Below are 48,603 nucleotides of genomic sequence, written 5' to 3' on the forward strand. Positions count from 1 at the left end.
AAATTATAGGTAATTCCTGCTATTCCTTTGTTTAAATCTTTCCTTTCTTCGCTCTACCATAGTTAATTATAACAATTAGAACAGTTTTTGTTTGAGAATTTATTGGAAAATTTGTTCAATTAATTTTAATAAAAGATTGATTGAAATCGACCATAATATACTATATTTATCAATCAGCTTCAATGAATTAGAAACGCTTCTATTTTTTCAAGATTCTTTCAATTCGATTGCTTACATTCATCCTTCTATAACGCCTTTATACTACCTCTATAGTGCGTTTTTATCGCATCTATACCGAATAAATAGGGAGGTTTATTCGGTCTAAGTGGGAGGGTACTCACATAAAACGTTGAAGAATGAATACATATTACTCTAAAAAAAGGATACTTCATTTCCAAAATATTTAAGAGTATCCAGATTCAAAGAATTTATTTTAAACGTGTTAAAAACTAAAAAAAATAGTTTTCCTACTACAGCAATTACATCAGAATAACATAAGACAAAATAAAAAAAGAAGCTATAAATAGCTTCTTTTTTTATTAGTAAGATTTAATTTTTAGTACGCTTTCGCATATAAAACTCTGTATTTTGCAGGTTTTCCAGAGAAAACATCCACTCCTTCTGTTGGTATTTCGAACGCTTGAGGAATACAACGAATAGTTGCTTTTGTTGCATTTTTCACTGCTTCTTCCGTTTCTTCTGTTCCATCCCATAAGGCAGAAACAAAACCTCCTTTTTGCTCGATAATATCTTTAAATTCTTCGAAAGTTGAAGCTTCTGTTGTATGCGTATCGCGGAAGTCTACTGCACGTTGGAATAAATTATTTTGAATATCTTCTAATAATTTTTCTACCTCTGTTGAAACATGATCTAAAGCAATAAATTGTTTTTCTAACGTATCACGGCGCGCTACCTCAACATGACCTTTTTCTAAATCTTTTGGACCTATTGCAATTCGTACAGGAACACCTTTCAGTTCGTATTCAGCAAATTTCCATCCTGGTTTCGTTTTATCATCATCATCAAATTTGATTGAAATTCCTTTCGATTTCAATTCTGACGTAAATTTATCAACCACTTGACGAATCTCTTCTAATTGTTCTTCAGTTTTATAAATTGGAACAACCACCACTTGAATTGGTGCCAATTTCGGAGGTAAAACCAATCCTAAATCGTCAGAATGAGTCATAATTAATGCCCCCATCAAACGAGTAGAAACACCCCAAGAAGTTGCCCAAACATACTCTTGTTTACCTTCTTTACTTGCAAATTTCACATCAAATGCTTTCGCAAAATTTTGACCTAAAAAGTGAGAAGTTCCCGCTTGTAAGGCTTTACCATCTTGCATCAATGCTTCGATTGTATACGTATCATCAGCACCAGCAAAACGTTCAGAATCTGATTTTCTACCTTTTACAACTGGAATAGCCATAAAATTCTCTACCACATCAGCATACACTTCCTGCATTTGTTGTGCTTCTGCAATTGCTTCTTCTTGTGTTTCGTGAGCAGTATGTCCTTCTTGCCATAAAAATTCAGCTGTTCTTAAAAATAAGCGTGTACGCATTTCCCAACGAACAACATTTGCCCATTGATTAATTAAGATTGGTAAATCGCGATACGATTGTATCCACCCTTTGTAAGTACTCCAAATGATTGCTTCGGAAGTCGGACGAACAATTAATTCTTCTTCTAACTTTGCTTCGGGATCCACGATCAATTTTCCTTTGTTATCTGGATCATTTTTTAATCGATAATGTGTAACAACTGCACACTCTTTTGCAAAACCTTCTGCATTTTTTTCTTCGGCTTCGAATAAACTTTTAGGAACAAATAAGGGGAAATAAGCATTTTGATGACCAGTTTCTTTAAATCTTTTGTCTAGTTCTGCTTGTAGTTTTTCCCAAATAGCATATCCGTATGGTTTAATCACCATACAACCTCTAACCTTCGAATTTTCAGCTAGATTCGCTTTTACAACAAGCTCATTGTACCACTTAGAATAATCCTCAGCACGAGTTGTTAATTTTGCCATAATCTTTTATATTTGTTGATAAGTTTCGTATCTTTACTTGGCATTATTATTGCCATTAAATTTATGCAAATTTAATTATTACAAACGATGTAAATTTATAATTATGAACAAAGTTTATAAAATTTCTAATAAAATTTCTTCAACTACTCTATTACTGGTAGCCGCGTTAGGAATTTCTTCTTGTTCGACTTATCAACCAAGTGGTTACGAAAGCGACGGTGTTTATTACAACCCGAAAACAGATAAAACATATCAACAAGCTCAACCACAAGACGATAATGAACAAGATAATCTTGGAGAAATAAAAATTGGTAGTCCATACTTTGATGCCGAAGGAAATGGAGCAGAGCAATTTTATTACCAAGATGATTTGGATAGTACACAAAATGGCACTTCTGAAAAATCGACAACAAAAGTTAAAATTAACGGATACGATTTAGGTGGATACAACTATTTCGGAAACAATGATTATACGCTTTCACTAAGCGGAACTAACAGTTATAATTGGGGAAGAAATGACGGTGTAGAAATTAACATTTGGAACAACTATCCTTGGTACAGCTATGGCTGGGGTGGATTTTATAATCCATATCATTGGGGTTATTATAACCCTTGGTATGGCGGATGGTACGGAAATGGATTTGGGATCTCATTCGGTTGGGGTTGGAGCAGCCCTTGGTACAATGGTTACTACGGATGGGGTTGGAACAGACCTTACTATTCAGGATATTATGGATGGAATAATTGGTATGGATATCCTGGTTACTATGGTAATGGATATTATGGATACTATCGTCCAAGAGGGATTTATTCTCAGCCAGGATATAGAAACGGAGGTCGTTTTAATAACTCAATCAATTCAACACGTCCAATAGGAAGTTACGGAAGAGGAAATGTCTCTAACGGAATTCGACCTTCAAGAGTTAGTAATATTAACGGTTCTGCAACTCGTCCTACTCGTGAAGTGAGACCAGGAAGTACAAGTACTGTTCGAGAAACTCGTCCAACAAGAGAAGTTAGACCTTCTGTTAATCAAGGACAAAATAACACAACTCGTCCAACTCGTGAAGTAAGACCAACGATCAATCAAGGACAAATAAACAATACACGTCCAACAAGAGAAGTTAGACCTTCTGTTAATCAGGGACAAAATAACACAACTCGTCCAACTCGTGAAGTAAGACCAGCTCAAACACAGCAACCAACATACAACACAAGACCAACGAGAGAAGCACAACAATATCAACAACCAAGTAGAAGTTACGACAGAGGAAGTATGAATAACTCTCGTCCTTCATACTCAACTCCCGCTCCAAGTAGAGGAAGTAGCATGAGCAGCGGAAGCATGGGAGGTGGATCTCGTGGAAGCATGGGAGGCGGAGGCTCTCGTGGTGGAGGAAGAAGATAATTTGATTTAGATAATTAATAATGAAAAAAATAATTACAAGCCTTTGCACCTTAATTGGTGCATTTGCTTTTGCACAACAAGGTACAGGTTACGACACTCAGTACTCTACAAACGCAATTAATTTATACTCTCAAGATATCAATAGTGGAAATGCCAAATATATTGGTGTTGGTGGAGCTGTTGGAGCTTTAGGAAGTGATATAAACTCTGTAGAACAAAACCCTGCAGGATTAGGTGTTGCAATTAATTCTGATGTACAATTTACAGCTGGAGTTTCTACATTTAACAACACAACTACTTTTGGAACAAAAATAAAAGAATCTGATAGTAATTTTGATTTTCAACAATTCGGAGGAACATTTGTTTTCGAAAACCCTGGTTCTAAATGGAACAGGTTTTCTGTTGGAGTAGCTTTTCTTAATCAACGCTTAGACAATTATTCAACAATTGGCACGAACGAAGGGATTAAGTTTACTGATCCTGATGGAACTTTTAATGGTTACATTAAAGATATTGACGGATACAAATCTAAATTCTCGGTTAATTTAGGTACAAGTTATGATGATAAAATCTATTTAGGTGCAGGATTAAATTTTCATGAAACAAATTATTCAGGATTTGAACAATATGCCGAACGTGATGATAACAATGGTCAAACCTATGTTTATAACGCAGATGGCGCACCTTATAGTGAAATAGGACAAGGCTTTTCGTTCTCTTTAGGAGCTATTTACAAAGTAAACCACAATGTACGTTTAGGAGCAGCTTATCATTCTCCTGTTTGGTACAATGTTGCTGAAGATTATTATGCTGCAAACTTTAACAATGATGGAGCAGTTGATTCTTACTATATGTATTCTTCAGATTATGACATGACTCGTGGTGGACGTTTAGTAGGAAGTTTAGGTTTTGTTGTGGGTAAAAACTTATCAATTGGTGCTGATTATACGTACCACATGAATAACGACACAAAATTAAAACCTTCTCAATATTTCAATAATACAAACAACTTCATCAATCATTTTGTAAAGAACTCGAGCGAAGTTAGAGTTGGTGCAGAGTATCGTGTAGATCGTTTCAAAGTAAGAGCCGGATACAACTATGTCACTTCTCCTTACAAAGATTTCTCTATCGATTTAGCAAATGAAAACAATGTGGTAACAAACGCTGCTGTTTTATCTAAAGCTTTTCAAGGAGATATTAACCGTGCAAGTTTTGGTTTAGGATACGATTTTGGAGGATTCTATATTGATGCTGCTTATCAATACCAAACTCAAAAATACCAACAGTTAATAGGTGGAACAGATTATATTGACACAAGCTACAATTTTGTTTCTTTACCTAATACGTATGCCCCAAAAGTTAAATTAGACAACAATTTATTCTTGTTAACATTAGGTTGGCAGTTTTAATATAAAACATTTAAAAGCATAAAAAAATCGGATGAATTTCATCCGATTTTTTTATGCTAATATTTTACATTTATAAAAGACTTACATCTTTTTTATTGAAGACATTCCAGAAGTACTTACTTTCGTTTTCAATCCATTTTCATCTACATAGCGAACAGAACTTGCTCCAGAACTATCGGCAGTCAAGCTATTCACAGCCCAAACAGTTGTTGAACTTGCACCAGAACAATCTACTGTTACATTTGCAGCTTTAAGCTCTTTTCCAATAAACGATGATGCTCCCGAAACAGAGATGTTTAAATCCTGTACATTTCCAGTAATTTTCATGCTTGAAGCGCCAGAATTATCAACAGAAATAGAATTAGAAACTACATCTAATTTCAAATTACTTGCTCCCGATAAATCTACTGCTAATTTTTCTACTTTTTGGGTTGGAATAACGGTTACATTCGTTGCACCAGAAAGATTGAATGAACGTAATTTTTTATGTGGAAAGTTAACTTTAATCGTAGCATTTTTCAGATTAACAGTACCTTTAATTTTAATCACTAAAATACCTTTTTCTACTTCGGTTACAATTCTATCCAATATATTATCTGGGGCTTCAACAGAAATTTCGCCATCATAATTACCATCAGAAACCGTTACATTTATTGCACTACTGACATCAATTCCTTCAAAAGAAGAAATTTTTCGTATCTCTTTGATCGTATTATCACTTGCTTCTGCGCGATCTAAATAATTAGAAGCAGGAGATTTAGAATTTAAATCTACCGAACAACTCGCTAATCCAAACGAACTGACTATTAAAATAGGAAGAACAATGTATTTCATATTGATGCTTTTTATTATTAAGACGTATTAATTTCTAAAAAGTTACAAAAAATATTCACTTTATTTATCATTCTAAATCAATCCGTCATAAATATTTATTAATTTCGCTTTCTATGAAAATCATCAGTTACAATGTAAATGGAATTCGCGCTGCGATAACCAAAGGTTTGGTTGATTGGTTAGAAGCCGCACAACCAGATGTTTTTTGTATTCAAGAAACAAAAGCGATGCAAGAACAAGTAGACACAAAACCCTTCGAGGATTTGGGCTACCATATTTATTGGCATGCTGCAGAGAAAAAAGGATATAGCGGTGTCGCAATTTTTTCTAAAATAAAACCTAATCACGTACAAATCGGAACTGGAATAGATTATATTGACAGAGAAGGACGTGTTTTGAGGCTTGACTTTGACAATGTTTCCGTCATTAGTTTATATTTACCAAGTGGAACTAATATTGATCGATTAGATTTTAAATTACAGTTTTGTGATGATTTTAAGGATTACATCAAAGAGCTTAAAATATCACATCCTAATTTAGTAATTTGTGGTGATTACAACATCTGTCACGAAGCAATTGATATTCATGATCCTGTTCGTAACGCAAAAGTTTCGGGATTTTTACCCATCGAAAGAGAATGGATGTCAGCTTTTATTGATGAGTGTAACATGATTGATTCTTTCCGATATTTTGTAAAAGAACCTCATCATTATTCATGGTGGTCTTATCGAGCAAATTCTCGCAACAATAATAAAGGTTGGAGAATAGATTACAATATGGTAAGTACTACTTTAGAAGAAAAAATGACGCGTGCTACAATTCTACCAGATGCAAAGCACTCGGATCATTGTCCTGTTTTATTAGAGTTAGACGTTTAAGATTATAGAAATGAAAAAAATTGTACTTTGTTGTTTTACCCTTTTCGCAATTACAAGTTGCGTACCTCAGAAACAACACCAAGAATTAGAAATTAATTACTACAAAGCTTTAGACGATCAGTCGAATACATCGAAAGAGTTGAAATTAGCAAATCTTAAAATAGAAACTCTTGAAAAAGATTTAGCTAAAACGAAGAGTGAGTTGCACATCAAAGATACCGCTTTATCGAATGCGCAATCTATGATTAGAATTGCTCAAAAAGAACACGATACGAATTTGCAAGAATTGTATTCAGCTTTAAATAGTACTGGAGAAAAATCTAAACTTTTCTATGCGCAATTAAACGAAAAAGAAAAGCAAGTTGCCGAATTAACGCAAAAAGTAAACGATTTAGACGCTAAGATTGATCAAAAAGATACAGAAATTTTCAATCTAAAAAGACAAATCTTGACATTGGAGATTAACCAAAAAGTTTCGGAAGCAACAGCTACACCTCCAAAAACTAAAACACCGAATAAAAAGTAACTATAAAAGTCTTATCTGAATTGGTAAGACTTTTTTTATTCTCTAAATCGAATTAACTTTGCATCAACTAAAACGTTTTAATGAAAGTTATTTGCGAAACAAAAAGTTTGGTATTACGAGAGTTTTTCGAAATTGATGCGTTCGAATTATTTCAATTAAATTCGGACAAAGAATTGATGAAAATCGTTAATGAAAAACCTTATAAATCTGAAGACGAAGCAAAGTTTTTTATAGAAAGCATGGAAAAACATTACCAAGAGCATGGTTTTGGTCTTTGGGGTGTGCATGAAAAAAAGAGCGGACGATTTGTTGGATGGGGCGGTTTACGCCAAACTAAATATGGTCCTGTTATTAACATTCGTTTGAAACGTAAATTTCAAAACAAAGGTTATGGAACAGAAGTGCTAAATGCTATTGTAGATTACGCAAAAAATGAATTAAAATTGGATAAAATTGCTGCTAAAGCTAATGCGAATCAACCTGAAACATTGAAACTATTACAACAATCTAAACTTCAACAATCAGAGGAAAACGAATTGATTTTCAATTTATAAATAAAAAAATCTCTATTAATCACGAATTAGTATAAGTTAATCAGTTTTACATAAACATATAACGAAATTAAAAAAATTATAGTATTTTTAAAATTAATTAAAAATCATAATGATTATGAAAAACACTTTATTAATTGGAGCTTTTCTACACCTTAGTTTTTTTATTAATGCTCAATATGTTGAACCCGAAAAATCTGTAAAGGATGCTCAATTAAAAAAGCAAACTGAGATTATTACTCAACCCAAAACAAAATTTGATTCTATAGCCACTAAAAATATGCTCGCAATTGGTAATGGAAAAATTACTGGAGTTGCATTTACAAGAGCACGATCTAATTCTCATTTTGGTCTTAAAACAGGAAATAAAATATATGCAAATAAAATCAAAGTAATCTTATTTCCTGTAACACCTTATTTTAATGATTACTATACCTTATGGAAAGATAAAGCTAAACATAATCCAAAAAAAAATAGATTTGTTTATATGGAACCTGCTGCTTACAGATATAGAATAGAGGCTATTACCAATAGTAGTGGAGAATTTACATTTCCGAATATGAAACCTGGTAAGTATTATTTATATGGAACTTTAAATTATACTACAACTTTTTCAGGAAATCAATATACTGGAAGTGCATATAACGGATATGGAGGTAGAACAGATTATTATAAACCTTATGAATATTATAAAAATAGTAGCGAATTTCTTGAGTTATTTGTAGAAGTTAAATCTGACGGAGAAGAAGTAAAAGTTAAGCTAAAATGATATTGATAATTCGATCCTTGAATTAAATCATTTAAAAGAAGAAGTCTCACAACTTAATGATGTTAGGTAAAAATCTTCTATTTAAAACTTTTCTCAGATTGGAGTCTAAGAAAAAACACAAAAGAGACTGTTTTCTCAAATTGTGATACAGTCTCTTTATTTCTTTTTCGGTGGAAACTTTTGTAATAACTTGGTAACCCCTTTATGTATATTTGCTGCACGCGTTTCTGGAGAAGCCTTTAAAGGCATTTGAATTTTAAGTGTTCCTTCCCACACCAATCGACCAGCATTAGTCATCGAAATCATAAAGTTTTGATTCAACTTCTGTGACATGATCGGAATCCCGACAGAAACTCCTCCACCAAAACCGTAACCACCTGTTCCCATACCGATACCTACATTAGAATTTTGTTGTGTCGAAACAAATTCTTCTGGTTTAATATCAACCATTAAATTCCCTTCATTGGTTTTCTGAAAACCTCTATACAACATTCCTTTTTCGATTGAAGAAAATAATCGAGCAGAATCTAAATCATTTAAACCTAAATTCACTGATTGAGAAAACGTATAGGTCTTGTTCTGTTCAAAGTTAAAATTTCGATCATAATCAACCGCTACATTTTGCGTACTACATGAAACTATTGTTAGGAAAATAGCACTTAATAAAAGTATTTTATTCATTGTTTATTTTTTTAAGATGTGAAGCTGAAATATTATTTTTAAATGTTTCAATATCACATTATGTTAGTTATTTCAAAGAATTTATATACGTTTCAACTACTTTTCGTAATGAATCAAAACCGATATCACTTAAATTAATATCCTTAATAGCAATCCACTTTACAGCTGCAATTTCTTCTTTTTCAAGAATAATATCTTCGTCAGGAAAATCAGCAATAAAAGCTAAATCACACGTTTTATAAGGGATTCCCTTGTATTCGTAATCATTGGGTTGTGAAATAAAATAGTTGAATTTTTCGATTGGAATTGTAATTCCTAACTCCTCCTCTATCTCGCGCTGGCATGTTCTTTCTGCCGATTCATCAGGATCTGTAAACCCTCCTGCCAAATCTAACATTCCTTTCTTTGGCTCTTTATTACGAACGGTAAATAAAATCTTATCTTCTCTTATTAGAATAACTGCCACAGCCGCAGCTACGTTTTGATAATAAACTAAATCGCAGTTGTTGCATGTCATTTTTCTAAAATCAAAGTGATTGATTGCATGTCCACAGTTAGGACAAAATTTGAATGATTTTATCATCTTATTTAGGTTGATGGTTATTTATTTCTTGGATGAAATTTGATAATCGCATCTCGAATAAATTCTTGATCAACATGCGTATAAATTTCTGTCGTCGTAATACTTTCATGTCCTAACATCAGCTGAATTGCACGAAGATCTGCTCCATTTTTTAATAAATGAGTGGCAAAAGAATGACGAAATGTATGTGGACTAATTGTCTTTTTAACTCCAGCAATTATCGACAACTCTTTTACAATTGTAAAAATCATGACACGTGTTAGATTTTTCCCTCGTCTATTTAGGAATAAAAAATCTTCGTATCCAACTTGAATAGGAATATGAATACGAATACTATCCTTGTACAAGTTAATATATTTTATCGTATAATCGCTTATCGGAACAAGTCTTTGTTTGTTTCCTTTTCCTATGACACGAATAAAACCATCGTCAAAAAAAAGATCAGAAATTTTAAGATTAATCAATTCCGAAACACGTAAACCACAACCGTATAGCACTTCTATAATAGCACGATTTCGCTGTCCTTCTGGTTTTGATAAATCAATTACTTCGATCATTTTATCAATTTCTTTTTCTGATAGTACATCAGGAAGTTTCATTCCTATTTTTGGTGTTTCGAGTAAAGAAGTTGGATTATCTTCTCTAAAATCTTCGAGTTGTAAGTAACCAAAGAAACTTTTCAGGCCAGATATTACACGTGCTTGCGAACGAACGCTATAATCGCTCGAGGCAAAATCGTGCACAAAATCCCTCAAATCATCTTGTGAATAATCTAATGGTTGTTTATCCGAATAATTAATTAATTTTTGAATATCGCGTAGATAACCTTCAATCGTATTGTCAGAAACTCTTTTTTCTAATTTCAGATACATTTGATAGTCATACAAAGCATCTTTCCACAGCATTTACTTCGTTATTTTTTCAAGTTCAAAAATACGCTTTATCATTTCATCTTCGGGCATCCAAACTTGATAAAATGCACGCGAACCATATAAACTACCTGCGATTGTTGCTTTCATATAGTTATCAACAGTTGTTGAAAACACAGGATTGAACTCATTAGAAGGAATTCCTAAAACACCTAAAAACTCATTTCTATACATTCCGGCACTAAAATATTTTAGAAAAATCGCCTCGTTATGAAACATAAAGAAATCGCGAATTGAATAGATTTTTTTAAATAAAAAATCATTAAAATAATTGGAGTCTTGGTTATAATACAGCCAATTTGCTACAGAATTTGTATCTAAAGCAACAAATTCGTCAGGTATAATTCCACCGCCACCATACACTTTTTTACCAGATGGCGCTGTAAACTCTAACTCTTTATTGATTTTGATTGAATCTTTATTGTATAGCTCTCCTGACTTCAATCGTTTGTATAAGTCATCGCTGTATTTTGCTGTTTTCTTATCGAATGGTTTTTGGATAGATCGTCCCGAAGGTGTGTAATAATTAGCAACCGTTAACCGAACTTTTGTGTCATCACCTAAATTAATTTCGCGCTGCACCAAACCTTTACCAAAAGAGCGACGCCCCACAATAATTCCTCTTCCATAATCTTGTAAAGCTCCTGCAACAATCTCACTCGAAGAAGCCGAATTTTCATCCATTAAGACATAAATTTTACCTTCTTCAAAAAGACCTTTATTGGTTGCGTAAATGTATTTTTTTCGTTTTTGTTTGTCTTGTGTATAAACAATCAATTCATTTTTAGTCAGAAACTCATCCGCTATTTCTTCTGCAATATGCATTAAACCACCAGGATTACCTCGTAAATCGAATACCAAGGTTTGCATCCCTTGATCTAACAAATCATTTAAACCTTGATGAACTTCTTTAGCCGAATTTTCAGAAAAACGGGTTAATTTTAGATACCCAATTTCGTTTGTCAACATATGTTTTCCTGTAACAGTTGGCAACGGAACAATTGTCCGTTTTATCGAAATTGTAAGAGGTTTCTCCTCTCTAATCACAGAAAGTTTAACCTCAGTCCCTTTTTTACCTTTCAATAGATTTTCTATCGTTTTGTTATCTTTACCGATTAACGACTGATTGTCTGCAGCTATTAATTGATCCCCAAATTGAAGTTTTCCAAAATTTGAAGTTCCAGGTAAAGTTCGTTCGATTACAATCGTATCATTCAACATTCGAAATTGCACACCAATCCCTACAAATTCACCTTTCAATTGTTCTTCAGCCTTTTGTACAGAAGCTTTGTCTATATATTTGCTGTGAGGATCTAATTTACCAACCATGTAGTTGATTGCATCATCCACTAAACTATCCGAATTAACATCGTTTACATATTCGTTGTCTATCAAAGAAACTAATCGACGAATTTTCTGTTCATTATCCGAATATTGCAAACCTACAATATCCTTGTTTTCATCGAACGCAAAGTCGTATTTTTTCCCAACCATAAATCCGATCAAGAAAATAATCAGTACGATTAATACGACATTAATAACTTTGAAAAAACTTCTCATTTACTTGTATAATTCTTCTTCTGTAATCTGTTGAATTGTTATTCCTGCTTTTTCTAAAAAATCTAACCCTGAAAGGTCTTTATATTGTTGAATGTAGACAATACGCTTTATACCTGCCTGTAAAATCAATTTGCTACAATCTGTACAAGGCGAAAGAGTAATGTACAAAGTTGCTCCTTCAGCAGATTGAGTTGACGTTGCACATTTCAGAATTGCATTTGCTTCAGCATGCAGAACATGCCATTTGGTGTTTCCTGCTTCGTCTTCACATTTGTTCTCGAATCCACTTGGTGTACCATTATAACCATCAGAAATAATCATTCGATTTTTAACAATAATTGCACCAACTTTTTTGCGTTCGCAATAGGATAAATTTGCCCACTCAAAAGCCATTTTAAGATAAGCTTTATCGTATCGTAATTGTTTGTCTAAATTTGTTTCCATCTTTCAGCTTATACTTCTTCTTTTCTTTTTGTCCAAAGAGGTGGAACAAAAAATGGGAGAGGATTACGAATAAATGCTTTTATAGTGTGTGCAATCATCGTAAAAATTTTATAAAAAGGAATATTATTTGATCTCATTGCCATCAACAGTGAAAATGTAAAACTCACCAAAAAGTTACACCAACCTACCATAAAGATTGCAATAAAACCAATAATCATAGGTCCAATATCAAAATGATATCCCATTCCTCCAATTCCGATTGCAAAGTTTCCTGAAACGAATGTAATATGTCGAATATCGAAAGGTTGTCCAGTGAAATCACCTATCAAAAAAGCACATCCCATCATAAAACCGAAAGCTACATTTCCGACAACTCCACCCAAATTTTTCTCAAACCAATTCGAAATTCTTCTTCTTCTACGTTCTGAGAATGATTTTTTTAGAATAGGATGATTGTAAATACGTTCAGGAATATTATGAAAGCGTTGACTGTTAATCGTCATTCCTGAAATTAATCCAGAAAGGAACAAGAAAACACCTGCTATAGCTCCAAAATAGAAAATATGCCAATCCATTATCACTACTTCTTCCCAATAATGATAAGCCTTAGAATACTTAATTACCTCGAAGCCTAAAATTTGATTCAACAAATAAAAAATCCCCAATGAAACTACGAAACCTGCTACAACATTTCCTAAAAAAGCAATCATTTGGCTTCTTACCAATTGTGCAAATAAGGTTGTAAAATCTTTGACATTTAGCTCCGATCCTGAGGTTGGCACGAGCGCACGAGCAAGTCGGGCAGCAGTCATAGAAGGTTGCTTTGTAGCCAGTGTCATATGAGTAAGGTAAATTGTACAAAAACCGACAGCGTAATTTATACTAAAGAAAAATGCTTTAAATAGCGGTGAAGTGTCAGGTATATTCCCTATTCCTGTTTTAATAAAACACAAAAAAGAAACGATTAAACCTCCACCACAAGCCGTCCAAAACATTTTATTGTATTCTTTGGCTGTTTGCGTGATATACTTCTCGCCTGTTTTTCCATTATGGTAAGTTACTAAAAACGTAATCAAATATACCGTAGAACTCAATTGATTGCTCATAAAATTCTTTGGCGCATAAAACTCAACCCATTTCTTAGTAGCAAAACTGTAAAAAGAAATCAAACCATGAAGCTTTAACTCATTGAAACTATTAAGTATTATTTGCAAACGTGCCAATTGTTGTTGCAAACGATTTATCTTTGAAGCTACTTTCAAGGAGATTCCTTTGTAATCTTTTTGAGTTAAAATGTCATTTAACAAATGTTTACATTTGGAAATACTTTCTTTAATTTCTAACATATCAAATCCAGCTTGTGGACTTTCAATAATGTTACTAATTTGCATTGAAAGTTTAGAGAATGGATTGTTCAAATAATTTACTTCATTACTATAACGCATCATTTCTTTGTCCGAAAACCCTCCCGTAATACGAACTGTAAGAATAGAAATAGCTTGTAAAAGTTGGTTTTGTATATTATTGGTATTCCCTTTAAAATTTTCTATTTCAACGTCTTGATACAAGACTTCGAAAAGTTTTTTCCATCGATCACGAGGAATTATTCGAATTGCTTGTAGATTTTTTGAATTGTAAAAAATTTCGTTCACAACAGAAGTCAATTCATTGTTATCCTCGATATCTGGCAAAAGCGAATCCATAATTTTTTTACGAAAAATAGAAAATAAATTATCTTCTAAATGAATTCCACTGTCTACTAAATAGCTTACGATATTAATTTTTCCGAATGTTTTTTGAAGTTCCTCTCGAAAAATTAAACGATAAGTTGAGTTATTTTGAAGTTTTGAGATTAAATCATCGATAAAAGAAATTGAATCTGGATAATCTTTTCTTGCTTTTTCTAATAACCTTAGTAAAAACCTCTTCTCGTATTTTCTATTTTGATCAAATATAGAGTCTAAAGCCATATTTTAATTTCTTCTTTAAGAGTACAAAAATAAAAAACTTATGTTACTAAGTTGTATAAATTAATCGAAATAAAAAAGTGATCCTTTGTTACGAATCACTTTTTTAGTTAGAATTTAAAATGTTTCTTATCAATGGCTGGATTAATTTTAATATCATTGAATTTTATGATATATTCTCCTCCTTCCGTAGGTTTTCCAACCACTTTTGTTGCAAAGGATAATCCATTGAATGTTTTAAAATTAGAGTAATAAAGTGTTTCTTCCTTATTCTTCTCCATTACAATTTCGTAAGAATTTTTATCAAAACAATAAACTGTTGAATTTGTATTTTTGGTTAATTCAACTTTATAACAGCTATTATTTTGATCATATTTATCTATACCTAAGTATTTTACCTTAAATCCTTTTTGTTTATACTTTAAAATATCCGAATCAAAAGAGTCTGGTTTATAATTTTTTACAGCTACATTTTTCTTTGCAACTTCACTATAAGTCCACCCTATTTTGCCATCATAACCTTCATTTAATATTTCTTTTCCGTTCATCACAAAAACCACTTTCTTGTTGTATGGTCGTTGGTGATAAACAATCATAGGATAAGAATCTCCTACATTAATGATGACTTCTCCTTTTAGGATAATACTATTCAAATTATTCCAAGCTGCTTCTCCTCCTGTTTTCTGAATATGATTTTCAATAATTTGTTCTGCTTCTTGTGCGTATGTTGCTACAGAAAATAACGAAATCATAAGCATACTAAATGTCAATTTCAACATAAGAACTTTTTTCATTTTTTTTGAATCTGTTGAACAAGATATAAAAACTAATTTAAAGTTCTATTATGAGAGAATGGTTTTTAGTCTTTTTTAACTTCTATATGTGACCAGTTTTCACCTCTTAAAATACGGTAAACTTGTCCTTGAGAAATATTAAATTGTTTGGCTAAAGTAGAAATTTTAGTCTTTCTATTAGGATCGAGTAATTTCTTTTTCAAACGAATTACTTGTGCTTCTGTTAATTTACTATTCGGAATGCTGTCTAAACGAGAACGTCCCTTCATCATTCTAAATAAATGTTTGTTATGCTCTTTCCATTCTTCCAACGTTGCCCATTGCAAATTATTCAATGCATTGTTTAATTTATTATGGTCTAAATGAACGACATATTCTTTATTTTCTTTATTAGGTAAAAAAGTTTCCGCTACCATTTTGTGGACATATTTTGCTGTACGTTTTCCGTCTGCTTTTGTTACCCAAATTGCGCGATAACCATTATTGATAGCTCCTTCTAAAATTTTATATTTATCTTGTCCTGTGTATAATTTTTTAACAAGACCATCTTTTGATACCAAGAAAGATCTTTTTTCAATTAATCCTTCTGCTTCGTATTCTTTCCATGAATCACTCATAATCAATATTTTAACTTACTTCTTCATTTTACAACAACATTCATACCGAAATAATTATTTTAAAGTTAATTAACTTAATTATTTCATTTTCATCAATCAGAATAGTCGGTTTGAGTGCAAATATAACGGATAATAACGAGTTAGATTATTTTTTAACAATAACGGATAAATATTTTTTTGCACGTTCTAAATCTTCAGGTGTATCAATTCCAACTCCAATTGATCCTGTTTCGATTACTTTGATTTTCATCCCATATTCTAAGTAACGCAATTGTTCCAATTTTTCTGCTTTTTCATTTTGACGCATTGCTAATTTAGAAAAGTTCAATAAGGCATTCTTTCTAAACGCATATATTCCTAAATGACGAAAATAATTTGGTGTAAAATTCGATTCGCGAGCAAATGGAATCGCTGAGCGAGAGAAATAAAGTGCAAAATCATTGATATCCGTTACCACTTTTACAAAATTTGGATTATTAATTGCTTCTTGTGTTGAAATTGCTTCTTTTAGTGTCGCTACATCTACAGTTTTTCCTATTTCTCCATCAAAAGAAGAAAGAATATCAGCCAAGGCTTTTTCATTAACAAATGGTTCGTCACCCTGAACATTCAAAATAATATCACATTCTATATTTTCGATCGCTTCAGCAATTCGATCACTTCCAGTTTCATGTTCTTTTATACTCATAATTGCTTTTCCTCCGTGGTTTACTATTTCTTCAAAAATCAACTTAGAATCTGTCACCACAAAAACATCATCAAACAAATTGGTTGCCACAACATTTTCGTAAGTCATTCGAATGACAGTTTTATTACCCAATTGTTGCATCAATTTCCCAGGAAAACGAGAAGCTGCATATCGTGCTGGAATAACGGCTATTTTTTTCACTATTTTTTATTTCAAATTTCTGTAAATTTAAGTAGATTCGGCTGAAATGCATTTTTAATCAACAAAATAATTGTAGTATCTTTACAGAAATAAATTTTCTGTATGAAGATTGCTTTCAAAATTTTGTTATTTTTGATTTCATTAGGATTGATTTTCATCTTAATCAGCGAGTTAAAAATTCAAGGATAAAGAAAAATTTATGTCAAAACCAACTCAACGTTCGTTAGCGATTTTATTATCACACGATATGCTTAGTTATATTACCAAAACAACCGACGGAATATCGACTTCGTATTCGGATGTGTATGACTATTCGGTGGATTTTACAAATCTTAACAAAACGGAGATTGAAATTGAACATGAATTGCGTTCTAATTTGACTCTATTGCAAGAATACGACCATGTGCACATTTGTTTTTTATCGACTACAATCAATGTCGTTCCCTCACATCTTTCGCACAAGCCTTTCGAAGATTTGTTATCTCTTTCGGATTATAGTCCTATCAAATTAGCAATTGATTGTCCATTAGAAAATGTAGATGCTTCTATTGTATACAACATTCATTATCCGTTAAAAGATATTTTGCTTTCTTTACCCAATTTGCAAAATGCTCGCTTGTATCATTCGGGCAAATTCTTGATTGATTATGGGTTGATTAATTCGAAAAACAATGAAGTTTACATCAATTTGATGCACCAAAAATTAGAAGTTTGTGTGTTAAGCAATGGAGAATTTATTTTTTATAATCTATTTGAAACAAAAACGAAAGAAGACTTTTTGTTTTACATTTTGTACACATTAAATCAATTAAATATTAGTTCAAACGAAGTTTCATTATATGCTTTTGGAGACGTTTTAACTTCACCAAATTACTACGAAACCTTAAAAAAATATGTTCGTCATATTTCGTTTAACGAAGATGATAAACAACTTGGACAATATTTTACATTATATAAATTATTCGAATGCGAATCATTTCAGGAACATTAAAAGGAAAACGAATCACTGCACCAAACAATTTACCGGTGCGCCCTACAACAGACTTCGCAAAAGAAGCTTTATTTAATATATTAAACAACGAATGGTATTTTGATGAAATTACTGTGCTGGATTTATTTTCAGGAATAGGTGGTATTTCATTAGAGTTTGCTTCTCGTGGAGCTAAGAAAGTAACTTCTGTAGATAACTTCTATGGTTGTGTAAAATTCTTAGACGAAACGGCTAAACAATTAAAATTAGATGATATCATTACAACTGTAAAAGGTGATGTTTTGAAATATTTAGATAAACAACCTATCAAAAAGTTTGATATTATTTTTGCTGATCCACCCTACGATTTAGATGAAGAAGCTTACAAAAAAATTCCTGATTTGGTAATGAACAACCAATGGTTAGAAGAAGGAGGAAATTTTGTATTAGAACATCCTTCTAATATTTCTTTTGTAGATCATCCAAATTTTATACAACACAAAAAATACGGAAACGTACACTTCTCTTTTTTCGAGTAAGACAAAAAATCTTAAAATATTTATCAAAATCGACTAATAGATGACATCTATCAGTCGATTTCTTTTTTTTATTTAGATTAAGTCTAATTAAATTTGCGTAATTAATTTTATTTAGATTAAATATAGATAACGCATGAGAAAGAATATATATTTATTATCAACTCTTACACTACTTAGTTTATCAACTGCCTTTGCACAAGAAACTAAAAAAGAAAGAAAAGATTCTATCAACACTTTACAAGAAGTTGAAATTTTTGGAGATCGAAATAAGAATCAAAGAGGATTAGAAACAATCACGCGTTTCCCTGGTTCACCTCAAGATCAATTGCAATCAATTTCAATTATTTCAGAAAAATTAATTGAAGATCAAGGCGCGCTAACCATTACAGAAGCCGCTCGTAATGTACCTGGAGTTACACTCTTCGGTTCTTATGGAGGAAACAGAGAGTCGATGTCAATACGTGGATACAGAGGAACACCAGTTCTAAAAAATGGAATACGTATGGATTCAGATTTTAGGACCTCATCAGGTGTTGTTGACATGCAAGGCGTAGAATCTTTACAAGTTATTCGTGGTGCTGCGGCAATAACTCAGGGAATGGCAAATGGATTGGGTTCTGCAGGAGGAGTAATAAATGTCATTACAAAAACACCTCGCTACATAAATGCAGGTAACCTTGGTTTACGTGTTGGTTCTTGGAATCAGATTAGAACAACATTTGACGTACAACGTGTTTTAACTGAAAACAAAAACTTAGCGGTACGAATTAATGGAGCTTATGAACAAGCGGATAGCTACAGAGATGTAATCAATAAAAATCGACTTTATATCAATCCTTCTATTGGTTGGAAGATCGATGATAAAACGGAATTTGTGGCTGAATTTGATTACTTTAATGGTGAGGCAACTCCAGATAGAGGAACTTTCAATACAAAAGATATCACAGAAAATGGTTTAATTGATTTCGGCTCACGCTTTTTAGGGTATGATATCGATAACGAAGAAATGAAAACATTTTCTTATTCTGCTCGAATTACTCGTCAATTAACAGATAAAATTAATGTACGCGCTGCATACATGGCTAATACTTACGAAAGAGATCAAATAGCTTCTACTTTAACTGCTGTAAAAGGTAGTGGAAATGGACATTTGAGAGATAGAGGATTAGGAAGAAGCTTTAAAGATGATCGAAATTCAACATTACAGATTGATGTAATGGGAAAAGACTTTATGTTTGGAAAATTCAAATGGTCTTGGCAAGTTGGATACGATTTATCATCTACACGAACAGACTCTCGCACTTCTGCGAATAACTATAGAGATGAAAATGGAAAAATTGTAGTTGATACAAATGATAAAGAAATTAATCCATTATTAAATTTAGATCGTATTAATGCTTATGAAGCTAACACCAATCATATCGACTTAGATGCTAATCAACTTGATGCTTTACGATTGGGAAAATCAGAAATGAGTAAAATGACTTCTTATGGTTTTATGGCTCAACAACGAATCAGTTATGCTGATTTTGTTACGTTAGTTGCTTCTGCTCGTTATTCTTATGCAAATGATTACAAAGACAGTGCTATAGATCCGATGATTGGATTAATGGTAAGTCCTACAAAAAACATCAACTTTTATGGTACTTATGCAACAACAACAAGTTTGCGTTCTGCAGCCAGAAAAATGATTGATGGTACAACAGCCGGCGCTTCTTCAACAGATCAATTTGAAGCAGGAATCAAAACATCATGGTTTAATGATCGTTTCAGAGCAAATGTAAATTACTTCAATATGAACGAAGATAATTTAACATACCAATATTACGATCCTATCACAAATGCTCCAACGAATTTCTACGATTACGCAGGAAGTTTAAGAAGAGAAGGTCTTGAACTTGAAGTAACTGGACGACCTCTACCTAACGTACAAGTATTATTGGGTTATTCTTACACTGATGTGGGATACAAAAATTCTCCAGCTTATGTAGAAGGTTCTCGTCCCATGAACTCACCTTACTCAACTGCAAATGCTTGGGTACAATATAAATTCCAAAAAACAAACACTTTTGCAGATGGTTTAGGTGTATCATTAGGTGTATATTATGTTGGATCAAGACCAGTTAACGATCAAGCTACAACAAGAGATTCTCATGGAAATGTCATGAATGGGCAGGCACCTTTTTTAATGCCAGAAATGACTACTCTTAATGCACAATTAAGCTATTCAATGAAAAGATTTGATTTCCGATTATTCTTTAATAATATTACAGATGAAGTTGGATACAACTCATATTACCGTGGAGGTTACATCAACCAAATCGATCCATTTAATATGGCTGCACAAGTTGTATTTAAATTCTAATTTCTTTTCTCAACTTTAAATTTTTAGCATTTTTAAAATAGGAAAACGACAGTTTTATTAACTGTCGTTTTTATTTTGAATAGAATTGATTAACTTCCGTCAAAATTTTTCTTAACAACATGAAAACAAAACTTACTGCTTTAGTCATATTCTTTTGTTCGATTTTTACATTCGCACAAACTGAAAATACATTAACAACTATTCCAGAATTTTCTTTTGTAAAAATGCAATCCGATGGAATTTTCGATTCAAAAGAAATCAAAAAAGGAAAACAAACTTTGATTGTTTTATACTCACCAACATGTATCCACTGTCAATTAGCGTTAAATCACTTTAACAACAATTACGAAGAACATTTCAAAAACACACAAATTATTTTAGTTTCCGAATACGAAGCAAAAGATGCTATTCCATTTTTAAATCAACATGCACCAAAATTTGTAAACAATAAAAATGTAGAATTATTATACGATTCTAATTATGAGTTTGGTCCTATTTTTCAACCAACTTCAATTCCTACATTCTATTTATTCGACAAGAATAAAAATCTTGTAACGATTAGAAAAGGCTCTGTTGAAGCCAATAAAATTTTTAATTATCTGAAATAAATTAAAATATAATGCATAAAAAAATCCCACTCATCGAGTGGGATTTTTAGTTTGTATGTAACCTATTGATTATTTACCTTGTTGAGCTTGCGCTTCGAATTGTTTTTGTAATTCTTTCATTTGCTCTTCTGATAAACCTTGTCCTTGCGCACCTGGTTGACCTTGTGGAGCTGGTTGACCTTCTTTAAAGTCTACTAATTCAACTTCGAATTCTAACGCTTGGTTTGGTCCAATTTGTCCACCTGGAGCTCCCATTTCACCGTAACCTAAGTTTGCAGGAATATAGAATTTGTATTTTGCGCCTTTAGACATTAATTGTAAACCTTCTGACCATCCTGGAATAACTTGATTCAAAGGAAATTCTACACCTCCTTTAGCTTCTGGATTTTTGTCTGTACTATCAAAAGTTTTACCAGTAGCTAAAATTTTACCAGTATATTTTACTTTAACAATACTATTAATGTTTGGTTTAGCACCTGTTCCTTCTTTTTCTACAACATAAACTAATCCTGAAGCAGTCGTTTTAGCACCAGAAGCTTTTTTCTTCTCGTCTACTAATTTTTTAGATTCGTCTGCATTTTTCTTAACCAAGTTTTGTTGGTGATTTTTTGCATACGTATCCAAAATTCCCATTCCTGCTTCTTGTGTAATCAACAATTTTTTGTGACGTACAACATCCATAATCCCTTGAACAATAATATCTTTGTCCATTTGATCCAATTGTTGTTGGTTGATAACCGTCTCAATTTGTTGACCAACTTGCTGTCCAATCGCGTAAGATTCTCTACTCTCTTTTCCAGCTTTTAAATAATCTCTGATCCCTTTTTCTAATTGATCGTAGTTGATACTATCTGTCTCAACTAAACGTCCTCCAAGACCTTTGATTTGCTCACCAAGACCAGTTCCGAAAGCATAAGAAGCTTTTTGATCTTCGCTTTCTAATTTGTCTACAGATTTTCCTTTGTTACAAGACACTAACGACGCAACAACAAAAATCCCTAAAAGAACTTTTTTCATTATTTATAAAAATTTATTGCAAGTTTAATAAGAAACTTTCATTAATCATACAAATCTAACCCAAATTCTTCTTTTAATTTTAACAAAACAGGGTTTTTGTCTGATAATAGTTTAAATTTCTCTTTATTCGATAAGATATGATTTGTAGCTTCCTTCTCCGAAAATTTGATTTGAATCGTGAAATAATGATTCTTTAGAAATGCTCTTAAACTATTTCTAATTCGATCACGGTATTCCTCAAATTCCTGTTCAGATGAATGTGAAGAAAACTCGAAAATAATTTCATCCCCTTCCAAACCAAGCTCTGTTGTCATCAATGCATTATAAGACGGAATGTTATGTTCGATTTTCAAACGATCCAAGAATCTTTTCCATCCTTCATTTACTTGTTCTAATGTAAATTTTTCTCGTGGCAAATCATCTCGTAGTATTTCTTCTTGATGTTCTTGTACTTTTGCTCCAGGTAAAGCCATTTTCAAACTAAATGATGAATTACCGCTGATTTTAATTGGTTTTGAAGCACGTGTATATGCTTTGACCTCTTCCGAAATCACCGATTTTTTCACATTAAAATGTACCTGCGATTGAGACTCTTCATTTTGCTGTACCATGTTGTTTTGATGAACTGAAGGTACCGCAATTGTAGTCGTTTGTTGTTCTTTTGACAAATAAAAAGATGGAGGAACTATCCTATACTTTTTTTTTTAAGACCGTTTTCTTCAGCAGTTAAAGAAGCTAATTGCATCAAAGCAATTTCAACTGTTAAACGTGGATTCTTACTCGATTTGTAATTTAAATCTGCTTCATTACAGATTTCTATCGCACCAAATAAAAATGAAGCCGAACATTTTTGAGCATGTTCTAAGTATTTCGCTTTGATACGTTCTCCTACTTCTAACAAACTAACGGTATTAGCTGTTTTAGACATCAACAAATCGCGGAAATGTGCACCTAAGCCACAAATAAAAAGATGGGCATCAAATCCTTTATTTAAAATGTCGTTCAGTTGCAACATTGCTTGCGGAATATCATTTTCCAAACACGCATCTGTCATCTTGAAATAATAATCGTAATCCAATACATTCAAGTTTTCTGCAACAGCGGAATACGTCAAATTTTTATTTGTAAAAGTTGCCATTCGATCAAAAATCGACAACGAATCACGTAAAGCTCCATCTGCTTTTTGCGCAATCAAATGCAGCGCATCATCTTCGAAAGTTACTTGTTCTTTATCTGCAACATTTTTGAGATGTCCTTTGATATCTTCAACTCCTATTCGTTTGAAATCATAAATCTGACATCGAGAAAGAATCGTAGGAATAATTTTATGTTTTTCTGTAGTTGCCAAAATAAAAATAGCATGCGCTGGTGGCTCTTCTAATGTTTTCAAAAAAGCATTAAAAGCTGCTGTTGATAACATATGAACCTCATCAATAATATACACACGATATTTTCCAATTTGAGGAACAATACGTACTTGATCGATTAGATTTCGTATATCATCCACCGAATTATTTGATGCTGCATCTAACTCGAAAATATTGAAAGTAAAATCTTGATCACCTTCTACTCCATTTTCTTCGTTAATTTTACGTGCTAAAATTCTGGCGCATGTTGTTTTCCCAACACCTCTTGGACCACAAAATAAAAGTGCTTGTGGCAATTGATTAGACTTTATCGCTTGTTCTAAAGTATTTGTAATAGACGCTTGTCCAACTACATCTTCAAAATTTAGTGGGCGATATTTTCTGGCTGAAACAACAAAATTTTCCATACAAATGCAAATATAATAGTTTTAAGTTTCTTATAAAAATACTTTCTTTTTGATGCTTAATTTTAAAGCTAAATTTTAAATCTACTTTTTTCTAAAGACTAAAATAATAATACAACTCGCCGTAAAAACAGATAATAAATACCCAACCCAAGAAAGCATTGGCATGTCTAAAATCATGGGACGAACGGTTGTATTGGCTAACATACTTCCACCAATTCCAAAAGTTAATGTTAATAAAGCTAACACTATTTTATTGACACTGTCTTTTATGAGTTTCTGAATATTATCGATTTCATCAATCTTAAAATTAAGCGCTAATTTATCGTTGTTTATTTTTTCGATTAGCTTTAATGTATCTTCTGGTAAATCGTTGATTAAATCTTGAATATCCTTGAAATTATCAATCGTCTTTTTACTCAAATATTTAGGATGAAATTTCTGACGAGCTAATTTTATTGCATACGGACGCATCGAACGTTGTACATTAAGATCAGCATGCAATTGTTGACCAATCCCTTCTATAAGCGCAATTCCTCTTAATAAGATATAAACATATTCAGGTAATAACACATGATTACGCTGTAGAATATGATTAAATTTTTTGATGATTACCTGAACTTCAATGGTGTCAACTGTATTGTATTCTAAATAGTCAAAAATATCAGCAATATCACGTTCCAATTGTTTATCATTTTCGATATAATGTTTAATCGCCATTTTTTTGAGTGAACGAACAATACGTTTTGGATTTTTCAAACCAAAATCAATGACAACATTTTCTAATGCTTCTTTTTCGTTGATTGCTAAAATTCCCATCGAGCCAAAATCGATGAAAGCTATTCGACCGTCTTGCAAAATAAAAATATTACCTGGATGAGGATCGGCATGAAAAAAACCATCATCTAACAATTGTTTCAAATAAATATCAAACCCTTTTTGCACGATTTTTTTTGGGTCAAGTCCCAACGCTTCCAATTGCTCAACATCATTTACTTTAAAACCCTCGATTAATTCCATACAAAGAAAATTATTATTCGAATAGTCTTCGTATGTTTTAGGCACGTAAACATCTTTACTTTTCTCGAAATTTTTTCTAAAACGTTCGATATTTTGAAATTCGTTCGTTAGAGAAAGTTCTTTTAGAATTGAATTTTCGAATGATTTTTCAATTTCAGAAATGAATAACTTTTGTAACTTCTCGTATTTCTTTTCTAAAAAAAGAACGATATCACGAATCAAGGCCAAATCTGATTCGATGATATGTTGAATGTTTGATCGCTTCACTTTGAACACGACTTTTTCACCATTCAATAATGTAGCGCGGTAAACTTGTGAAATACTGGCTGCAGCAAAAGGTTGTTGTTCTATTGAAAGAAAATGTTCGTCTGGTTCTATTCCAAATTCGTCTTTTATTCTTTGATAAATATCAATCTCTTCAGGCGGGACATTATCTTGTAATTTTTTCAACTCTTCGACCAATGATTCAGGAACCAAATCTTTTCGATTACTTAATAATTGACCAAATTTTATATAGGTTGGTCCGAGTTCTTCCAAAGCCATTCGAAACCTTTGATTGAAAGAACTATTGAAGAAATCAGTATTTTGGTCAGAATGAAACAAATCATTTCCACGAGAAAGGATTTCTTCAAAACCATATTTAGAAACGACTTTTACGATTTTCGAAAAGCGTTTTATTTTCTTTAAACTATCCATAAGATTTAGATTCGTTTACAAGTTACAAATAAACAAACGTGTATTGAGTTTATAAAAACTTAAATTTCTTTGAGTTGAAGCGAAAATTATTCCAAAAAATTAATTTTTATTGTTTATCTTTGCACTCGCTTAAATGAATTAGGAATCAAGCGATTAATTATTAAGTTAAACATCTCTCGGTCATTTATTTGCATTTTAAGATTCCAAAAATAAAATTGATTGAGATACAAATTTTTAGAATTATGTCTAAAGAAACAAAACAAGAGGAGGTAAAAGAAGTTGTATTAAACACTCCAGTATTAGATGCGTCTGCTAATGCAAACGTAGCGCCAGAATCATTTGATTGGGAATCTTTCGAATCAGGATTAAACGAAGAAGATCGTAAAGAAAAAGCTGAATTAGAGCAAATGTACGATACAACTTTAGAAGACTTACATGAGAATGAAGTATTCAAAGGACAAGTTGTACGTATTACAGATAAAGAAGCTATCGTTGACATCAACTTCAAATCAGAAGGTGTTATTTCATTAAACGAATTCCGTTACAACCAAGATTTAAAAGTTGGAGATATCGTTGAAGTAATGGTTGATCAACGTGAAGATAAAAATGGACAATTAATTTTATCTCACAAAAAAGCTCGTACATTAAATGCATGGGATGCTGTGAACAAAGCACACGATTCTCAAGAAATCGTTAACGGTTACATCAAAGCTCGTACTAAAGGAGGTATGATTGTTGACGTATTCGGAATTGAAGCTTTCTTACCAGGTTCTCAAATCGATGTTAAACCAATCCGTGATTACGAACAATTCGTAGGAAAAACTATGGAGTTCAAAGTTGTTAAAATCAACCCAGAATTCAAAAACGTAGTTGTTTCTCACAAAGCGTTAATCGAGGCTGATATCGAAGTTCAGAAAAAAGAAATCGTTGCTCAATTAGAGAAAGGACAAGTATTAGAAGGTGAAGTTAAAAACATCACATCTTACGGTGTATTCGTAGACTTAGGAGGTGTTGACGGTTTAATCCACATTACAGACTTATCTTGGTCTCGTATCAACCACCCATCTGAAATCTTAGAAGATGGACAAAAAATCAACGTTGTAATCTTAGATTTCGACGAAGATAAATCTCGTATCCAATTAGGTATTAAACAATTAGAAGCTCACCCATGGGATGCTTTAGATGCTGATATCAAAGTTGGTGATAAAGTTAAAGGAAAAGTAGTTGTTTTAGCTGACTACGGTGCATTCGTTGAGGTTGCTCCAGGTGTAGAAGGTTTAATCCACGTTTCTGAAATGTCATGGTCTACTCACTTACGTTCTGCTCAAGATTTCGTAAAAGTAGGTGATGAAGTTGAAGCAGTAGTTTTAACTTTAGATAGAGAAGAAAGAAAAATGTCTTTAGGTATCAAACAATTAACGCCAGATCCTTGGACAGATATTACAACTAAATACCCAGTAGGTTCTACTCACAAAGGTAAAGTTCGTAACTTCACTAACTTCGGTGTATTCGTAGAATTAGAAGAAGGTGTTGACGGATTAATCTACATCTCTGACTTATCTTGGACTAAGAAAATCAAACACCCATCAGAATTCTGTGCAGTTGATGATATCTTAGACGTAGTAGTTTTAGAATTAGACGTAGAAGCTCGTCGTTTATCTTTAGGTCACAAACAATTAACTGAAAACCCTTGGGATCAGTACGAAGCTAAATATGCTGTAGGTACAACTCACACAGGTGTTGCAGTTGACGTATTTGACAAAGGTGCTACAGTTCAATTCGAAGATGCTGATGTTGAAGCTTTCGCTCCAGCTCGTACATTAGAGAAGGAAGACGGATCTCGTATCAAAAAAGGTGAAGAAACATCTTTCAAAGTAATCGAATTCAATAAAGAATTCCGTCGTGTAGTAGTTTCTCATACAGCAACTTTCCGTGAGGAAGAAGTTAAAGCTGAAAGAACTTCTAACAACAATAACAACAACAATTCATCTAACACAATTGAAACATCTACATTAGGAGATATCGATTCATTAGCTGCATTGAAAAAGAAAATGGAAGAAGGAGGAAACTAATTCTCTAACGGAAATTTTTAAATAACATAAGCTGTCCAGTATTGGGCAGCTTTTTTTTATGAAGAATGGTTTAATACTTGGCAGGAATACTAAATTTAATTTATGGTTTAAAATCATATCAAGAATAAAGTACATTTATTAATATATTTTTTGAATATTATTCAAAAAACCTTAATTTTGCAGTCGAAATGGAAAAAATAGAATTTAATTTAGACGCTACTGATTTGAAAATCATGCGATTAATGCAAGAAAATGCGCGTATTAATAATGCCGATATTGCAAGAGAATTGGGAATGGCACCTTCTGGTATATTAGAACGTGTAAAGAAGCTTGAAAACAAACAAGTTATTTTAGCTTATCATGCAAAAATAAATCCAGTGGCAGTTGGTCAAAAATTACTTTCATACATGTTTATCAAAACGGTAGATATTATCGGAGATGAAACAGTAGGAAAACAGCTTGCTCAAATTCCAGAAGTTTTAGAAGTTCATGATATCGCTGGAGATGATGGTTATTTAATCAAAGTAAGAACTTCTGATAACGAAGGTTTAGTAGAATTAATGCGTAAACACCTTAGCAAAATTGGTGGAATCACCTCTACACGAACAACTATCGTTTTACAAACAATAAAAGAAGAACAAAATATCGTTATACCAACGAATTAAAATTGAAGATTGAATGAAAGGGAATCAACCAAGCAAGTGGCTGATTATTGCAGCGTATTTCGTGGTTTATGTCGTTTGGGGGTCAACTTATTTTTTTATAGATAAGGCATTACATGGCTTTAGTCCATTTATTTTGGGCTCGTTTCGTTTTATTGGAGCGAGTACATTATTGATGGGGTATTGCAAATTAAAAGGCTATAAACTTTGGGATAAACAAATCGTAAAACAATGTATGTTTACGGGTTTTATGCTACTTTTTATTGATATGGCCGGAATTATTTGGTCTGAGCAATTTTTACCAAGTGGAATTGTTGCGATTATGGCAGCTTCGGCAGCTATTTGGTTCATTGTATTAGATAAACCAAAATGGAAACAAAATTTTTCAAGTATTCCCACTGTATTAGGTGTACTGTTTGGTTTTATAGGTGTTTTGATGCTATTCTACGAACAAACGACTACTGTACACGCAGACGCAGATCAGCAATTCTTAAATATGATTGGATTGATTGTTTTAATCTTTTGTTCTATCGCTTGGACATTGGGTTCTTTGTATTCTAAATATGTGACGGACAAACAGAAAAAAGAAGTTACAAAACCAAAAGAAGAGTTGCATATCATGGTAAAAACAGCTTGGCAAATGATTACTGCTGGTGTATTATTCAATACTGTTGCCATATTCAATGGAGAGTATGCCAATTTCAATCTTACGAATGTAACGACAGAAGATTGGTTAGCAATGGCTTATTTAACAACTTTTGGCTCTATTCTTGCATTTGGATCTTATGTTTGGCTGTTACAACATCGTCCAGCCGTAGAAGTTTCTACTTATGCTTACGTTAATCCAATTGTAGCAGTAGCGTTAAGTTATTTTTTCTCAGATGATGTCATAACTCATTTGCAGATCTATGGATTAGCAGTAATTTTATTCAGTGTTTTATTAATGAATTGGAATCTTTACAAAAACACAAAATCAGTTCAAAAAATTCTGCATCTTGTTTCTCGTAAACATTATGCGCATTAAATATTATGATGATTAATAAAAAAAGCTTCTCTTGTGAGAAGCTTTTTTTAGTTCTATATTATTTTCTTACAATTTTGTACATTTTACAATCTCTAAACCATATTGTGTAGTATGAGGCTTTTCGACTGTTCGTGTAATTAAATTCATTTTTTGGATACCTAAATCTTTGATAATTTGCGATCCAATTCCATGATCTTTTTCGTCTGCTGGTAAAATCCCCGATTTAGATTTTCCTTCAGAATAGCTTTTGAAAATTTCTAATTTCTGTTCAACTAATTCAGAATTCTGAATATTATTGATAAAAATAATAACTCCTTTTTCTTCTTCGTTGATAATGTTCATTGTTTTTTCTAACAATGGCGTTTCTCCATTTTGTAAAGCGCTAAATAAGTCATAATAACTGTTTGTCGATTTTACACGTACAGGAACAACATCATCTTTTGACCATTTTCCTTTTTTTAGTGCAAAGTGAATTTGGTTGTTTGTTGTTTGTTGATAAGCAACTAAATCATAATCTCCAAATTTAGTTTTTGCAGGAAATTCTTCAATACGTTTTACCAACGATTCGTTTTCTAATCTATATGCAATTAAATCTTCAATCGAAACGATTTTAAGATCAAAATTTTTCGCAATCTCCAATAATTCAGGAAGACGAGCCATCTCTCCATCTTCTTTCAATATTTCAACAATACATCCAGCAGGATAATGTCCTGCCATACGCGCCAAATCAACAGCTGCTTCTGTATGTCCCATGCGAACCAAAACCCCTCCATCTTTCGCTATTAAAGGAAAAATATGTCCTGGTTTACCTAAATCATCAGGATTTGTATTTTCATCAATTAAGGCTTGAATAGTTTTTGAACGATCCGAAGCCGAAATTCCTGTTGTACAACCATGTCCTTGTAAATCGACAGAAACGGTAAAATTCGTTTCATAAATCGCTGTATTGTGACCAACCATAAGATCTAAGCCTAAAGCTTTACATCTTTTTTGTGTAAGTGGTGTACAAACCAATCCGCGTCCATGCGTTACCATAAAGTTGATGACTTCTGGTGTAGCAAACTCGGCGATACATAGGAAATCTCCTTCATTTTCACGATCTTCATCGTCAACTACAATGATAACTTTTCCTTGTTTTAAATCTTCTAAAGCTTCTTCAATTGTGTTTAATTGAGATGATCTATTTTCCATTGTTTTATATTATTGATAACGAGAATGCTCCTCGTTTTTGTTTGTTTTCTTAAACTTATTAAAGTATTTTATAATCGGATCGATGTAAATACTTATGTCAAATAATCCTGAGTCTTGGTTGGCTTTATAACTAAATAAAATAGAGAATGGAAGTGCTATAATATTCGCTGCCCAAGCAGCAAAAGTTGAGTCTAATTTACCATTTTTCGCCATGTTTTCTGCGGAGAAATTTAGAATAAAATAGATAACGAATATGACAATAGAAATAACAACCGGCATTCCAATTCCTCCTTTTTTAACAATTGCTCCTAACGAAGATCCTATCAAAAAGAAAATAATACACGTTACTGCGTACGAAAAGTTTCGGTTGTAATGAATGTTTACTTTTGCATATAGTTTTTCTCGACCTATAATTTCTTGTTCAGAAAATAACATATTTTCTTGATCTCGATTTACCATTTGTATCGATTGATTGATAATTCTGTCTTGATCTTGAGCAGAATGTTCTTTTATATCGAAAATCATTTTGGTATTTACAGAATCAATCTCTTTCATTTTATGAAAGTAATAATAATTCTGATTGAACATATTTGTTTTTAAATCTGAATAATACTTTTTATAATCTACATTTAACGAATCTATCAAATGTCTCAGACCTTTTCCATCCAAATATTTATACGAGTTTCCTGGATCTTCGTCTTTCCCTGAATTTAAAATATCCGAAATATCAATGTAATAATTAAGCGTATCAAACTTTGTATATTGATTTTCTTGACGTAATCGTTGATCTAAATTTTTATTCTTAATATTATCTGTATAAGCAATTCCATCAAAAAGCTCCATTTTCATGTAATGGTTATCGTTTTTATCAGGAGCAAGATTTCCTCTTTTGGCAATTATTGTCATTCCATCTTCTCCAAAAGCTGCATTTTGATGAACAAAAACATCTTCTAACTTTTCAGAATTTTCACCAGAAACTTTATTAATTTTCATCTGAAAACCAGGAACCGTTTCAATAAAAACACCTTCTTTCATATTTACAGTAGGTTTTGTCTGTAAAATACTATAGAGCATTGTTCTTGCTTTTCGTTGAGAATAAGGCATTACTTTGTCTCCAAAATAATACAACCCTATTGACATTAACATAATTAATCCAAAAAGTGGGGCAAGAATTCTTGTTAAAGAGATTCCAGACGCTTTCATTGCTGCCAACTCGTAACGCTCACCAAATCCTCCCATTGTCATAATCGACCCCAAAAGAATGGTAAGTGGCAGTACAAGTTGCACCACGTTAATACCAAAATAAAAAAGTAATTCCGCTATAGTGTACCATTCTAAACCTTTTCCAATAAATTTTTCCATTTCTTGCCATGCAAACTGCACAATAAAGATGAAAAACAGAACACTAAAAATGAAAAAAAATGGACCTAAAAAGGTCTTAATTAAATACCAGTCAAGCTTTTTTAACATTGATTATAATTGTGTAATAATATAGCCTTGCGACTTATATTTCTTTTGGTCAAAGTTAAAGTAACTTTTGTGAATAAGTAAATTTTGAACGTAATCTTTTACAACGATAGACATTGTATCTCCATTTTTACCATATTCTTTATAATCATGGATTTGATTATTTGCTGTATTAACTCCTAAAATCGAATATTTAATTGAAGATGTTTTAGTTGGCGTTAATTTTATATACTGAATCGACTTACCTCCTACTGTTTTTTTATCTGTTAACGCATAACTAAAATCTGTTCGATAGGTATTCAAAACTTTAGTTGGAGTTAAAAAATCATCTGTATTTGACGCATCAGAAACTGTTACTTCTTTGTCATCTTTTGCTATCGTATATAACTTTGTTCCTGTGTATATTTGATTGATGTCTCCTACATTCAAATTAAATTTTTGTTTCATCGAGAAAACTTCTCCTGTTTGATTCATCGATTTTCCATTAGTCGAATGACTAAAATCAAACTTAATATAATACGAGTTTGCGTTGGTATATTTTGCGTAAACTTTGTCTAAGATTTGTTTTGCTGATTGAGCGTTTAATGTTCCAACCCCTACTAATAAGAGTATGAAAGAATAAAATATCTTTTTCATACAATTTAAATTTCTATCTGTTTTTAATAAATTTTAGTTCAAATTATTCAACAACTGTTCCAAACTCATGTCATCTTGTATCAATACTTGACGTGCTTTGCTTCCTTCAAAAGGTCCAACAATTCCAGCGGCTTCTAATTGATCAATTAATCGTCCTGCTCGGTTATATCCTAATTTTAATTTTCGTTGTAATAAAGATGCAGAACCTTGTTGATTCATTACAATCAATCGTGCAGCATCTTCAAATAACACATCACGATCAGATAAATCAATATCTAAATTAGAACCTCCATCTTCGCCAACATATTCTGGTAAATGTAAAGCATCTGGATAGCCTCGTTGTTCTCCAATAAACTCGGTGATTTTATCAACTTCTGGTGTATCCACAAAAGCACATTGTAGTCGCACTAAATCATTTCCAGTCGTAAATAGCATATCTCCTTTTCCAATTAATTGATCAGCTCCAGGAGAATCTAAAATTGTTCTCGAATCTATTTTAGATGTTACACGAAACGCTACACGAGCTGGAAAGTTAGCTTTAATTGTACCTGTAATAACATTTACAGAAGGTCGTTGTGTAGCAACAATCAAGTGAATTCCAACAGCACGAGCCAGCTGAGCTAAACGAGCAATAGGTAGTTCTACTTCTTTACCAGCTGTCATAATCAAATCTGCAAACTCATCTACGATTAAAACGATATATGGTAAAAATCGATGTCCAGCTTCTGGGTTTAATTTACGTTCTTTAAACTTCGCATTGTATTCTTTCAAATTACGAACGAAAGCATTCTTAAGTAATTCGTAGCGATCATCCATTTCTATACAAAGCGAATTCAGTGTATTGATTACTTTCGTATTATCTGTGATAATTGCTTCTTCTGCATCAGGTAATTTAGCTAAGTAATGACGTTCTATTTTCGAGTAAAGTGTCAACTCTACTTTCTTTGGATCGACCATTACAAATTTCAATTCTGATGGATGTTTTTTGTACAACAACGATGCAATAATTGCATTCAGTCCTACCGATTTCCCTTGTCCAGTTGCTCCCGCCATTAACAAGTGAGGCATTTTAGCTAAATCAGCAACAAACGTTTCATTCGTAATTGTTTTACCAAAAGCAATAGGTAATTCCATATCAGAATTCTGAAATTTTTGAGAAGCTATTACAGAATGCATCGAAACCATAGATGGATTAGAGTTCGGAACTTCGATACCAATGGTTCCTTTTCCTGGAATTGGTGCAATAATACGAATACCAAGTGCAGCTAAACTTAATGCTATATCATCTTCAAGATTCTTAATTTTAGAAATACGAACTCCTGCTTGCGGCACAATCTCGTAAAGTGTTACAGTTGGACCTATCGTTGCCGTAATTTGTGAAATACCGATTCCGTAGTTACCTAAAGTTTCGATAATTTTATTTTTATTGGATTCTAATTCTTTTTGATCGATTAATGTATTTCCTGAATCATATTTTTTCAATAATGAAATCGGTGGAAATTGAAAATTTGGTAAATCTAAACGTTGGTTATATTCGCCTTGTTCTTGAACCAATCGTGCAGAAGTAGCTTCAAATTCTTCTTCTTCGTCAATTTTTTGAACTTTCAATTCTAAATCATTAGAACCTTCTTGTTTAGAACTTGTAACTGAATTTTCTGTTATTGGTTCAATTTCACTATTTTCTTCTATCTCATCAACCACCAATTCGGTTATATTAACAGGACTTTCTTCAATTTGCTCTTCCTCCTGTGGTTGATTTATAGTAAACTCTTGCGAAAAAGATTCATTTGGACTAACTGTATGTGATTTGATTGCTTCTTTTTCAAAATTCTCGACCAATTTCAACTCTTCAATCGATTCATTTTCTTGTTGTTTTTCAACTTCTTGATTGAATTTATTAATTTTTTCTTGCTCTTCTTCTTCTTTACGTTTTCTTAATTCGAGTTGCTCCTTTTTAATTTTTTCTTGTTCTTTTTCAATGCGATCAAGTTCTTTTTGTTTCGCGCGTTCCTCCATTTTTTGTTGGATAGATTGATATGTCATTCTAAAATGAATCACACAATAAATCAATAAACTAACAAATAACAATAAAACAACACCCAACTTACCGATGAAACTATTTAAAAAATCATTGACTTCAAACCCCATTACACCTGAAAGCATATGTTGTTGTGGAAGAATACATCCGAAGAAGATCGGTAGCCAAATCATAAAAAATATACTTTGATAAAGTGTTTTAAATGGTTTAATTTTTTTCCAGTTCGTAGCCACTTTTATTCCTAACAACATAAAGAAAATTGGGATAAAAAAAGACACAATACCAATGCCTTGTAAGATGAAAGTTTCTCCCAATAAAGCGCCGAACTTACCAAAAATATTTTCAGCAGTTTCACTTTTATCCAATAAATCGGAGATTTGACTCTGATCGATTAAACCATTAAAAAAATAAGATAAAAACGAAACAAACAACAATAATCCAAGTACTAAAAATATAATACCTACAATTGTTTTAATAATTTGTTTCTTAGAAGTTTTAGGTGTTTCTTGAGTATTTTTTATAGCCATTTTAAGGTTGAGTATAATTGAAGCAAAAGTAATAAATCTTTGAAAGACTAATCTAACGAAAAGTATTTTAATTTACTAAAAATCATTGCCAATTTTAAACATCAAGCTTATATTTTTTATATAAAATAATTTACTAATTCTGATAGAATATAAATAAAAAGCCACCTCAAATGAGGTGGCTTTCATTATTGTAAGCTTTTTAAAGAATTATTTTTTCTTTTTTGTAGCTGGTTTTACAACTTTAGTTTCAGTAACTGTAGCGTTTTTAGGTAAAACTTCAACGCGTCTGTTTCTTTGGTAACATTCTTCTGTTTCCTCAGTACATAATAATTGAGACTCTCCTAATCCACGAGCAGTTAAACGGTTAGCGTCAACTCCACCTCTTTCAGATAAAATCTTAACTAATGCTTTAGCACGTTTTAAAGATAAAGTTTTGTTGTAAGCCGCAGAACCTCTTTGGTCAGCATGTCCATCTAAGTAGAAGCTTTTAGTTTTTAAATCATCAGAGTTTAAAATTTGAGCAGCAACTTGTACATCATCATAAGAAGATGGAACGATTTTATCAGAGTTGTATTCGAATAAAATGTTAGATAAACGTTTAGCTACGTGAACTTCTGTCCAAGGACATCCGTTATTTTCTTTTGGTCCTTTTTCAGTTGGACAAGCGTCATCTTTATCTGGAATACCATCTCCGTCAGTATCAGGACAACCTTGGAACTCAGCTAAACCAGCCTCGTTTGGACAAGCATCGTCTTTATCTAAGATTCCGTCACCATCTGTATCAGGCCATGGACATCCGTTGTTTTCTACTGGACCAGCAACTTCTGGACAAGCATCATCTTTATCTGGAACACCATCACCATCTGTATCAGGACATCCGTTAAACTCAGCTAAACCAAATTCCGTTGGACATTCATCATCTTTATCAAATACACCGTCACCATCTGTATCAGGACATCCGTTTGTTGCAGGATCACCTGTAGCAATACCCGGAGTATCTGGACATGCATCCTCATCATCTGGAATACCATCATTATCTCTATCTTGTTTTCCGAAACGGAAAGTAACTCCTACTGTATGTTGGAAGAAGTCAAAATAGTTGTTTCCTCCGTAAGCTGGTAACCAATTGTAGTCAGAAGCAACGTTTAAACCAAAGTTTTTAGTAAACCAAAAGTTAACCCCTGCTCCTAAAGATGCTACGAAATGATTTTTTTCTAAGTCTTCAGCTTCAGTAATTTGGTAAGTACCTCCATTCTCATTACCATAGTATGCAGTTAACGGGAATTGTAACCCTGTGTAATCATATCTGTGGTATCCAGCACCTACACGTACGTATGGATCAAACCAAGAATCTTCTTTTAAGATATAACCATTAGCTAATTTATAACGTAAACCTAAACCAGCGTTGATGAATAATTCATCTTTAACAGCTAATCTGTTGTTATCAATTTCACCTACAGAAGCAGTTAAATCAACATCGAAAGATCTGTTTAAGTTACGAATAATAGACAATTTAGATAAAGGAGGAACGATATCCCAGTTATCTGTTTTGAAATACTGGTTGAATGGACCAGTTGCCGAGTTGTGATCAACTGCGTGAGCACCAACTGTAATAGCCCAAGGATTCTTAGAATTCTGAGCGTCTACAAAAGAATTACCCGCTACGAATAATGCTACTGCAGATAATAATAGATTAAACTTTTTCATTATCAAATATTTAGCGTTTTAAATATATTAAATTTTATGTAATTTTTATACAATTATAAGACAAATTTAAGAATTCTTTATCATTCTATCCAAATCTCTTTTCAAATCTTTTCCTTTTATTGTATTTCTTTTATCAAAAAGTTTCTTCCCTTTTGCTAAATAAATCTTCAATTTTGCCAACCCTTTGTTGTTTATATACAGCGTTGTTGCTACAATTGTCAAACCTGTTTCTTTAGTTTTACGTTCTAATTTTCGCAATTCAGATTTTTGCAATAAAAGTTTTCTGTCTCTTCTTGTCTTATGATTAAAGTATGTTCCCCAATCATATTCATCTATAAACATGTTAATGATATAGAGTTCACCATCCTTCATTTGACAAAAACTTTCTGTAATAGAAGCTTTTCCCATTCGGATAGATTTTATTTCAGTCCCAAATAATTGGATGCCGGCATCGTATGAATCTAATAGTTCATATTCAAACCTTGCACGTTTATTCTTTATCGTAACTTCTTTTTGCACTTTATTTTATTCCAATTAAAATTTGTAACTTTGCCGGAAGGTCAAACAAACATCATACCAAAAATTATGTTAAATGTTTCTAATTTATCGCTTCAATTCGGAAAGCGTGTTCTTTTCGACGAAGTTAATATAAAATTTACAAATGGCAACTGTTACGGGATAATTGGTGCCAATGGAGCAGGAAAATCAACTTTTTTAAAAATATTATCTGGTGAAATCGATCCTACTTCTGGACAAGTTAGTTTAGAAAAAGGGAAGCGTATGTCTGTCTTAGAGCAGAATCACTTTAAATACGACGAGTACACAGTATTGGATACTGTTTTACGTGGAAATAAAGTATTATACGATATTAAAGAACGTATGGATGCTTTATATGCAAAAGAAGATTTCTCTGAAGAAGATGGTATCAAAGCAGGAGAATTAGGCGTTGTCTATGAAGAAATGAATGGATGGAATGCTGAATCTGATGCAGCTACATTATTATCTAATGTAGGAATTGATTCTGATATGCATTATACGTTAATGGGAGATTTAGATAATAAAGCGAAAGTTCGTATTTTGATTGCGCAAGCTTTATTTGGAAATCCAGACGTGTTAATCTTAGATGAGCCTACCAACGAATTGGACGTTAATACAATTCAATGGTTAGAGGATTTCTTAGGTAATTTTGAAAACACAGTAATTGTTGTATCTCACGACCGTCACTTCTTAGACGCAGTTTGTACACATATCTGTGATTTAGATTTCTCTAAATTAAATCTTTATTCTGGTAACTATACATTCTGGTACGAATCTTCTCAATTAGCGGCAAAACAACGTGCTCAACAAAACAAAAAAGCAGAGGAAAAGAAAAAGGAATTACAAGATTTCATTGCTCGTTTCTCTTCTAACGTTGCTAAAGCAAAACAAACAACTTCTCGTAAGAAAATGATCGAGAAATTAAATATTGAAGACATCAAACCATCTTCTCGTCGATACCCTGCAATTATTTGGGAACAATCACGCGAAGCTGGAGATCAAATCTTAGAAGTGAACGATTTATCTGCGTCTGTAGATGGAGAAGTTTTATTTAAAGATGCAAACATCAACCTGAAAAAAGGTGATAAAATTGGTGTTTTCTCTCGTAATTCGAAAGCTGTTTCTCAATTCTTCGAAATTCTATCAGGTAAAGTTCAACCAGATTCTGGTGATTTCTCTTGGGGTATTACAACAACACAAGCGTATTTACCATTAGATAATACAGATTTCTTCAAAGAAGATATCAACTTGGTTGATTGGTTACGTCAATATACTGATTCTGATGAAGAACGTCACGAAGAATTTATGCGTGGTTTCTTAGGTAAAATGTTATTCTCTGGAGACGAAGCATTGAAAAAATCTTCTGTTTTATCTGGAGGTGAAAAAATGCGTTGTATGTTCTCTCGCATGATGTTATTACGTGCAAACGTATTATTATTAGACGAACCAACAGGTCACTTAGACTTAGAATCGATTACAGCATTAAATAATTCTTTGGTTAATTTCAAAGGAACAATTTTAATGGGCTCTCATGACCACGAATTGATTCAAACAACATGTAATCGTATTATCGAGTTGACGCCAAACGGAATCATCGATCGTTATATGACATATGATGAATTCTTAGACGATCCTAAGGTAAAAGAATTAAAAGCAAAATATTACGCTTAAGATTTCTTACACAATATTTCTCAAATCCAGAAGGTTCTACTTTCTGGATTTTTTTATTCTTATTCAATTGATTTTACAATTTATAATTCAATAGAACAACCTTTTCAGTACCTATTATATTTATTCATAGATAATATGATCTATACAATTCCTTGCTATACATTCATTAAATTTTCTAAATAAATTATTAACAAAAAAAAATCCAGCCTTAAAAAAAGCTGGATTTATTTTTTGTATTATTTTAAAACTGATTAAACATCAATTTTTGCGTAGTGTGCATTTTTCTCGATAAACTCACGACGAGGTGGTACATCATCACCCATCAACATAGAAAATACACGATCTGCTTCTGTCGCATTATCAATTGTTACTTTACGTAACGTTCTATGTTCTGGATTAAGAGTCGTTTCCCATAATTGCTCGGCGTTCATTTCCCCAAGACCTTTGTATCGTTGAATCGTTACACCTTTTCCTGAACCATCTGTAGAGAATTCAGCCGTTAAACGTTCACGATCTTTTTCGTCCCAAGCATATTCTGCTTTAGCTCCTTTTTTAATTAAATATAAAGGTGGTGTTGCAATATAAATATGTCCGTTTTCAATTAATTCTTTCATGTAACGGAAGAAGAAAGTCAAAATTAATGTCGCGATGTGAGAACCGTCGACATCGGCATCGGTCATAATTACTACTTTATGGTAACGTAGTTTTGCAATATTAAGTGCTTTCGAATCTTCTTCAGTTCCGATTGTTACCCCTAAAGCTGTATAAATATTTTTGATTTCTTCGTTATCTAAAACTTTATGCGCCATCGCTTTTTCAACATTTAAGATCTTACCACGTAATGGTAAAATTGCTTGAAAATGACGATCACGTCCTTGTTTTGCCGTTCCTCCGGCAGAATCACCCTCGACTAAGAATAATTCCGATTCTTCTGGTTTACGAGAAGAACAGTCTGCTAACTTCCCTGGTAATCCGCTTCCTCCCATAGGATTCTTACGTTGTACCATTTCACGAGCTTTCTTAGCTGCTTGACGCGCTTTTGCTGCTAAAATTACTTTATCAACAATTATTTTCGCTTCAGCTGGATTTTCTTCTAAGAAATTTGTTAACATTTCTGCAACGATTTTATCAACCGCAGGAGAAACTTCAGAGTTTCCTAATTTCGTTTTAGTTTGACCTTCGAACTGAGGTTCCATAACTTTCACCGAAATTACAGCTGTTAATCCTTCACGGAAATCATCACCTACAATCTCAACTTTTTCTTTTGCAAGATTAAAGTTTTCTTCAGCGTATTTTTTCAGCGTACGCGTCAATGCACGGCGGAAACCAGACAAGTGCGTTCCTCCTTCGTGTGTATTAATATTATTTACATACGAATGTACATTTTCGTTATATGACGTATTGTATCGCATTGCAACCTCAACAGGAATTCCATCACGCTCACCTTCCATAAAGATGACTTTATCCATGATAGATTCTCTGTTTCCATCAACAAATTCAACAAATTCTTTTAATCCTTCTTCTGAATGAAAAGTTTCTGAGAAAGGATTTCCTTCTTCATCTTTTTGACGTTCGTCAACTAATACAATATTAATTCCTTTATTCAAGAAAGCTAACTCACGTAAACGATTTGCTAAAGTTGCATAGTTATACTCTCTAATCTCTTGGAAAATTGTATCATCTGGAGTAAAAGTAACAGTCGTACCGCTTTTATCAGTTGTTCCGACTTCTTTTACATCATACAAAGGCTTACCTTTCGAATATTCTTGAATATATTGTTTCCCGTTCTTAAAAACTTCTGCCGATAAATGGTTAGAAAGTGCATTAACACACGAAACTCCAACACCGTGCAAACCTCCAGAAACTTTATATGTATCTTTATCAAACTTACCTCCTGCACCAATCTTTGTCATTACAACTTCTAATGCAGATTTTCCTTCTTTTTTATGTAAGTCGACTGGAATACCACGTCCGTTATCTTCGACACGAATCGAGTTTCCTTCTAAAATTGTTACCTTGATTGTATCACAGTATCCTGCTAAAGCTTCATCAATAGAGTTATCAACAACCTCGTAAACTAAGTGGTGTAATCCTCTAACTCCGACGTCACCAATGTACATCGATGGACGAAGACGTACGTGCTCCATTCCTTCTAACGCTTGGATATTATCCGCCGTATATGTGTTATTACTCATAATATGTCTCTAACTTTTTAAAACAAACAAATATAGTGAATTTTGACGAAAAAACCTCTTAAAAAGAACTTAAAGTATTGGATAAAATAACGATTTTATGCACTTTTTTCTTAAAATCTAATAATTGAACTCATAAAAAAACCGAAATCATTTTTAATCTGATTTCGGTTAATTATTTATTAAATACTTAAAATTAAATATCTTTCTTTTCTAAGTAAACTACTTTTTTTGTTTCGAAAAACTCTTCTTCAAAAAAGTTTTGAATATCAAACAGTACAGCATTTGGAAAATCTGCTAATTCTTCTGTTAAATCGCCTCCTTTTAAATATAACAAGCCATTTGGAAAAGGATTAATCGCTTCTTTCTTGAATTTACCACGAATCCATTCTGCAAATCTTGGCATTGCTGTAACCGCACGTGAAACTACAAAATCGTACTTTTCTGTTAATTCTTCGGCGCGTTTTTGTTCTGCTTTTACATTCGTTAATCCTAAACCCTTTGCTACTCCTTGTACCACTTTGATTTTTTTACCAATCGAATCGACTAAATGAAAATTAACATTAGGAAATAATATAGCCAACGGAATCCCCGGTAAACCTCCTCCTGTTCCTACATCCAACACATCAGAACCATCTGCAAATTCCATCACTTTGGCAATTGCTAAAGAATGTAGAATATGATTGGTGTAAATTTCGTCGATATCCTTGCGAGAAACCACGTTTATTTGATCATTCCATTCTTTGTACAAATCTCCCACTTTTGAAAATTGCTCGATTTGCTTTTCTGTCAAATCTGGAAAATAGTTTAAAATAAGTTCTACCATCGATTAAATAATTTCTGAAACACGATTACAAACATAATCTAACAACTTGATATCTTCTTCCGTAAAAGGATCTATTGTATGCGAATCGATATCAATTTGCCCAATATTTACACCATTTTTGAAGATTGGGATTACTATTTCGGCTTTTGTTTCGATAGAACATGCCAAATAATTATCTTGTGCATACACATCTGGAACAACAAATGTTTGATTCGATTCAGCTACTTGACCACAAATTCCTTTTCCGTAAGGTATAATTGTATGATCCGTTGCTGCACCAACATAAGGCCCAAGTTTCAACTCGTTCTTATCTCCATTTTTGAAGTAAAACCCAACCCAATTGTAATAGTCTACTTCATCACTCAACAATTGACAAATCTTTTGTAACTTATCTTCTGTCGAAATTGCGCTATCAAAAATGACATCTACGCGTTTATGTAAATTTTGCATTTATTTAAAAATCTTGTGAAGCAAATTTATTGATTAATCATTACTTAATCAAAAGATGATGATTTTCATTTATATTTGTTTGAAATTATTTAACCTTAATGAAAGAATTTAAACCATTGTTGTTATTCCTTGCACGATTTTTAGGAACCTACATTATTCTAAGCATTGCGTACAAACTATATTTGGATCAATATTTACCACACAATATACCAGATCCATTTACAAAATTCACTTCAGATATCACCGCTTTTTTCTTAAATAAGTTTGGTTTCTTTTCTTTCTCAAACATCGCAGAAAATCAACCTTGGATGCGCTTGATTGTTGATGGACAAGTCGCCTCAATTGTTAATGAAGGGTGCAATGCAATTTCAATTTTGATTATTTTCGTCTCATTTATCGTTGCTTTTTATACCAATTTAAAACAAACAATTTTATTTATTTTAGCTGGATTAGTCATATTATTTGTGATGAATATTTCGAGAATTATGTTACTCAACTATATATTTAGATACCACAACGAATACGGAAAAATGGCGCATGACTATTTATTTCCTGCTATAATTTATGGATCTATTGTTGTTCTTTGGATTGTTTGGATTAAATTTTTCGTTACAAAATACAATAAACAACATGCCAAATAAATACTTACGCTACGGAATTGCAGCTTTATTGGTTTTTGGATTAGTATTGGTCAGAAAATTTGAAGATACGTTGTTTTACGATCCTTTTATTCAATACTTTCATCTTGTTGGACATTCTAAGTTTCCTGATTTGGATATGGCTCAACTAAATGCAAGTCTTATGTTTCGTTACCTTATCAATACGTTATTAACAGTATTAATTGTTTGGTTTATTTTCTGGAAAAAGAATTATGTTAAATTCTCTATCATTATTATGATTATTGGATTAATCGTTCTTTTACCAATTTACAATTACCTTATTTCAACACAATTTTCTTCAGGTGAAATGGTTTTCTTTTACGTCAGACGATTTCTCATTCAACCCATGTTTTTATTGATTTTGATTCCTTGTTTTTATTACCAAGAAATACAACATAAAAAAGCGGTCGAAAATTAATTTTCGACCGCTTTTTTATGTTGTAAATTAGAATTATAGTAATCCCGATTCTTCTTTTTCGCGTTGAGCATCCAATTTAGCTTGCTCTTTTGCCGCTTCTTCTTGCGCTTTTTGTTCTGCAACTTTACGTTTTTCTTCCTCTGCGATTTTAGCATTTGCTTTATTCACAGATTTATATTTGTACAACCATCCCAAAAAACCTCCAAGAATAAATCCAATTCCAGCACCTCCTGTTATTCCAACTAGAAATTCTTTGTCCGAAAATAATCTCGAAACATCCAAATTTGTAAAGTAGTACATTGCCGCACTCAATGCGATCAATAAAATTCCGATAAGTGTAGAATAGCTCATAAATTATATTTTTCGTTAAAATAAATCTTGTAACATTCTTTGACGAACAGCTTCGTATAAGATTGCACCAGCCGCAACAGAAACATTCAATGATGCTGTTTGTCCAGCCATAGGCAATTTAACAATTTTATCTGAAATTTTCAAAATAGAATCCGAGACTCCATCTTCTTCACTTCCCATTACAACTGCTGCTGGAACGGCAAAATCTGCATCATAAATGTATTCTGCGGATTTTTCTGAAGCACTAAAAATAGTTATTCCTGATGATTGTAAATACTTGATTATATTAACTAAATTTCCTTCTTTACAAACAGGAATATTATATAACGCTCCTGTCGAAGTTTTAACTGCATCTGCATTTACAGAAGCTGAACCTTTTGTTGGAATAATTATCGCATCTACACCAACACATTCCGCTGTACGAGCGATAGCTCCAAAATTACGAACATCAGAAACGCGGTCTAAAATTAAAATAAATGGTGTTTTTCCTTTTTCCCAAATTTGAGGCAATACATTTTCAATTGAATCGAATTCGATTGGAGAAACAAACGCATAAACGCCTTGATGGTTTTTTCCTGTAAAACGATTTAGTTTTTCTACAGGTACATAACTTACAGGAATTTCGTACTCAGTCACCAATTTTCTCAATTCTGAAAAAATCTCTCCTTGTAAACCTTTTTGAATAAAAATTTTATCGATTGTTTTACCTGCTTCAATCGCTTCTATTACTGGTCTTAAACCAAAAATTCCTGCTTCGTTTTTCATAACTGCAAAGATAAAAAAATTATACGTAACTATTTACCTATCCTTCTCCTCAATTGTTGTAAATAATTTGGAAAGCTCATATACAACATACATCCAATGATAACAAGTGAAATCATTGACATTAAATTTAGCTTGATGTGAATGATTTTTGATACAAAAACGACAACCAAAACAACGTTGAATAACGTTTGAAAATAAAAATGTTGCGCAATTTTTCGTCCAAAATCTGATTTGCTATACGAAGCAAAAAACATAAAAATCACTAAAATCGATAAGATCAAGCTAAACTTCATTCTAAAAAAAATTCTTAAATTTGAAAGGTTAAATATAATGAGAAATGCAACAGTATCACGATTTATGTAAAAAGGTTTTAGCAGAAGGTTCTTTCAAAGAAGATAGAACAGGAACAGGAACGAAAAGTATTTTTGGTTACCAAATGCGCTTCGATTTATCGAAAGGATTTCCTTTGGTGACGACAAAAAAAATACATTTAAAATCGATTATCTACGAATTGTTGTGGTTCTTGAAAGGTGATACAAATATCAAATATTTAACAGATAATGGCGTAAGAATTTGGAACGAATGGGCAGACGAAAATGGAGATTTAGGTCCTGTTTATGGACATCAGTGGCGTTCTTGGGGAAAAGAAAACGGAGAAGTTGTCGATCAAATAAAAGTTGCGATTGATCAAATAAAAAATAATCCAGATTCGCGCCGAATTATAGTTTCTGCTTGGAATGTTGGTGAATTAGACCAAATGGCTTTGGCACCTTGTCATGCCTTTTTCCAGTTTTATGTAAATGACGATAAATTATCTTTGCAATTGTATCAGCGTAGTGCAGATATTTTCTTAGGTGTACCATTTAATATTGCATCTTATGCTTTATTACAGATGATGGTAGCGCAGGTTTGTGATTTAGAAGTAGGCGATTTTGTTCACACATTTGGAGATGCGCATATTTACAAAAATCATTTCGAACAAGTTGAATTACAATTAACTCGTGAACCTTATCCATTACCAACAATGAAAATAAATCCGAATGTAAAAAACATTTTTGATTTTGAATACGAAGATTTCGAATTAGAAAATTATCAAGCACATCCACATATCAAAGGGATTGTAGCTGTATAATCATAAAATATACTTAAAGTCTCCTATTTGGAGGCTTTTTTTGTAACTTTTTGAGAAATTTATCAACCAATAAAAATAAAATTTTACGATGAAAAAACGAATCCTTTGGCTTACATCAGCCTTTATTATATCAAGTCTTACTCATGCTCAAGTCATGACTCCACCACCGAGCTACAACGAAAAACAAACGAATCAAATCGATATTTACCGTGCAGAAGCAGAACGTATCAATAACCTTGTTCATACAAAATTAGATTTGAAATTTGATTATGCGAAAGAACACGTTTTGGGTGAAGCTTGGGTTACGTTAAAACCACATTTCTATTCAACTTCTAAGGTTACTTTGGATGCAAAAGCAATGTTGATTCACGAAGTTGCTTTGGTAAATGGTGCAACAAAGAAAAAATTAAATTACAAATACGACGATTTACAATTAGTCATCGATTTAGACAAAGAATACAAAAAAGATCAAGAATACACTCTTTACATCAACTATACAGCGCGACCAAATGAAGTAAAACAAGAAGGAAGTGCAGCTATAAATGATGCAAAAGGAGTTTATTTTATCAATGCTAAGGGAGATCGTGCAAACTATCCAACTCAGATTTGGACACAAGGCGAAACTGAATCTTCTTCTTGTTGGTTCCCAACAATTGACAAAACAAATCAAAAAACTTCGCAAGAAATTACCTTAACATATCCTGATAAATACGTTTCATTATCAAACGGAACGATGAAATCTTCGAAGAAAAATACAGACGGAACAAAAACTGATTATTGGAAATTTGATAAAAAACATGCGCCTTATTTATTCTTTTTCGGAATTGGAGATTATGCAGTAATCAACGATAAATGGAAAAATATCAATGTTGATTATTATGTAGAGCCTGAATATAAAGATGTTGCGAAGCAAATTTTTGGAAATACGCCAGAAATGATCCAGTTCTTTTCTGATAAACTAAACTATCCTTATCCTTGGGACAAATATGCACAAATGACCGCTCGCGAGTACGTTTCTGGAGCAATGGAAAATACAACTGCATCGTTGTTTCATGATGGTGTTCAACAAAAAGCGGGGCAATTAATCGACGAAAACACGGCTGAATATGTAATTGCCCACGAATTATTTCACCATTGGTTTGGTGATTTAGTAACGGCTGAAAGTTGGGGAAATCTAACTGTTAATGAATCGTTTGCAAACTATTCAGAATATTTGTGGTTTGAACATAAATACGGGAAAGAGAAAGCAGATGAACATCGCTACAACGAAATGTTTGGCTACAAACAAGGCGATGGACCAACAAAAAAATTGGTTCGAATTCACTACAATTCGCGCGAAGATATGTTTGATGGCGTTTCGTACAACAAAGGAGGGGTAATCTTACATATGTTGCGAAATTTCTTAGGTGATGACGCTTTCTTCAAAGGATTGAATAAATACCTAAAAGACAATGAATACGGAAAAGCAGAGGCTGTACAATTACGCTTAGCTTTAGAAGAAGTTTCAGGACGTGATTTGAATTGGTTTTTTAATCAATGGTATTTCGAAAATGGACATCCAAAATTGACGTTTGTATCAGATTATTCTTCAGTAAATAAAAAGGTAAAAGTGGTTGTTCGTCAAGATACTTCGAAATTGTTTGAATTTCCGTTCGCAATTGACATCGTTGAAAATGGAAAAACAACTCGTCAACAAGTTTGGGTTCCGAAAAAAGCCGAAACTGTGTTTGAATTTGATGTAAATCAAAAGCCTGAAGTTGTTATTCCAAATGCTGATCAAGTTTTATTAGCAGATATCGACGATAAAAAACCTGTTGAAGATTTTATTACGCAATACAAAGCTGGAAAAGGAAATTACACAACGCGTTTATTAGCGATTGAAGCAATGGCAAATGCGCAAGCAACTAATCCAAAAGCGGCTGATGCGTTGATTAATGCATTAGACGATTCATTTGATGGGTTACGAATTTATGCCATTCAGAGATTAGATACAAAATCGAAAACAATCATAGATAAAGCCACTTCGAAATTAAAACAATTGGCTTCCAACGATCCAAAAACATTGGTACAATCTGCTGCGTTAAATGCGTTAAATGACGCATCGATATATGAAGCAGCACTTTTTGAAAAAGCTTCTAAAAGTCCATCGTTCAGTGTACAAGGTGCTGCATTAACAGGAATATTAAAAAATAATCCTTCAAAAATTAATGAAATAACAACAAATCTTGAAAACGAAGTGATCAAAAGTTCACCTGATTTAGCAATGGCTTTAGTTCCGACTTGGATAAAAAATAATCAATTTGATAAAGCAGTTTTAATTTCAGAATCTGCTGCGATGTATGAATTCGTAAAATTCCAAGATATAGAAAAAGGAAAAGTTGCAGAACAAGCTTTTAATTGGATTATGAATAATGA

At 32.5% G+C, this 48,603-nt stretch carries 44 protein-coding genes; 18 read left to right on the forward strand and 26 right to left on the reverse strand.

The genetic code is table 11. The features are described from left to right. Positions 1-556: 556 nt before the first annotated feature. On the reverse strand, positions 557-2,035 hold the full coding sequence (gene proS / locus Q0616_RS07735) for a proline--tRNA ligase (protein ID WP_188319204.1): 1,479 nt from the start codon (positions 2,033-2,035) through the stop codon (positions 557-559). Positions 2,036-2,138: 103 nt separating this feature from the next. Between proS and Q0616_RS07740 the strand changes: the two genes are divergently transcribed. Both Q0616_RS07740 and Q0616_RS07745 read left to right on the forward strand, forming a co-directional pair. Next, positions 2,139-3,443 carry a hypothetical protein gene (locus Q0616_RS07740; protein WP_286483974.1) on the forward strand — a complete coding sequence of 435 codons (1,305 nt, stop codon included), beginning with the start codon at positions 2,139-2,141 and terminating at the stop codon, positions 3,441-3,443. 20 nt (positions 3,444-3,463) lie between these two features. Continuing rightward, positions 3,464-4,855: an outer membrane protein transport protein gene (locus tag Q0616_RS07745; protein WP_225539847.1), complete on the forward strand. Its 1,392-nt coding sequence runs from the start codon at positions 3,464-3,466 to the stop codon at positions 4,853-4,855. An 81-nt stretch (positions 4,856-4,936) separates the two neighbouring features. Here the strand turns inward: Q0616_RS07745 and Q0616_RS07750 are convergent, their stop codons facing one another. Beyond that, positions 4,937-5,689 carry a head GIN domain-containing protein gene (locus tag Q0616_RS07750; protein ID WP_225539846.1) on the reverse strand — a complete coding sequence of 251 codons (753 nt, stop codon included), beginning with the start codon at positions 5,687-5,689 and terminating at the stop codon, positions 4,937-4,939. Between the two features lie 113 nt (positions 5,690-5,802). Here Q0616_RS07750 and Q0616_RS07755 point away from each other — a divergent pair, with 113 nt between their 5' ends. The 4 genes from Q0616_RS07755 to Q0616_RS07770 all read left to right on the forward strand — a co-directional run bounded on the left by Q0616_RS07755 (position 5,803) and on the right by Q0616_RS07770 (position 8,413). Continuing rightward, positions 5,803-6,567 (forward strand): exodeoxyribonuclease III, encoded by a 765-nt coding sequence (locus Q0616_RS07755; RefSeq protein ID WP_171621866.1) that lies wholly within the window; start codon positions 5,803-5,805, stop codon positions 6,565-6,567. Positions 6,568-6,577: 10 nt separating this feature from the next. Beyond that, complete coding sequence (locus tag Q0616_RS07760; RefSeq protein ID WP_298776252.1) at positions 6,578-7,093, forward strand: hypothetical protein; 516 nt, start codon at positions 6,578-6,580, stop codon at positions 7,091-7,093. 80 nt (positions 7,094-7,173) lie between these two features. After that, the gene (locus tag Q0616_RS07765; RefSeq protein WP_260542002.1) at positions 7,174-7,647 is read left to right on the forward strand and encodes a GNAT family N-acetyltransferase; all 474 of its coding nucleotides are present in this window, start codon (positions 7,174-7,176) and stop codon (positions 7,645-7,647) included. Positions 7,648-7,762: 115 nt separating this feature from the next. Next, complete coding sequence (locus tag Q0616_RS07770) at positions 7,763-8,413, forward strand: hypothetical protein (RefSeq protein WP_225542175.1); 651 nt, start codon at positions 7,763-7,765, stop codon at positions 8,411-8,413. A gap of 156 nt (positions 8,414-8,569) precedes the next feature. On the opposite strand, the gene Q0616_RS07775 is transcribed toward Q0616_RS07770, so the two are convergent. The 9 genes from Q0616_RS07775 to kdsB all read right to left on the reverse strand — a co-directional run bounded on the left by Q0616_RS07775 (position 8,570) and on the right by kdsB (position 16,877). Next, entirely contained in the window at positions 8,570-9,094 is a 525-nt protein-coding gene (locus tag Q0616_RS07775; RefSeq protein WP_260541997.1) for a DUF4136 domain-containing protein, read from the reverse strand. A gap of 67 nt (positions 9,095-9,161) precedes the next feature. Then, the gene (locus tag Q0616_RS07780; RefSeq protein ID WP_171621862.1) at positions 9,162-9,677 is read right to left on the reverse strand and encodes an NUDIX domain-containing protein; all 516 of its coding nucleotides are present in this window, start codon (positions 9,675-9,677) and stop codon (positions 9,162-9,164) included. A 17-nt stretch (positions 9,678-9,694) separates the two neighbouring features. Then, positions 9,695-10,582, reverse strand: coding sequence for a site-specific tyrosine recombinase XerD (xerD, locus tag Q0616_RS07785; RefSeq protein WP_171621861.1), 888 nt, complete (start codon positions 10,580-10,582; stop codon positions 9,695-9,697). Then, on the reverse strand, positions 10,583-12,166 hold the full coding sequence (locus Q0616_RS07790) for a S41 family peptidase (RefSeq protein ID WP_298776258.1): 1,584 nt from the start codon (positions 12,164-12,166) through the stop codon (positions 10,583-10,585). Further along, the gene (locus Q0616_RS07795) at positions 12,167-12,610 is read right to left on the reverse strand and encodes a dCMP deaminase family protein (protein ID WP_171621859.1); all 444 of its coding nucleotides are present in this window, start codon (positions 12,608-12,610) and stop codon (positions 12,167-12,169) included. Between the two features lie 8 nt (positions 12,611-12,618). Continuing rightward, positions 12,619-14,580 carry a site-specific recombinase Gcr gene (locus Q0616_RS07800; RefSeq protein ID WP_171621858.1) on the reverse strand — a complete coding sequence of 654 codons (1,962 nt, stop codon included), beginning with the start codon at positions 14,578-14,580 and terminating at the stop codon, positions 12,619-12,621. Between the two features lie 107 nt (positions 14,581-14,687). Further along, on the reverse strand, positions 14,688-15,371 hold the full coding sequence (locus Q0616_RS07805; protein WP_284583229.1) for a hypothetical protein: 684 nt from the start codon (positions 15,369-15,371) through the stop codon (positions 14,688-14,690). Positions 15,372-15,436: 65 nt separating this feature from the next. Beyond that, the gene (locus Q0616_RS07810) at positions 15,437-15,988 is read right to left on the reverse strand and encodes an HNH endonuclease (protein ID WP_286483976.1); all 552 of its coding nucleotides are present in this window, start codon (positions 15,986-15,988) and stop codon (positions 15,437-15,439) included. 145 nt (positions 15,989-16,133) lie between these two features. Continuing rightward, positions 16,134-16,877, reverse strand: a complete 744-nt coding sequence (gene kdsB / locus Q0616_RS07815) for a 3-deoxy-manno-octulosonate cytidylyltransferase (RefSeq protein ID WP_298776262.1) — start codon at positions 16,875-16,877, stop codon at positions 16,134-16,136. Positions 16,878-17,076: 199 nt separating this feature from the next. Here kdsB and Q0616_RS07820 point away from each other — a divergent pair, with 199 nt between their 5' ends. The 4 genes from Q0616_RS07820 to Q0616_RS07835 all read left to right on the forward strand — a co-directional run bounded on the left by Q0616_RS07820 (position 17,077) and on the right by Q0616_RS07835 (position 21,359). After that, positions 17,077-17,868, forward strand: coding sequence for a DUF3822 family protein (locus Q0616_RS07820; protein ID WP_171621854.1), 792 nt, complete (start codon positions 17,077-17,079; stop codon positions 17,866-17,868). Then, on the forward strand, positions 17,844-18,386 hold the full coding sequence (locus Q0616_RS07825; protein WP_260541991.1) for an RsmD family RNA methyltransferase: 543 nt from the start codon (positions 17,844-17,846) through the stop codon (positions 18,384-18,386). Before Q0616_RS07820 ends, Q0616_RS07825 begins: the two co-directional genes overlap by 25 nt. 133 nt (positions 18,387-18,519) lie before the next feature. Then, on the forward strand, positions 18,520-20,751 hold the full coding sequence (locus tag Q0616_RS07830) for a TonB-dependent receptor (RefSeq protein WP_286483977.1): 2,232 nt from the start codon (positions 18,520-18,522) through the stop codon (positions 20,749-20,751). Positions 20,752-20,870: 119 nt separating this feature from the next. Beyond that, entirely contained in the window at positions 20,871-21,359 is a 489-nt protein-coding gene (locus Q0616_RS07835) for a thioredoxin fold domain-containing protein (protein WP_260541987.1), read from the forward strand. A 69-nt stretch (positions 21,360-21,428) separates the two neighbouring features. Here Q0616_RS07835 and Q0616_RS07840 read toward each other — a convergent pair whose 3' ends face one another. From Q0616_RS07840 to Q0616_RS07855, 4 genes are all read right to left on the reverse strand, one after another. After that, positions 21,429-22,376, reverse strand: coding sequence for an FKBP-type peptidyl-prolyl cis-trans isomerase (locus Q0616_RS07840; protein ID WP_298776266.1), 948 nt, complete (start codon positions 22,374-22,376; stop codon positions 21,429-21,431). Positions 22,377-22,417: 41 nt separating this feature from the next. Further along, complete coding sequence (locus tag Q0616_RS07845) at positions 22,418-23,044, reverse strand: hypothetical protein (RefSeq protein WP_260541983.1); 627 nt, start codon at positions 23,042-23,044, stop codon at positions 22,418-22,420. A 17-nt stretch (positions 23,045-23,061) separates the two neighbouring features. Then, positions 23,062-24,150, reverse strand: a complete 1,089-nt coding sequence (dnaX, locus tag Q0616_RS07850) for a DNA polymerase III subunit gamma/tau (protein WP_298776269.1) — start codon at positions 24,148-24,150, stop codon at positions 23,062-23,064. 81 nt (positions 24,151-24,231) lie between these two features. Beyond that, a complete protein-coding gene (locus Q0616_RS07855; RefSeq protein WP_225542186.1) occupies positions 24,232-25,863 on the reverse strand; it encodes an AarF/UbiB family protein in 1,632 nt (543 codons plus the stop codon). Positions 25,864-26,105: 242 nt separating this feature from the next. Between Q0616_RS07855 and rpsA the strand changes: the two genes are divergently transcribed. The 3 genes from rpsA (at position 26,106) to Q0616_RS07870 (ending at position 29,621) form a co-directional block, all read left to right on the forward strand. Further along, positions 26,106-27,935 (forward strand): 30S ribosomal protein S1, encoded by a 1,830-nt coding sequence (gene rpsA / locus Q0616_RS07860; protein ID WP_171621846.1) that lies wholly within the window; start codon positions 26,106-26,108, stop codon positions 27,933-27,935. A 197-nt stretch (positions 27,936-28,132) separates the two neighbouring features. Continuing rightward, positions 28,133-28,600 (forward strand): Lrp/AsnC family transcriptional regulator, encoded by a 468-nt coding sequence (locus Q0616_RS07865; RefSeq protein WP_210766915.1) that lies wholly within the window; start codon positions 28,133-28,135, stop codon positions 28,598-28,600. Positions 28,601-28,613: 13 nt separating this feature from the next. Then, on the forward strand, positions 28,614-29,621 hold the full coding sequence (locus Q0616_RS07870) for an EamA family transporter (RefSeq protein WP_298776276.1): 1,008 nt from the start codon (positions 28,614-28,616) through the stop codon (positions 29,619-29,621). Positions 29,622-29,687: 66 nt separating this feature from the next. Here Q0616_RS07870 and ribB read toward each other — a convergent pair whose 3' ends face one another. The 6 genes from ribB to smpB form a co-directional block, all read right to left on the reverse strand. Next, a complete protein-coding gene (gene ribB, locus Q0616_RS07875) occupies positions 29,688-30,812 on the reverse strand; it encodes a 3,4-dihydroxy-2-butanone-4-phosphate synthase (RefSeq protein WP_286483979.1) in 1,125 nt (374 codons plus the stop codon). A 9-nt stretch (positions 30,813-30,821) separates the two neighbouring features. Then, positions 30,822-32,282 (reverse strand): LptF/LptG family permease, encoded by a 1,461-nt coding sequence (locus Q0616_RS07880; protein ID WP_171621843.1) that lies wholly within the window; start codon positions 32,280-32,282, stop codon positions 30,822-30,824. Between the two features lie 3 nt (positions 32,283-32,285). Next, complete coding sequence (locus Q0616_RS07885) at positions 32,286-32,915, reverse strand: outer membrane lipoprotein carrier protein LolA (RefSeq protein ID WP_298776280.1); 630 nt, start codon at positions 32,913-32,915, stop codon at positions 32,286-32,288. Between the two features lie 33 nt (positions 32,916-32,948). Next, complete coding sequence (locus Q0616_RS07890; RefSeq protein WP_298776283.1) at positions 32,949-35,480, reverse strand: DNA translocase FtsK; 2,532 nt, start codon at positions 35,478-35,480, stop codon at positions 32,949-32,951. Between the two features lie 207 nt (positions 35,481-35,687). Then, positions 35,688-37,187 (reverse strand): OmpA family protein, encoded by a 1,500-nt coding sequence (locus Q0616_RS07895; protein ID WP_298776285.1) that lies wholly within the window; start codon positions 37,185-37,187, stop codon positions 35,688-35,690. 66 nt (positions 37,188-37,253) lie between these two features. Continuing rightward, positions 37,254-37,706, reverse strand: coding sequence for an SsrA-binding protein SmpB (gene smpB / locus Q0616_RS07900; RefSeq protein ID WP_171621839.1), 453 nt, complete (start codon positions 37,704-37,706; stop codon positions 37,254-37,256). Between the two features lie 66 nt (positions 37,707-37,772). On the opposite strand from smpB, the gene Q0616_RS07905 reads away from it, so the two are divergent. Continuing rightward, complete coding sequence (locus Q0616_RS07905) at positions 37,773-39,395, forward strand: ATP-binding cassette domain-containing protein (RefSeq protein WP_188319217.1); 1,623 nt, start codon at positions 37,773-37,775, stop codon at positions 39,393-39,395. 251 nt (positions 39,396-39,646) lie between these two features. Here the strand turns inward: Q0616_RS07905 and gyrB are convergent, their stop codons facing one another. The 3 genes from gyrB to Q0616_RS07920 all read right to left on the reverse strand — a co-directional run bounded on the left by gyrB (position 39,647) and on the right by Q0616_RS07920 (position 42,863). After that, positions 39,647-41,590: a DNA topoisomerase (ATP-hydrolyzing) subunit B gene (gene gyrB, locus Q0616_RS07910; RefSeq protein WP_171621837.1), complete on the reverse strand. Its 1,944-nt coding sequence runs from the start codon at positions 41,588-41,590 to the stop codon at positions 39,647-39,649. A 193-nt stretch (positions 41,591-41,783) separates the two neighbouring features. Beyond that, a complete protein-coding gene (gene rsmG / locus Q0616_RS07915; protein ID WP_260541966.1) occupies positions 41,784-42,413 on the reverse strand; it encodes a 16S rRNA (guanine(527)-N(7))-methyltransferase RsmG in 630 nt (209 codons plus the stop codon). 3 nt (positions 42,414-42,416) lie between these two features. Continuing rightward, a complete protein-coding gene (locus tag Q0616_RS07920) occupies positions 42,417-42,863 on the reverse strand; it encodes a GAF domain-containing protein (protein ID WP_225539731.1) in 447 nt (148 codons plus the stop codon). A gap of 98 nt (positions 42,864-42,961) precedes the next feature. On the opposite strand from Q0616_RS07920, the gene xrtF reads away from it, so the two are divergent. Both xrtF and Q0616_RS07930 read left to right on the forward strand, forming a co-directional pair. Beyond that, positions 42,962-43,504, forward strand: a complete 543-nt coding sequence (gene xrtF, locus Q0616_RS07925; protein ID WP_225539730.1) for an exosortase family protein XrtF — start codon at positions 42,962-42,964, stop codon at positions 43,502-43,504. Beyond that, complete coding sequence (locus Q0616_RS07930) at positions 43,494-43,940, forward strand: exosortase F system-associated protein (RefSeq protein ID WP_284583217.1); 447 nt, start codon at positions 43,494-43,496, stop codon at positions 43,938-43,940. The genes xrtF and Q0616_RS07930 overlap by 11 nt, the downstream gene beginning before the upstream one ends. Before the next feature lie 33 nt (positions 43,941-43,973). Here Q0616_RS07930 and Q0616_RS07935 read toward each other — a convergent pair whose 3' ends face one another. Continuing rightward, on the reverse strand, positions 43,974-44,291 hold the full coding sequence (locus Q0616_RS07935; protein ID WP_171621832.1) for a hypothetical protein: 318 nt from the start codon (positions 44,289-44,291) through the stop codon (positions 43,974-43,976). Between the two features lie 15 nt (positions 44,292-44,306). Further along, the gene (gene rlmB / locus Q0616_RS07940) at positions 44,307-45,056 is read right to left on the reverse strand and encodes a 23S rRNA (guanosine(2251)-2'-O)-methyltransferase RlmB (RefSeq protein WP_171621831.1); all 750 of its coding nucleotides are present in this window, start codon (positions 45,054-45,056) and stop codon (positions 44,307-44,309) included. 337 nt (positions 45,057-45,393) lie between these two features. Here rlmB and Q0616_RS07945 point away from each other — a divergent pair, with 337 nt between their 5' ends. Next, positions 45,394-46,188: a thymidylate synthase gene (locus Q0616_RS07945; RefSeq protein WP_298776300.1), complete on the forward strand. Its 795-nt coding sequence runs from the start codon at positions 45,394-45,396 to the stop codon at positions 46,186-46,188. An 88-nt stretch (positions 46,189-46,276) separates the two neighbouring features. Continuing rightward, on the forward strand, positions 46,277-48,603 hold a 2,327-nt coding region (locus Q0616_RS07950), incomplete at its 3' end, for a M1 family metallopeptidase (RefSeq protein WP_298776302.1).

Source organism: uncultured Empedobacter sp., assembly GCF_937930195.1.
Classification (GTDB): domain Bacteria; phylum Bacteroidota; class Bacteroidia; order Flavobacteriales; family Weeksellaceae; genus Empedobacter; species Empedobacter stercoris.

Coding starts and splice junctions, on each gene's coding strand:
- Q0616_RS07945 (WP_298776300.1), top strand. CDS start 45,394: ATGCAACAGTATCACGATTTATGTAAAAAGGTTTTAGCAGAAGGTTCT.
- Q0616_RS07835 (WP_260541987.1), top strand. CDS start 20,871: ATGAAAACAAAACTTACTGCTTTAGTCATATTCTTTTGTTCGATTTTT.
- Q0616_RS07840 (WP_298776266.1), bottom strand. CDS start 22,376: ATGAAAAAAGTTCTTTTAGGGATTTTTGTTGTTGCGTCGTTAGTGTCT.
- Q0616_RS07825 (WP_260541991.1), top strand. CDS start 17,844: ATGCGAATCATTTCAGGAACATTAAAAGGAAAACGAATCACTGCACCA.
- Q0616_RS07775 (WP_260541997.1), bottom strand. CDS start 9,094: ATGAATAAAATACTTTTATTAAGTGCTATTTTCCTAACAATAGTTTCA.
- Q0616_RS07855 (WP_225542186.1), bottom strand. CDS start 25,863: ATGGATAGTTTAAAGAAAATAAAACGCTTTTCGAAAATCGTAAAAGTC.
- Q0616_RS07890 (WP_298776283.1), bottom strand. CDS start 35,480: ATGGCTATAAAAAATACTCAAGAAACACCTAAAACTTCTAAGAAACAA.
- Q0616_RS07740 (WP_286483974.1), top strand. CDS start 2,139: ATGAACAAAGTTTATAAAATTTCTAATAAAATTTCTTCAACTACTCTA.
- xrtF (WP_225539730.1), top strand. CDS start 42,962: ATGAAAGAATTTAAACCATTGTTGTTATTCCTTGCACGATTTTTAGGA.
- Q0616_RS07780 (WP_171621862.1), bottom strand. CDS start 9,677: ATGATAAAATCATTCAAATTTTGTCCTAACTGTGGACATGCAATCAAT.
- Q0616_RS07930 (WP_284583217.1), top strand. CDS start 43,494: ATGCCAAATAAATACTTACGCTACGGAATTGCAGCTTTATTGGTTTTT.
- ribB (WP_286483979.1), bottom strand. CDS start 30,812: ATGGAAAATAGATCATCTCAATTAAACACAATTGAAGAAGCTTTAGAA.
- Q0616_RS07800 (WP_171621858.1), bottom strand. CDS start 14,580: ATGGCTTTAGACTCTATATTTGATCAAAATAGAAAATACGAGAAGAGG.
- Q0616_RS07870 (WP_298776276.1), top strand. CDS start 28,614: ATGAAAGGGAATCAACCAAGCAAGTGGCTGATTATTGCAGCGTATTTC.
- Q0616_RS07935 (WP_171621832.1), bottom strand. CDS start 44,291: ATGAGCTATTCTACACTTATCGGAATTTTATTGATCGCATTGAGTGCG.
- rsmG (WP_260541966.1), bottom strand. CDS start 42,413: ATGGTAGAACTTATTTTAAACTATTTTCCAGATTTGACAGAAAAGCAA.
- Q0616_RS07745 (WP_225539847.1), top strand. CDS start 3,464: ATGAAAAAAATAATTACAAGCCTTTGCACCTTAATTGGTGCATTTGCT.
- rpsA (WP_171621846.1), top strand. CDS start 26,106: ATGTCTAAAGAAACAAAACAAGAGGAGGTAAAAGAAGTTGTATTAAAC.
- Q0616_RS07810 (WP_286483976.1), bottom strand. CDS start 15,988: ATGAGTGATTCATGGAAAGAATACGAAGCAGAAGGATTAATTGAAAAA.
- Q0616_RS07750 (WP_225539846.1), bottom strand. CDS start 5,689: ATGAAATACATTGTTCTTCCTATTTTAATAGTCAGTTCGTTTGGATTA.
- Q0616_RS07790 (WP_298776258.1), bottom strand. CDS start 12,166: ATGAGAAGTTTTTTCAAAGTTATTAATGTCGTATTAATCGTACTGATT.
- Q0616_RS07905 (WP_188319217.1), top strand. CDS start 37,773: ATGTTAAATGTTTCTAATTTATCGCTTCAATTCGGAAAGCGTGTTCTT.
- Q0616_RS07755 (WP_171621866.1), top strand. CDS start 5,803: ATGAAAATCATCAGTTACAATGTAAATGGAATTCGCGCTGCGATAACC.
- rlmB (WP_171621831.1), bottom strand. CDS start 45,056: ATGAAAAACGAAGCAGGAATTTTTGGTTTAAGACCAGTAATAGAAGCG.
- dnaX (WP_298776269.1), bottom strand. CDS start 24,150: ATGGAAAATTTTGTTGTTTCAGCCAGAAAATATCGCCCACTAAATTTT.
- Q0616_RS07820 (WP_171621854.1), top strand. CDS start 17,077: ATGTCAAAACCAACTCAACGTTCGTTAGCGATTTTATTATCACACGAT.
- Q0616_RS07760 (WP_298776252.1), top strand. CDS start 6,578: ATGAAAAAAATTGTACTTTGTTGTTTTACCCTTTTCGCAATTACAAGT.
- Q0616_RS07880 (WP_171621843.1), bottom strand. CDS start 32,282: ATGTTAAAAAAGCTTGACTGGTATTTAATTAAGACCTTTTTAGGTCCA.
- xerD (WP_171621861.1), bottom strand. CDS start 10,582: ATGCTGTGGAAAGATGCTTTGTATGACTATCAAATGTATCTGAAATTA.
- Q0616_RS07830 (WP_286483977.1), top strand. CDS start 18,520: ATGAGAAAGAATATATATTTATTATCAACTCTTACACTACTTAGTTTA.
- Q0616_RS07795 (WP_171621859.1), bottom strand. CDS start 12,610: ATGGAAACAAATTTAGACAAACAATTACGATACGATAAAGCTTATCTT.
- Q0616_RS07770 (WP_225542175.1), top strand. CDS start 7,763: ATGAAAAACACTTTATTAATTGGAGCTTTTCTACACCTTAGTTTTTTT.
- gyrB (WP_171621837.1), bottom strand. CDS start 41,590: ATGAGTAATAACACATATACGGCGGATAATATCCAAGCGTTAGAAGGA.
- Q0616_RS07805 (WP_284583229.1), bottom strand. CDS start 15,371: ATGAAAAAAGTTCTTATGTTGAAATTGACATTTAGTATGCTTATGATT.
- Q0616_RS07885 (WP_298776280.1), bottom strand. CDS start 32,915: ATGAAAAAGATATTTTATTCTTTCATACTCTTATTAGTAGGGGTTGGA.
- Q0616_RS07895 (WP_298776285.1), bottom strand. CDS start 37,187: ATGAAAAAGTTTAATCTATTATTATCTGCAGTAGCATTATTCGTAGCG.
- proS (WP_188319204.1), bottom strand. CDS start 2,035: ATGGCAAAATTAACAACTCGTGCTGAGGATTATTCTAAGTGGTACAAT.
- Q0616_RS07920 (WP_225539731.1), bottom strand. CDS start 42,863: ATGCAAAATTTACATAAACGCGTAGATGTCATTTTTGATAGCGCAATT.
- Q0616_RS07765 (WP_260542002.1), top strand. CDS start 7,174: ATGAAAGTTATTTGCGAAACAAAAAGTTTGGTATTACGAGAGTTTTTC.